Annotated in this window: 56 protein-coding genes (1 of these 56 only partly in view); 33 read left to right on the top strand and 23 right to left on the bottom strand. The window is 51.7% G+C overall.

Annotated features, from left to right (window positions below):
* The 5 genes from B3007_RS09525 to B3007_RS09505 all read right to left on the bottom strand — a co-directional run.
* Positions 1-2,211: the 5' portion of an efflux RND transporter permease subunit gene (locus B3007_RS09525; RefSeq protein ID WP_301377960.1), read on the bottom strand. It extends 1,053 nt beyond the left edge of the window; 2,211 of the gene's 3,264 nt are visible here — the first part of the coding sequence; the start codon lies at positions 2,209-2,211; its stop codon lies beyond the left edge, outside the window.
* Between the two features lie 18 nt (positions 2,212-2,229).
* Complete coding sequence (locus B3007_RS09520) at positions 2,230-3,369, bottom strand: efflux RND transporter periplasmic adaptor subunit (RefSeq protein ID WP_301377959.1); 1,140 nt, start codon at positions 3,367-3,369, stop codon at positions 2,230-2,232.
* A 67-nt stretch (positions 3,370-3,436) separates the two neighbouring features.
* Positions 3,437-4,537, bottom strand: coding sequence for a hypothetical protein (locus B3007_RS09515; RefSeq protein WP_301377958.1), 1,101 nt, complete (start codon positions 4,535-4,537; stop codon positions 3,437-3,439).
* Positions 4,534-6,198, bottom strand: a complete 1,665-nt coding sequence (locus tag B3007_RS09510; RefSeq protein WP_301377957.1) for a GH3 family domain-containing protein — start codon at positions 6,196-6,198, stop codon at positions 4,534-4,536. Before B3007_RS09510 ends, B3007_RS09515 begins: the two co-directional genes overlap by 4 nt.
* A gap of 282 nt (positions 6,199-6,480) precedes the next feature.
* On the bottom strand, positions 6,481-7,251 hold the full coding sequence (locus B3007_RS09505) for a hypothetical protein (protein WP_068436804.1): 771 nt from the start codon (positions 7,249-7,251) through the stop codon (positions 6,481-6,483).
* 455 nt (positions 7,252-7,706) lie between these two features.
* On the opposite strand from B3007_RS09505, the gene glmU reads away from it, so the two are divergent.
* On the top strand, positions 7,707-9,065 hold the full coding sequence (gene glmU, locus B3007_RS09500; RefSeq protein ID WP_301377956.1) for a bifunctional UDP-N-acetylglucosamine diphosphorylase/glucosamine-1-phosphate N-acetyltransferase GlmU: 1,359 nt from the start codon (positions 7,707-7,709) through the stop codon (positions 9,063-9,065).
* A 25-nt stretch (positions 9,066-9,090) separates the two neighbouring features.
* Here the strand turns inward: glmU and B3007_RS09495 are convergent, their stop codons facing one another.
* A complete protein-coding gene (locus B3007_RS09495) occupies positions 9,091-9,522 on the bottom strand; it encodes an HPP family protein (RefSeq protein ID WP_068436627.1) in 432 nt (143 codons plus the stop codon).
* A gap of 81 nt (positions 9,523-9,603) precedes the next feature.
* On the opposite strand from B3007_RS09495, the gene B3007_RS09490 reads away from it, so the two are divergent.
* The 7 genes from B3007_RS09490 (at position 9,604) to B3007_RS09460 (ending at position 15,770) form a co-directional block, all read left to right on the top strand.
* Complete coding sequence (locus B3007_RS09490) at positions 9,604-9,900, top strand: late competence development ComFB family protein (protein WP_273091740.1); 297 nt, start codon at positions 9,604-9,606, stop codon at positions 9,898-9,900.
* An 80-nt stretch (positions 9,901-9,980) separates the two neighbouring features.
* Positions 9,981-10,679 carry a response regulator transcription factor gene (locus B3007_RS09485; RefSeq protein WP_348655062.1) on the top strand — a complete coding sequence of 233 codons (699 nt, stop codon included), beginning with the start codon at positions 9,981-9,983 and terminating at the stop codon, positions 10,677-10,679.
* Positions 10,679-12,031: a sensor histidine kinase gene (locus tag B3007_RS09480; RefSeq protein ID WP_068436633.1), complete on the top strand. Its 1,353-nt coding sequence runs from the start codon at positions 10,679-10,681 to the stop codon at positions 12,029-12,031. Before B3007_RS09485 ends, B3007_RS09480 begins: the two co-directional genes overlap by 1 nt.
* A gap of 96 nt (positions 12,032-12,127) precedes the next feature.
* Positions 12,128-12,418 (top strand): hypothetical protein, encoded by a 291-nt coding sequence (locus B3007_RS09475; RefSeq protein ID WP_301377954.1) that lies wholly within the window; start codon positions 12,128-12,130, stop codon positions 12,416-12,418.
* 91 nt (positions 12,419-12,509) lie between these two features.
* Positions 12,510-13,544 carry an NAD(P)H-dependent flavin oxidoreductase gene (locus B3007_RS09470; RefSeq protein ID WP_301377953.1) on the top strand — a complete coding sequence of 345 codons (1,035 nt, stop codon included), beginning with the start codon at positions 12,510-12,512 and terminating at the stop codon, positions 13,542-13,544.
* Positions 13,545-13,825: 281 nt separating this feature from the next.
* Positions 13,826-14,761 carry an esterase/lipase family protein gene (locus B3007_RS09465; RefSeq protein WP_301377952.1) on the top strand — a complete coding sequence of 312 codons (936 nt, stop codon included), beginning with the start codon at positions 13,826-13,828 and terminating at the stop codon, positions 14,759-14,761.
* A gap of 1 nt (position 14,762) precedes the next feature.
* Positions 14,763-15,770 carry a lipase secretion chaperone gene (locus B3007_RS09460; protein WP_068443742.1) on the top strand — a complete coding sequence of 336 codons (1,008 nt, stop codon included), beginning with the start codon at positions 14,763-14,765 and terminating at the stop codon, positions 15,768-15,770.
* Here B3007_RS09460 and B3007_RS09455 read toward each other — a convergent pair.
* Positions 15,727-16,530: an inositol monophosphatase family protein gene (locus B3007_RS09455; protein WP_301377951.1), complete on the bottom strand. Its 804-nt coding sequence runs from the start codon at positions 16,528-16,530 to the stop codon at positions 15,727-15,729. The genes B3007_RS09460 and B3007_RS09455 overlap by 44 nt on opposite strands.
* Positions 16,531-16,660: 130 nt before the next feature.
* Between B3007_RS09455 and B3007_RS09450 the strand changes: the two genes are divergently transcribed.
* The 3 genes from B3007_RS09450 to B3007_RS09440 all read left to right on the top strand — a co-directional run bounded on the left by B3007_RS09450 (position 16,661) and on the right by B3007_RS09440 (position 21,077).
* On the top strand, positions 16,661-17,653 hold the full coding sequence (locus B3007_RS09450) for a CobW family GTP-binding protein (RefSeq protein ID WP_301377950.1): 993 nt from the start codon (positions 16,661-16,663) through the stop codon (positions 17,651-17,653).
* Entirely contained in the window at positions 17,650-18,150 is a 501-nt protein-coding gene (locus B3007_RS09445) for an NUDIX domain-containing protein (protein ID WP_301377949.1), read from the top strand. Before B3007_RS09450 ends, B3007_RS09445 begins: the two co-directional genes overlap by 4 nt.
* A 146-nt stretch (positions 18,151-18,296) precedes the next feature.
* Positions 18,297-21,077, top strand: a complete 2,781-nt coding sequence (locus tag B3007_RS09440) for an ExeM/NucH family extracellular endonuclease (protein ID WP_301377948.1) — start codon at positions 18,297-18,299, stop codon at positions 21,075-21,077.
* Between the two features lie 34 nt (positions 21,078-21,111).
* Here the strand turns inward: B3007_RS09440 and B3007_RS09435 are convergent, their stop codons facing one another.
* From B3007_RS09435 to B3007_RS09420, 4 genes are all read right to left on the bottom strand, one after another.
* Entirely contained in the window at positions 21,112-21,540 is a 429-nt protein-coding gene (locus B3007_RS09435) for a hypothetical protein (RefSeq protein ID WP_301377947.1), read from the bottom strand.
* Positions 21,541-21,545: 5 nt separating this feature from the next.
* A complete protein-coding gene (locus tag B3007_RS09430) occupies positions 21,546-21,944 on the bottom strand; it encodes a hypothetical protein (protein ID WP_301377946.1) in 399 nt (132 codons plus the stop codon).
* Positions 21,945-22,100: 156 nt separating this feature from the next.
* Positions 22,101-22,469 carry a hypothetical protein gene (locus B3007_RS09425; RefSeq protein ID WP_068438196.1) on the bottom strand — a complete coding sequence of 123 codons (369 nt, stop codon included), beginning with the start codon at positions 22,467-22,469 and terminating at the stop codon, positions 22,101-22,103.
* A complete protein-coding gene (locus B3007_RS09420; RefSeq protein WP_068435652.1) occupies positions 22,462-22,719 on the bottom strand; it encodes a hypothetical protein in 258 nt (85 codons plus the stop codon). Before B3007_RS09420 ends, B3007_RS09425 begins: the two co-directional genes overlap by 8 nt.
* 354 nt (positions 22,720-23,073) lie before the next feature.
* Here B3007_RS09420 and rpsF point away from each other — a divergent pair, with 354 nt between their 5' ends.
* The 6 genes from rpsF (at position 23,074) to B3007_RS09390 (ending at position 26,990) form a co-directional block, all read left to right on the top strand.
* Positions 23,074-23,505, top strand: a complete 432-nt coding sequence (gene rpsF, locus B3007_RS09415; protein ID WP_068435653.1) for a 30S ribosomal protein S6 — start codon at positions 23,074-23,076, stop codon at positions 23,503-23,505.
* 14 nt (positions 23,506-23,519) lie between these two features.
* The gene (gene rpsR, locus B3007_RS09410) at positions 23,520-23,750 is read left to right on the top strand and encodes a 30S ribosomal protein S18 (RefSeq protein WP_068438192.1); all 231 of its coding nucleotides are present in this window, start codon (positions 23,520-23,522) and stop codon (positions 23,748-23,750) included.
* Positions 23,751-23,877: 127 nt separating this feature from the next.
* On the top strand, positions 23,878-24,324 hold the full coding sequence (gene rplI / locus B3007_RS09405) for a 50S ribosomal protein L9 (protein ID WP_068436695.1): 447 nt from the start codon (positions 23,878-23,880) through the stop codon (positions 24,322-24,324).
* Positions 24,325-24,421: 97 nt separating this feature from the next.
* Positions 24,422-25,810 (top strand): replicative DNA helicase, encoded by a 1,389-nt coding sequence (dnaB, locus tag B3007_RS09400; protein WP_068438189.1) that lies wholly within the window; start codon positions 24,422-24,424, stop codon positions 25,808-25,810.
* A gap of 38 nt (positions 25,811-25,848) precedes the next feature.
* A complete protein-coding gene (locus tag B3007_RS09395) occupies positions 25,849-26,451 on the top strand; it encodes a hypothetical protein (protein WP_068438184.1) in 603 nt (200 codons plus the stop codon).
* Positions 26,451-26,990: a GNAT family N-acetyltransferase gene (locus B3007_RS09390; RefSeq protein WP_068434933.1), complete on the top strand. Its 540-nt coding sequence runs from the start codon at positions 26,451-26,453 to the stop codon at positions 26,988-26,990. The genes B3007_RS09395 and B3007_RS09390 overlap by 1 nt, the downstream gene beginning before the upstream one ends.
* Positions 26,991-27,064: 74 nt before the next feature.
* On the opposite strand, the gene B3007_RS09385 is transcribed toward B3007_RS09390, so the two are convergent.
* Genes B3007_RS09385 through B3007_RS09375 form a run of 3 tightly spaced genes read right to left on the bottom strand, consistent with a single transcriptional unit; the run spans position 27,065 to position 29,007 of the window.
* Positions 27,065-27,259 carry a CPXCG motif-containing cysteine-rich protein gene (locus B3007_RS09385; RefSeq protein ID WP_301377945.1) on the bottom strand — a complete coding sequence of 65 codons (195 nt, stop codon included), beginning with the start codon at positions 27,257-27,259 and terminating at the stop codon, positions 27,065-27,067.
* A 1-nt stretch (position 27,260) separates the two neighbouring features.
* Entirely contained in the window at positions 27,261-27,908 is a 648-nt protein-coding gene (locus B3007_RS09380; RefSeq protein ID WP_301377944.1) for a replication protein P, read from the bottom strand.
* Positions 27,823-29,007 carry a DnaT-like ssDNA-binding domain-containing protein gene (locus B3007_RS09375; protein WP_068438181.1) on the bottom strand — a complete coding sequence of 395 codons (1,185 nt, stop codon included), beginning with the start codon at positions 29,005-29,007 and terminating at the stop codon, positions 27,823-27,825. Before B3007_RS09375 ends, B3007_RS09380 begins: the two co-directional genes overlap by 86 nt.
* A 109-nt stretch (positions 29,008-29,116) precedes the next feature.
* Between B3007_RS09375 and alr the strand changes: the two genes are divergently transcribed.
* The 5 genes from alr to B3007_RS09350 all read left to right on the top strand — a co-directional run bounded on the left by alr (position 29,117) and on the right by B3007_RS09350 (position 33,064).
* Positions 29,117-30,187 carry an alanine racemase gene (alr, locus tag B3007_RS09370; protein WP_068438179.1) on the top strand — a complete coding sequence of 357 codons (1,071 nt, stop codon included), beginning with the start codon at positions 29,117-29,119 and terminating at the stop codon, positions 30,185-30,187.
* A gap of 177 nt (positions 30,188-30,364) precedes the next feature.
* Positions 30,365-30,880, top strand: a complete 516-nt coding sequence (locus B3007_RS09365) for a PaaI family thioesterase (protein WP_068438176.1) — start codon at positions 30,365-30,367, stop codon at positions 30,878-30,880.
* Entirely contained in the window at positions 30,873-31,742 is an 870-nt protein-coding gene (locus B3007_RS09360) for a patatin-like phospholipase family protein (protein ID WP_301377943.1), read from the top strand. The genes B3007_RS09365 and B3007_RS09360 overlap by 8 nt, the downstream gene beginning before the upstream one ends.
* Before the next feature lie 105 nt (positions 31,743-31,847).
* Entirely contained in the window at positions 31,848-32,387 is a 540-nt protein-coding gene (locus B3007_RS09355) for a hypothetical protein (RefSeq protein ID WP_301377942.1), read from the top strand.
* A gap of 83 nt (positions 32,388-32,470) precedes the next feature.
* Entirely contained in the window at positions 32,471-33,064 is a 594-nt protein-coding gene (locus tag B3007_RS09350) for a hypothetical protein (protein WP_301377941.1), read from the top strand.
* Between the two features lie 18 nt (positions 33,065-33,082).
* Here B3007_RS09350 and B3007_RS09345 read toward each other — a convergent pair whose 3' ends face one another.
* From B3007_RS09345 to B3007_RS09330, 4 genes are all read right to left on the bottom strand, one after another.
* Positions 33,083-33,802: a mobilization protein MobD gene (locus tag B3007_RS09345; RefSeq protein ID WP_068438163.1), complete on the bottom strand. Its 720-nt coding sequence runs from the start codon at positions 33,800-33,802 to the stop codon at positions 33,083-33,085.
* A 110-nt stretch (positions 33,803-33,912) separates the two neighbouring features.
* Complete coding sequence (locus B3007_RS09340; protein WP_068438159.1) at positions 33,913-34,905, bottom strand: glutathione S-transferase family protein; 993 nt, start codon at positions 34,903-34,905, stop codon at positions 33,913-33,915.
* A 121-nt stretch (positions 34,906-35,026) separates the two neighbouring features.
* Complete coding sequence (locus B3007_RS09335) at positions 35,027-36,553, bottom strand: protein adenylyltransferase SelO (protein WP_301377940.1); 1,527 nt, start codon at positions 36,551-36,553, stop codon at positions 35,027-35,029.
* A gap of 247 nt (positions 36,554-36,800) precedes the next feature.
* Entirely contained in the window at positions 36,801-38,321 is a 1,521-nt protein-coding gene (locus tag B3007_RS09330; RefSeq protein WP_301377939.1) for an aldehyde dehydrogenase family protein, read from the bottom strand.
* Positions 38,322-38,588: 267 nt separating this feature from the next.
* On the opposite strand from B3007_RS09330, the gene B3007_RS09325 reads away from it, so the two are divergent.
* A complete protein-coding gene (locus B3007_RS09325; protein ID WP_301179754.1) occupies positions 38,589-39,515 on the top strand; it encodes an AraC family transcriptional regulator in 927 nt (308 codons plus the stop codon).
* Between the two features lie 56 nt (positions 39,516-39,571).
* Here B3007_RS09325 and B3007_RS09320 read toward each other — a convergent pair whose 3' ends face one another.
* The gene (locus tag B3007_RS09320; RefSeq protein ID WP_301377938.1) at positions 39,572-40,228 is read right to left on the bottom strand and encodes a class I SAM-dependent methyltransferase; all 657 of its coding nucleotides are present in this window, start codon (positions 40,226-40,228) and stop codon (positions 39,572-39,574) included.
* A 120-nt stretch (positions 40,229-40,348) separates the two neighbouring features.
* Here B3007_RS09320 and B3007_RS09315 point away from each other — a divergent pair, with 120 nt between their 5' ends.
* On the top strand, positions 40,349-41,368 hold the full coding sequence (locus B3007_RS09315; RefSeq protein ID WP_301377937.1) for a type I glyceraldehyde-3-phosphate dehydrogenase: 1,020 nt from the start codon (positions 40,349-40,351) through the stop codon (positions 41,366-41,368).
* On the opposite strand, the gene B3007_RS09310 is transcribed toward B3007_RS09315, so the two are convergent.
* Positions 41,369-43,108 carry an ABC transporter transmembrane domain-containing protein gene (locus B3007_RS09310; protein WP_301377936.1) on the bottom strand — a complete coding sequence of 580 codons (1,740 nt, stop codon included), beginning with the start codon at positions 43,106-43,108 and terminating at the stop codon, positions 41,369-41,371.
* A gap of 348 nt (positions 43,109-43,456) precedes the next feature.
* On the opposite strand from B3007_RS09310, the gene B3007_RS09305 reads away from it, so the two are divergent.
* The 5 genes from B3007_RS09305 (at position 43,457) to B3007_RS09285 (ending at position 49,426) form a co-directional block, all read left to right on the top strand.
* On the top strand, positions 43,457-44,617 hold the full coding sequence (locus B3007_RS09305; protein WP_068438137.1) for a phosphoglycerate kinase: 1,161 nt from the start codon (positions 43,457-43,459) through the stop codon (positions 44,615-44,617).
* Positions 44,618-44,972: 355 nt separating this feature from the next.
* On the top strand, positions 44,973-46,037 hold the full coding sequence (fba, locus tag B3007_RS09300) for a class II fructose-bisphosphate aldolase (protein ID WP_068438134.1): 1,065 nt from the start codon (positions 44,973-44,975) through the stop codon (positions 46,035-46,037).
* 215 nt (positions 46,038-46,252) lie between these two features.
* The gene (locus B3007_RS09295; RefSeq protein WP_301377935.1) at positions 46,253-46,594 is read left to right on the top strand and encodes a methyltransferase family protein; all 342 of its coding nucleotides are present in this window, start codon (positions 46,253-46,255) and stop codon (positions 46,592-46,594) included.
* A 90-nt stretch (positions 46,595-46,684) separates the two neighbouring features.
* Positions 46,685-47,902, top strand: a complete 1,218-nt coding sequence (locus B3007_RS09290; protein ID WP_301377934.1) for an EAL domain-containing protein — start codon at positions 46,685-46,687, stop codon at positions 47,900-47,902.
* Positions 47,903-48,193: 291 nt separating this feature from the next.
* Positions 48,194-49,426: a sensor domain-containing phosphodiesterase gene (locus B3007_RS09285; protein WP_301377933.1), complete on the top strand. Its 1,233-nt coding sequence runs from the start codon at positions 48,194-48,196 to the stop codon at positions 49,424-49,426.
* Positions 49,427-49,439: 13 nt separating this feature from the next.
* Here B3007_RS09285 and B3007_RS09280 read toward each other — a convergent pair whose 3' ends face one another.
* The 3 genes from B3007_RS09280 to ilvC form a co-directional block, all read right to left on the bottom strand.
* Positions 49,440-49,868, bottom strand: coding sequence for a SufE family protein (locus B3007_RS09280; protein WP_301377932.1), 429 nt, complete (start codon positions 49,866-49,868; stop codon positions 49,440-49,442).
* A gap of 9 nt (positions 49,869-49,877) precedes the next feature.
* On the bottom strand, positions 49,878-51,071 hold the full coding sequence (dapC, locus tag B3007_RS09275) for a succinyldiaminopimelate transaminase (RefSeq protein WP_301377931.1): 1,194 nt from the start codon (positions 51,069-51,071) through the stop codon (positions 49,878-49,880).
* A gap of 135 nt (positions 51,072-51,206) precedes the next feature.
* Positions 51,207-52,697, bottom strand: a complete 1,491-nt coding sequence (gene ilvC / locus B3007_RS09270; RefSeq protein WP_301377930.1) for a ketol-acid reductoisomerase — start codon at positions 52,695-52,697, stop codon at positions 51,207-51,209.
* Positions 52,698-53,025: 328 nt separating this feature from the next.
* Between ilvC and ilvY the strand changes: the two genes are divergently transcribed.
* The 4 genes from ilvY (at position 53,026) to B3007_RS09250 (ending at position 56,439) form a co-directional block, all read left to right on the top strand.
* Positions 53,026-53,901, top strand: coding sequence for an HTH-type transcriptional activator IlvY (gene ilvY, locus B3007_RS09265; protein WP_301377929.1), 876 nt, complete (start codon positions 53,026-53,028; stop codon positions 53,899-53,901).
* Positions 53,902-53,960: 59 nt separating this feature from the next.
* Positions 53,961-54,734 (top strand): CDP-diacylglycerol--serine O-phosphatidyltransferase, encoded by a 774-nt coding sequence (pssA, locus tag B3007_RS09260; RefSeq protein ID WP_084189041.1) that lies wholly within the window; start codon positions 53,961-53,963, stop codon positions 54,732-54,734.
* 92 nt (positions 54,735-54,826) lie between these two features.
* Positions 54,827-55,831, top strand: coding sequence for a protein-methionine-sulfoxide reductase catalytic subunit MsrP (gene msrP / locus B3007_RS09255; RefSeq protein ID WP_301377928.1), 1,005 nt, complete (start codon positions 54,827-54,829; stop codon positions 55,829-55,831).
* Positions 55,822-56,439 carry a sulfite oxidase heme-binding subunit YedZ gene (locus B3007_RS09250; RefSeq protein WP_273092030.1) on the top strand — a complete coding sequence of 206 codons (618 nt, stop codon included), beginning with the start codon at positions 55,822-55,824 and terminating at the stop codon, positions 56,437-56,439. Before msrP ends, B3007_RS09250 begins: the two co-directional genes overlap by 10 nt.
* Positions 56,440-56,757 lie beyond the last annotated feature (318 nt).

The following is a 56,757-nucleotide window of genomic DNA, read 5'->3' as shown; positions in this document are numbered from 1 at the left end:
GGTTTGCTGCGTCAGGCCCAGCGAGCTGGCATTGTCGCGGAGAATAATATCGGCCTGCTGTTTGGTGTTCTCCTGCGTATGACGCACATCGTATGCACCCGCGAACCCTTTCAGATGAACCATTAACTGATCGGCTGCTTCTTTCAGATCTTCCTGGTCGTTGGCTGACAGCTCGATCTGAATATCGGGCCTGGCTGGGTTAAGACTGGCGCTGAAGCTCAGCTGGCTGACGCCGGGGATATCTCCAGCAATATTACGCCAGCTGGAAATAATCTCGCGGCCACTGATGCGGCTGGTTCTGTCAGAAACCAACTCCAGCGTAATATTGGCCAGGTGATCACGGTCCTGGCTGCTCTTCATATTACTCTTGGATTCGTTAGGCCCGATGACCGCATAGATATGGTCAATGGTTGCGACACCTTCCATTTCGTAGCGGTGTTTCAGAAGCTCTGCTGCATTGGTCAGGCGCTCAACAGCCATTTCGGTTTTTTCCCGCGGGGAGCCCTCTGGCAGAACCAGTCGTGCTACGACCGAATCAGCTTCGACCGGTGTAAACAGAGAAGACTTGATCCACCCGGTAAGCATCATGACCAGCATCAGGGTGAAGGTGATGGAGAATATCAGGATGATGATGCCTTTCGCCTGAAGTGCACCACGCAGTGACGGCAGATAAATCGTGCGCATAAAGCTCTGCAGGGCGCCATCAAACTTTGATTGAATCTTTTCGAGTGTTGACGGCTCTTTTTTAACGTTTACTTTCTGCGCATGAGACAAGTGAGCCGGCAGAATCAGGAAGGACTCAATCACCGAGAAAATAAGCGTGGCGATAACAACAATAGGAATCGCCTGCATCATTTTTCCTTCAGGGCCGGGCAGGCCGATCAAAGGAATAAACGCAATGGCCGTAGTAACTACCGCGAACAGAATCGGCTTATAAACCTCAAAAGCTCCCTGAAGTGCTGCCTCGGTACCATAAATGCCTTTTTCATTGCGGTTGTGGATCGCCTCTGCGACCACAACCGCATCATCGACCACGATCCCGAGTACGAGAATAAAACCAAACAATGACACCGCATTGATGGAGACGTCGTACATAGGCATCGCAAACAGAGCACCGAAGAAAGATACCGGAATACCCATACTCACCCAGAACGACAGACGGCCATTCAGGAAGAGAAGCAAGGTGATAAAGAGCAGCACGAGACCCGCAAGTGCGTTCTCCAGCAGCATGCTGATACGTTCGCGCAGGTGCTTTGATTCATCCTGCCAGACGTGTGTTTTGATGGTCTCAGGTAAGCGTAGGGCATCTACATAGGTGTGCAGGTCATCGGCGATGTCCATAATGCTCTGATCGCCAACCCGATAAATATCGATCGAGGCGGATGGCGTGCCATCAAAGCTGGCGTTCGTCTCGCTGACATAGCGGGTATCTGTGATGATCGCGAGATCGCGTAGCAGAATCTCTGCACCGGTTGAATCTGAGTAGATTACGATATTGCGATAGGCTTCAGCCGAGTCTTTGTACGCATCACTGGTAATCAGAATATCGCCGTCCTGAGTTTCCAGCACACCACCGGGTAGGAAGCCCGTCTGCTGACGGATCATTCCGGAAATATCGTCGAATGTTAGGTCATACTTTTCAAGGTTGTGAGCAGGTACTTCGATCCGGATTTCAGACTTCGACATATCCTGCAGCTCAATCACGCTGATGTCTGGCATGTCCATCAGGTCATTGCGTATTTCACGCGATGTTTCTGCGAGAGCGGCGTAACTGGTGTTGCCGTAAATAATTAATTTAGCAACGCGGTTTTTAACAGACAGCTCCTGTAACGTCGGTGTTTCGGCGTCGTCAGGGAGCAGGCCCTCTTCATTAATTCGACGGGATATTTCGTCAGAAATCTTATCAGTTTCGTAGCCGTCGGCGATGTCGACCGTCATGCTACATAAGCCATCATAGGCAAAGGAGGTCAGGTTCTGCGTACCCTGAATATCGTAAATGCGGTTCTCAATGGCCTTACAGACACTGTTTTCAATGGTTTCAACATTACCACCCGGCAGTTTAGTCTGAATGCTAAGGCGGTCGAGGGTGACATTGGGGATAAGTTCTTTGCGCGTTTCAGGTACTGCCATCAAGCCAAGGGCAATCAGGCAGAACATCAACAGATTGGCAGCAACGGTGTTCTCCGCAAACCAACGGATGATCTGTTTCATAAGTCAGCCTCCGGCAGGTTACTTCTTGCGAATCGGTTCGACGGTCATGCCTTCGACAAGACGGTTAAAGTTACCAGCGACTACCCGGGTGCCCGGTGGCAGCGCAGTATCAATATAGGCGAATTCCTTGCCGCGATAGCGGATGGTCACAGGCTGGCGCTGAATCGTATTGTCTGCGTTAATCATCCAGATGGCATCACCAGAGAGGATGACCTCTCGCGGTAGGATACGCATATTTTCAATTTCCTGGCCGCGGATTTCAGCTTCAAGGAAGGAGCCTGGTACGAGATAGCGACCGGTATTGCTGTACATTTCATCGCCGTTGACCTGAGCGATGATATAGAGGAGCTGGTTTGCACTGCGTTCACCGTCGGTGCGTACGATATAGCCGCTCCATTCATCGCCACTCTCATAGTCACGCAGAGTTACCTGCGGCATAAAGCTTGGCCCATTCTCAGTGCTGGTGTTTTCTTCGACACCGATGATCATGAGTTCGGCATCGTTTAATGGCAGACGAATTTCAGCCTGATCCATACCGTAAAGAACGGCAACCGGTGAGCCGGTCTGTACCAGGTCACCCTCGTTAATGAATACATCAACGACTTTGCCTTCGATCGGCGAGCTGATTTTAGTATTTTCTAACTGGTCATAGGCGTATTGCAGGGCGGCCTCTGCGGCTTCCACCTGTGAGTTTGCGTAGGCAAGCTGAGGTACGAAGCGCGCATAGTCTGATGCGTTACGTCCTGCCTGACGACGAGCTACGCGTGCATTTGCTTCGGTTTCTTCCAGCCGTAACTTTGTTTGGGTCAGTTGCGCTTTCTTCTGGGCTATATCAAGAATAAGAGGCTGTTCGTCGATCTGAACGAGCAACTGGTCAGCATTCACGATTTCGCCTTTTTTCAGCTCCGGAGCAATATCCGTCACCAGGCCAGATACCTGACTGGCTATCTTATGGACGCGTGAAGCCGAGACCCGTCCGCGGCTGAAAATAGGGATCGACTGCGTGGAGATACGCACCTCTTTGTACGGAACCTGAGGAATTGCGACCTTAACTTCCTGAGTCTGAGGTTTAGGCGCATTGATGTACATGGTGTATCCGGCGTATCCGGCAGCAGCGAGAATAACCAGGCCGATGATAAAAAATTTCAACTGTTTCATATTGCTCTCTGTTGCAAATAGCGAGCGCGCGGGCAGCCGGTGTTACTGAGGCAGATAATATTTTTTGCTACAGGCGCGCAGTTTCGAGATACATCAGCCCTTCAGGGTTCAGGTCGGGCGTTGGGTCGTCACCGTAGCCACATATAAAGTGAAGGCTGAATAATTCTTCTTTTTTGTATTTATCGGTTACCTTTTGCAAAGGGTCTTCCGTATCGAAGCCAACGACTAAGGCATCATACTCACTATCTTTCAGTTCCTTGCGTGCGTATGCGAGAAGATCTGCAAAGATATCACTGCGATTGTCTTTAAATACATTACAGTGCAGATAAATATAGCTGGTCAATGAGCCCGCAGGTGGGAGTGACAACCCTCCCGCGATCTTTGTGTATGCGTTGTAAAACGGACGTGCGTACTGAATCGCCTTAGAATATCCCGCGATTCGCGTCTGTTTAAAGGCCTTCTGATCCCAGAATCCGGTCATTCCCACCAATTCATCGCCTTCAAACGCCAGCAAGAAGTCGTTTAGTTTAATGTCGCGGTAGTAACTGTCTCCGGTTTCTACTCTGGAGAAGTCGTAGCATGGGTAGAACTGTTTTTTCGGGGCATTGGCATCAAAAAATGCCTGCATCGTTGGGATATCAGCGCTCGTTGCACGACGGATATTAAGATTGATGACATGTTTCTCGCGTCGATGCAGTTCGATCATATTGGTGCGATGACGACGAAACGCATTGTATGTTGGCTGTACCTTAATGCGGTTACCGCCAACGGTATCGAGAGATGCTTTGTTCTCTTCGAGAATGACGGTCTGGTAATTATCACTGCCAATAAGGCTTTTGACGGTTTTAAAAAAACGCAGCAGCGTGCGTCCACCCTGATAATCACGGTGGATACGCAGGTCACTGCCGTAGCGCATGGATTTACGCTGGCCATTTTCAAACACATCACGGAAGCCCATGCTGAAGGCTCCGGCAATGCGATGTTGTTCGGTGTCTTCCATGACCCACAGGTCGCGGGTCGTTGTGCCTACGTCAGTCGCATGGAAGTAGTTTGGCTCGCGTTCAAAGTTCAGCTGGATACTGCCTTCCTGTGGCGTATCAGACAGCAATTCACTCAGCCCCGGTGCATCCTCTTCGATGGTAGGGCGAATGATAAAGCGCTGACTCATGCATCGGCCTCCGCCGGTTTTGAGTTTCTCAGTATGTCGCTGACGGCGCCTGGCATCTGATCGTTCTGCCAGAGTGCGAGCGGTTCAATCTTAATGTTGCCTGCGACCATTCCACCGGCAATTTTGTGTTCGGTATACACTTCCATCGCGTCAGGCACGATCAGCATTTCTGCATGGCCCAGCTGCCCCAGCTCACGTGCAAGTTTGTAATGGAAGTGCTGGTTCAGTTGCTCTTCCAGTTGCGCGCCAAGAGGTTCCCTTACAGCGATAGCATCTGCACTGCCCGAACACAGCAGGCCATAGACGGGCTTAGCGCGCAGGTCTGACTGTGGAATAGCGATCAGGGTCACAGGGGACAGCCCCATGTTGCCACTGAAGTGATCGATCAGTTTAACCGCTGCATCTGGCGATAATTTTTCGCCGACCATATCAACACCGTCAATACGGCTGATAAAGCGCAGGCACGGACATTGATTAATAAAGTCAGTGACGAGCAGCATATCTTTGGTCTGATAACGTAGGAGGCCATTACCGGTCGTGATGATTGGCCGCACGCGCATGTCTTTCTTCAGTTCCCAGCTGCACAGAATCTCATTGGTATCGAGGTCTTCAAACTCATAGAAGTGGCTGGTGAACGCCAGTGGATACTCGTCACCCATTGGGAAGGTCACAACACCTTCGGTTGCGAACAGGCCTTTGCCCTGGAAGCCGCTGTGCGGGAATATCGCCTGCAGTTTCTCTGCCCAGCCTTTCGATGAAGAGGTGTCCCATGAGCTGATCAGTGCCAGGTTTGGCCAGATAGCTTTGGTGAAGGCCGGAGTGATTTCTCCGTCCCACTTTCGCATATAAGCGGCGGCAGCCTCATTCTTCGGAGGTTCGATATTTTTCAGGCTATCGAACGGAGCTACCCATCGGCCAGTTTCGAGCACTTCGGCGATTTTCTCGCGGTGTTCCTGCATAACCTGCAACAGGCTCATGGCGAAGGTTGGGCTCCAGACCGACATAAAGGAAAGATCAGTACAGGCAACCAGATAACAGGACGTCGCGAAGAATGACTCGTCTGAGCTTTCAGCCAGAGATACGCCTTCGGGTACCGCCATGGTGCCGGCCATAAACAGTCGCTTCCACCAAGGCAGCAGTTGCATGTCGTCGTTGATACTTTCACTGACCTGGTCGCGCAGGTCACTTGGCACCCAGGACAGAGACCAGTAGTGACGGCCTTTCTTTATCCCCGGGAAGTTGGCGTACAGGTCAGACATCCATGGGCTGATGGCTTCATCGGCCTGATCCAGAAATGGACGCGTGTATGGAATCCATTTGATTTTCGAGGTGGAGCCTGATGTTGGCTGGTAGCGATCACAGCTTGAGGTCGTCAGCATCGGCTTACCGCTCTTCTGCTGCTCGACAATCATGTCGTGCCAGTAGTTGTAGTCTGTGATGGGCACCTGCTGACGGAACTCCTCGACCGTCATATCCTTACGCAGGCTATGCTTAACGGCGGACTCCGCACCCACAACCATGTTCAGGGTGTCGCTAAGAATTGAACGCTGAACGCTCTCAACGTCATAACTGGCGTCAATGAATTTTCGTGCGCCCTTACGGGTCAGCGTGGATGATGCAAAATGAAGCAGCGACGTGGTCAGGTTCTTCAGAGCAGACATCTGACAGGCTCCTGTATCTTTCTTTGTGTGGTGAAGACTTTCATCGGTGTCAGGCTCTGAGCCCGGCAGCACTGGCCGGTATCAAAAAACCGGAATCTGACAATTAGATGAAAGGCACTATTGTTTATTATTATCCGTGCTTCCTTCGCCAGGTGCGGAGATCAGAACGGGCCTGCGATTTAACCATAAAGTCTTAGGCAACTGAATTGCCCCAGCTGGTCTGAGTGTGTCTTTGGCGCATATTACGTACTATGTCACACTTCAGGCCAGCTGCAGGCGGTGTTATGCCGCCTGACGAAGGTTCTTACGGGCTGGACGACGCCGCCCGAAGGTGCTGCGCATCAGTTTCTTGAAGAAAATCCCGATCGTCGAAAGGCCGATTTCACCAACGCAGGGCAGCTCAGTGCCACGACGCCATTCAGGATTGCGCTCCTCAAAGAAACGGATGGATGAGTTGCTGGCACGCATGCGAGGCGTGATGTCCGCGACATCTTCTTTCAGCGCATGGTAGCCCTCGCCGAAGTCGAGGATCTTCTCTTCTTCTTTATAGTAAGTCGGGTACAGCTTCTGGCAGTATTGCTGCATCAGACCTTCCATCTCATGGTCGTGGTGATCGTGGCGTGGATAGAAGCGTTGAAAGTTATTGGCCATCAGCAGATAGGTTTTGTAACCCTTCGAAATCAGTAACCAGAACATCGGCGTGGTAGGGCGTAACATCTTCGCTTTCAGCATTTTCATTGCGAACGCAGTATGCAATGTTTTGTTGCCCCAGAATTCAGGCTCAACAATAGTATCGCCAGTGAATACGCCAATGGCTTTCTTGCCCTGGTGCATCAATTCGACTTCATTGTAAGTACTGAATCCCACGATTTTCCCGGTGGTCTTGTTCTTCAGGATCATGACGCCTTTCTTTTCACTCATATCCTTAATAAAGGTTGTGAGATCGGCGTTCTCGTAGAAACGGGTGAAAATGCTGTGCATTTCGACAAGCTTAGCGATGTTTATTTCGTTGATAGGAAAGAAACGACAGGTGAGTTTCGCTTTTTTAGTCATTGTAGCCTCGATATTTTTTTATTGTTTTTATAACCGCCTCGCCAAACAGGATGGGCGGAATCTGCAATCCATTGTCTTAACCTGACCAGAACCAGGTGTCCTTCAAGCAGCTGCTCCGGGGCCAGCGGCCGGGAGAAACTGTTCGTATTTGTGATCTGTGAACTTATGTTAATTATATTTTCGGGCCAGTGACCAGCGTTTTGATAAAGGTATCAGAGCGGTATTCCTCCCTAATATGACACTGGTCATAATTGTGACATTGTAGGGTTTGAATAAGCCATACGGGCCCGATATGGCTTTGCATAACCCTTATTTTGCAGGAATTGACCTGTTTAGGGAAGTCTGAAGGGATTTTGATTTTAAGCAGTGCCATGACAGAAGTATGTTGCTTTGTTGCAACGCGATGGGGCCTCTCTACAATACGCGGCTGATTCTGAAACATGTGGGCAATCAATATGACATTGGCAGTTGTTACTCTGGCAGCGGGCAAAGGCTCGCGGATGAAGTCTGATCTCCCTAAGGTGCTGCATCGTCTGGCTGGGAAGCCACTGCTGGGTCACGTACTGGATGCTGCTGAGCAGCTCGATGGCGCCACCCAGCATGTTGTCATTGGTCACGGTGCTGAGTTAGTCCGTGAGATGTTCACTGACCGCCCATTGACCTGGGCGGTTCAGATGGAGCAGAAGGGCACAGGGCACGCTGTCGCGCAGGCTTTGCCAGATATTTCTGATGATGCGCTGGTTCTCGTATTGTACGGAGATGTTCCTCTCATCCGCACTGAAACCCTGGCAGGTATGGTTGCCGTTGCTGAGAATGCACTGGCTCTGTTGACCGTAACCCTTGACGACCCGACCGGCTACGGCCGTATCGTTCGCAACGATAAGAATGAAGTGCAGGCAATTGTTGAGCATAAAGATGCCAGCGATGAACAGCGACAGATCTGCGAGGTCAATACCGGCATCATGGCCATGCCTGCGCGTTATCTGAAACGCTGGCTACCAGCGTTGTCGGCGGATAATGCGCAGGGTGAATACTACCTGACGGACGTGATCGCTATGGCTGTTGCTGATGGTGTGGCCGTGAATGCATTACAGCCTTCGTCAGCAACAGAAGTTGAAGGCGTGAACGACCGTCGCCAACTTGCAGCTCTTGAGCGGGAGTTCCAGAGTCAGCAGGCTGACAGCCTGATGGTGCAGGGGGTGGCTCTGGCGGACCCTGCGCGAATCGATGTTCGCGGTACTCTGACGGTGGGGCGTAACGTGAGTATTGACGTTGGCTGCGTATTCGAGGGTGATGTCATCCTTGACGACGATGTTCAGATCGGTGCTTACAACGTGATCCGTAACAGTAAACTAGGCAAAGGGGTCCAGGTTGAAAGTTTTTGCCATATAGAGGAAGCCGTTGTGGCTCAGGCCTGCAATCTTGGCCCTTACGCCCGGCTGCGTCCTGGTGCTGAACTGGCGGACGGTGCTCGTGTGGGCAATTTCTGCGAAGTGAAAAAATCACGGATCGGTAAAGGCTCTAAAGTGAATCACCTTACCTACATAGGTGACGCGGTCATTGGTGAGGGAGCAAACATCGGTGCCGGTACCATCACCTGCAACTATGACGGTGTGAATAAATTCAGGACTGAGATCGGGAACGGTGCTTTTATCGGCTCCAACTCGTCACTGGTTGCGCCAGTGACGGTGGGCGACGGCGCGACAGTAGCGGCAGGCTCGACCATTACTAAGGATGTTGGTGCTGACGAGCTGGCGGTTGCCCGCGGTAAACAGCGCAATATCGCTGGCTGGAAGAAACCCAGCGATCAGTAAAATTACGGCTGTACTTCTGGGCTGGTCAGTCCAGAAGATCCAGCGCCAGTCTGACGAAATCCTGTGAGGTGACAATGCCGAGCAGGTTGCCTGCGTCATCTGCGATCAGCAGGCATCCTTCTTTTTCAGCCCTTAATCGTTCACCCGTGGTTTTCAGCGGCGTATCCGCTGGCAGGGTCTCGACTTCTCGGTCGAGACAGTCCAGAACAGGAGTTTTCGCAAGATAGTCCTGCAGATGGTGGGCACCGAACTTATCCGTAATCCGGAACGCTTCCCGCAGGAATTCTTTCTGACTCAGTACGCCCTTTATGGCGCCTGTATCACTGACGACCGGAATATGTCGTACATGGTGTTCACGCATCAACTCTTCGGCATCGCGCAGAGTTGATCCGGTGCCGAGTGTTTTGACGTCGCGGGTCATGATGTCGCTTACGATTCGCATATTTTCAGATCTCATTGATTACCTGACCTAAAGTAAAGCACTTAACCGTGGAGCTGCTATTCTGAAATCAGATAGTCACGCCGGACAGGAGGTTTCATGAGTTTTTCTGACAGTATCCGTAACTACTACGAGCAGATGGTGGCCGAAGAAATCGTCACTCAACTGCATGCCGCGGGGCGTGATGTGTCGACCGGCGTTATGGCTGATATTGCTTGCGTAGCTCTCAACAGGCTCCCACCTAAATACATCCGGTATGAGGTGGATATGGCGTTTTACATGTCTCCGGATGAGCTGATGATGACACGTCAACGGGTGCGGGACGGTGTCGCAGATGCGATACGGTTTGTCGACTCCCACCGGCGGGAAGACGACGCGGGCAATGACATCGGCTGACCAGCGTATTATTGTAACGGCAGGTTTGAATAATAAGACAGGATTGGCATGCCGGGTTCAGTGGCTGCCTGATGGAGTAATTGATGAATATCTTATTGGTGGATGACGATACTGAACTGACGGCACTGCTGACCCGTTACCTTGAGCGTGAACTGTTTAAAGTAACTGCCGTCCATACCGCAGAAGAAGGCCTGGCAGAGGCCCTGAGCGCGCGTTACCAGGCCGTTGTGCTGGATGTGATGCTCCCCGGCGGTAGCGGTATCGACATTCTTGGGCAAATCCGTACCCGCAGTGATGTTCCTGTTCTGATGCTGACCGCGAAAGGCGATGAAATGGATCGCATTCAAGGACTCGAGATAGGCGCAGATGACTATATTCCTAAGCCATGTAATCCGCGGGAGTTATCTGCCCGGCTGCGTTCCATTCTGCGTCGCGGGCGTTCCGCCGATGTGATCTCGGCAACACTCGAAGTGGAAGATCTGGTGATCGACTTCGATAAACATATCGTGCATCGCAATGGCGAGGAGCTTGATCTCACCGTGACCGAGTTCAACATACTGGGCGTACTGGTGCGTGAAGCCGGGAAAGTTGTCGACAAAAATCGTCTCGCTGAGCAGTCGATGCAACGGTCACTGACCTTGTTTGATCGCAGTCTCGACATGCACCTCAGTAATCTGCGCAAAAAACTCGGGCCTTCGCCGGGTGGAGAGCAACGTATCAAGACCGTTCGTGGTGTGGGTTACATGTACCAGATGGAGCAGGGATCAGCTGAAGCCTGATGCGCGGCGTATTTCTAAAAATCTACCTCGCCTTTATGGTGACTGCTCTGGTAACGACCGCAGTCACCATTACTCTGGCCGCATACTATCGTCAGTGGTCTAACGACTCAGTGAACCTGATCGCCCCGACCGGGGGTTATATTTCTGCCGCTGAATTGATTCTTCAGCAGGGCGGCGAGCCTTTGCTGCTCGAGTGGCTATTGAGGTTTGAAAGACACCCCAGCGTTAATGCCTATGTATTTGATGATCAGGGACTGAGTCTGCTCCCAGATCCGCCAGCGGCGGTTGTCAGCTATGCATTGTCGGCGGAGAGCTACGAGGCTCAGGTCAGCCCCCTCAGTCGTTCCGAAATATTGGTGAAAGCGCCGATTGAAAGTGTCGAGGGGCGGGTATACCTCCTCGTCGTAGAGTTTATGCATCCGCTGGTGGTGTTTAACCTCCCGGCCTATCTTGGCTGGGGGTTACTCGCATCGTTTCTGATTTTCGCAATCTGGAGTCTGTTACTTTCAGGTTATCTGACGCGCCCCGTGCGTTTTATGCAAAAAACTGTTCAGGCCTTTGCGAGCGGCGACTGGCGCGCCCGGATGGACCCTCGCTCATTAAGGCGACGCGATGAACTTGGTGAGCTGAGCCGCGAATTTAACCACATGGCTGGGTACATCGAACGCCTGATTCATGATCAGAAGCAGCTTGTCAGTGATGTGTCCCACGAGCTGCGTTCACCACTGGCACGCAGTACGGTCGCTCTGGAGCTTGCCCGCCTGGACGCTGTGCCAGATCAGGAAGAGCATCTGGATCGAATAGAACTCGAAACCAAGCGACTCAACGAGATGATCGAAGACCTGCTCAATATGGCAAAGCTGGATGCTCAGCAGGATCACAGTCACTGGTCGGATGTCCATTGTGATAACGTGCTACAACAGGTCGTCGATGATGCCCGGTTTGAACATCCTGACAGTAACGTGAACCTGACTCTCGCAGAAGGGCTACCCGTGATCTTTGGTGATCGAAAATTACTGAAGTCTGCCTTTGAAAATATTACCCGGAACGCCCTGTTGCACACTCAGGAAGGCACGAGTGTTGATCTCTCGGCGCGGATGAAAAACGGCCTGATCCGGGTAGTGATACGTGACCATGGACCGGGGGTACCTGAGGATAAGCTGAACGATCTGCTGCGCCCGTTTGTTCGTGCGGAATCTGCGCGCGAGCGCCTTGGGCAGGGGCATCGGGGTTTTGGTCTGGGCCTGGCGATCGCGCATCGTGTCGTGTCCCATCATAGAGGCCAGATTACGCTGCGTAATCATCGCGATGGTGGCCTGATGGTCACAATTGATCTACCCCCGGCGGGTTGAATTGGCCTCTTTACGTTGGGTTTACTTGTCTCTGCTGTAATAAATTGTTGGGCTGCCGTTACAATACAAGTCTAGAAAAATAAGCAGGTTGTCTTTGTGCGTTTAATTTCCACTCTTGTTTTGATGTGTCTTCCGGCGTTGGCTCTGGCCAATCCGCCGCAGTCAGGCGCGCGCCCGGATATGTCGGTTGAGTGGAGTAACAGCCAACCAGAACAACGTCAGGCACTGGATAACTTCTATCAGGCGCTGCAAGAAATGCCACCAGGTGCTGGTAGCTCTGATATCAATGAACGGCAACGTCACCTTGAGCAGTTGCGTGATATGTCGACGGAGCAGCGCCAGGAGATGTTCCGTAACTTCGTTCAGGACGCTGAGCGTCGCCGCTAAAAATCCCTCCCTTAAGAATTGCGTCATTTCGGCAATGGACAAATGCCATCCAGTCGATACAGTGTTGCCCGTCTAATCTCGGGAAACCAGCATGAAAACACGTATCACTGAACTCTTAGGTATCGAAGCTCCCCTGATCCTTCCGGGTATGAGCTGGATTTCTACCCCTCAGCTTGTCGCCGCAGTCTCGAATGCGGGCGGCTTAGGTATCCTTGCCAGCGGTCCACTGACTCCGGAAGAAACCCGAACTTCTATTCGAGAGATCCGTGAGCTGACGGACAAGCCTTTCGGCGTGGGTGTTACCCTGCTGATGCCTGGCGCCAAAGAAAACGCCATGATCGCTCTGGAAGAAAAGGTGCCAGTGATTAACTTTTCACTGGGTAAAGGTGACTGGTTGGTGAAAAAAGCCCACGAATACGGCGGCAAAGTCATCGCGACGGTTGTCTCCGAGAAACATGCACTGTCAGCCCAAAGCATCGGTGCGGATGCCTTATTGGTCACTGGCCATGAGGCGGCAGCCCATGGCGGTGATGTGACTTCTCTGGTTCTGGTGCCGTCGATTGCCAGTAAAGTCGATATTCCGGTCATTGCTACCGGGGGCTTTGCTGATGCACGTGGCCTGATGGCTGCGCTGTCTCTGGGGGCAGAGGCTGTGGCGATGGGCTCACGCTTTGCAACCAGCGCTGATAGCCCTCTGCATAATCACGTGAAAGAAACGGTGGTTAAAAAGTCGGAGCAGGAAACTATCTACTCAAAGAACTTTGATGGCCTCTGGGCTCGCGTAATGAAAACGCCACGCTCAATTAAAGAAACCAAACGCCCTATGAATCTCATCATGGCGGGCCTCGAAGCGACGAAAGCGGCAAAGATAGTAAAACAGCCGGTCTGGAAGATCATGCTGGGCATGTTAGTTATGCTAGATAAAATCAAACTGCTGGCGTACTTTGGTGCCAGCGTTCCTCGCTTACAGGCTGCGACCATTGATGGCGACCTTGATAAGGGTGTTCAGTTTATTGGTCAGACCCAGGGGTTGATTGAAGACATCCCAACGGTGCAGGAGCTGGTTGATCGTATCCTGGCGGACGCTAAAGCGATGCATGAAAGCAATAACCGCTTTTTTTCCTGATGACGCCATGCAGGCTATCTTCGGATAGTCTGCCTTTCTTTTTATACCCCTCTTTTCGGTTACACTTTTTTGAGGTGATCTTTCCGGTTTTTTCTGGCCAAATTCATTCTTAGGTATGAGGCTGTCCGGATAATGCACGGATTCCCGTAGTCCTTTTGTAACCCTGTCTTCATAAATCCTTTTATGTCCGAAAAAAGCATTTTTCGATAAAAAACCGCTCGTATACTCATTCCCGCTCTGGCCAAAGCACCAAAAAAAAATAATAGGGTGAGGAACAGGAAATGAAAAAATATCTGCTTACCGCGGTAGCAGCGGTTACTGTGTCTTCTCAGGCACTGGCGATGTCAGAAACCTTAGATACCGGTTATACCGAAACAAAATATCCTATCGTGCTTGTGCATGGCTTTCTCGGGTTTGAACAGCTGGTGGGAGTTGATTACTGGTACAAAATTCCAGAAACACTGCAGCAGGATGGTGCAGAAGTCTTTGTCGCAACCGTTTCAAATACGAACTACCCGGAAGTTCGTGGAGAGCAGTTAATTGATCAGGTTGAAGATATTCTGGCGATTACGGGCGCAGAAAAAGTAAATCTGATTGGTCATAGTCATGGTGGCCCTACGACGCGTTATGCCGGTTCAGTAAGACCTGACATTATTGCGTCTGTATCCTCTGTTTCTGGCGTTAACAAAGGCACTGTAGTGGCCGATACACTGATTGAATGGTCAGATAATTCTGAAGTGTTCGGTACTGCCTTCGATGTATTTATTTCTGGTATTTCTGAACTTATCTCTTTTGCTTCAGGCAGTGATCTGCCACTAGCGCCGGTGGAGTCTGTCCGCTCTATGACAACGGAGGCATCGGTTATCTTCAACGCGGCGCATCCGGGTGGGATTCCTGACAGCGAGTGCGGTGAAGGCGATTATGAGTATAACGGTGTGCGTTATTACTCCTGGGCAGGGGCGAAACCAGCAACCAACCTTCTGGATCCGCTGGAACCGATCACCATAGCATTTTCTCAGTTCTTCCCGGACGGGGTCGCTAACGATGGTTTCGTGGACCCGTGCACGAGCAACCTGGGTATGGTCATTCGCAATGACTTTGCGATGACTCATCTGGATGAAGTCAATCAGATGCTCGGCATTCATGACCTGAATGAAACTGACCCATTGACGGTATTCCGTACACACGCCAACCGTTTGAAGAACGACGGACTGTAATATGAAAACCAGCATAGTCGTTGTCGTTCTGCTGTTGTCAGCGACCGTCGCTGGATTTTATTGGCTGCCGCAAGGTGATCTTGTGATCAGCCAGTCAGATCCATTGTCCTCGCAGCCAGATGACTATCGGGAGCCCATAGCGGCCACCCCTATGCATGCTCGCATTAATCAATCCGCAACGTTCAGAGGGGCATCACCCGATGGGCGGTTGCAGGTATTGAATGGTGCCCTGATGGTCAATCGCGATCTGAAACGTTGGATGGATTTTTATCTCAGCTCTGTGGGTGAATTCAGTATCGAAGAAATCACTGAATTTATGGAAGCAGAGATGCGCACCTTGCCAGCGCCTGCAGATCAGCAGGCGCTGGATCTTTTGAATAAGTATCTTGCGTATCTCGATGATATTTCCCGGTACGATGAAGTTAGCGGAAGGAAAATAAATGGTGCCGATCTGGCCGGCCTTACAGCGCGTATGGAATGGCTGGAAGATCTGCGGCGGGTGTACTTCGCTGACGCTACTATTGCCGCTTTTTTTGGTGATGATGAGGCTTTGGATCGCTACTCTCTGGAGAGAATGCGCCTTGCACAGAGCGGCGATACAGAAGCTATGCAGCAGCTGGAAAAAGAACTTCCGCTTCACCTTCGTGTTGCACGAGAGAAAGCCCGAGCCATTGAAACGTCTCAGAGCCTGCGGGATTCTATCGATGACCCTGAGGCACTCTGGCAAGCGCGAAAAGAACAGTTTGGCGAGGCAGCCGCCGACCGATTGGCGATTCTGGATGCAGAGCGACAGCAGTGGCAGGCCAGACTTACAGACTACCATGACTTCCTTGAACGCAACTCCGCTAAGCAGAACTTTGATGAGTTGGCTGAAGCCTACCGCGCAGAAAATTTCTCAGTGGTGGAGCAGAAGCGGATCGATGCAGCCTTACAGGCTAGGTCTGCACAAATACCGGAAAGCAGCGCTATTTCTCCTCTGCCTCACGAAGAAGAGCTTGCAGCGGATTGAACAGCGGTGCTGCGGTAATAAGAATATTGTCGCCGCAAAGCTGAGGGTTTACCTCTACAGATAATGGCTGAATATGGCCGAACGAAGCCCCAGCCTCACGGGCAATCAGTTGTGCAGCGGCAAAGTCCCAGGGCTTTACTGATTCGTAGTAGCCATCCAGACGTCCGCAGGCTACCCAGCATATATCCAGTGCAGCAGCACCCAGGCGCCGGATATCAGCGCAATTCGCAAGAACCTGTTCGAGCCGTCGCATGAGCAAGGCTAAGTTATCAATCTCGTAGGGAAAACCGGTGGCGATTATTGCGCGGGAAAGGTCTGCTTTTTCGGTGCAATGAACCGGTACATCGTTGAGACGGGCTCCTTTCCCAGCCTGAGCATGAAAGGTCTCATTCGTAAACGGATTATGTACGACACCCACACGCGCTTTGCCATTGTGGTAGTAAGCAATTGAAACTGCGACCTGTGGATGACCATGAGCAAAGTTCACCGTGCCATCAATAGGATCGACGATCCAGAGGTGCTCATGCTGCCCGGCTTTGTTCAGTTCATCAGGATTTAATTCCTCGGACAGAATCTGATGATCAGGGTAGTTCCGCCGAATAGCCGCTGTAATCAGCTCGTCAGCCGCGACGTCGGCCTGAGTCACCAGTTCATTGCCATTTTTGTATGTCAGCGACAGCGACTTTCTTTGGCTCGCAATCAGGTCGCCGGCTTCTTTCGCCAAACGTAGCGCCAGAGTCAGAATGTTGGTCTCGTGCATGATTCATTCACCAGCAGAATTCATTGCCTGTGAGTATGCGCTCACAAAACCGGGCTGACCAGTGAGCTTATCGGGGGCGTGAGAGTGATTGAGTGTTACACTGTATCTTTTTAGGGTCAGAGCAACGGGTATGACACGAGTACATCTGATTACTGGTTTTTTGGGCGTAGGCAAAACGACTGCCATTCTGGACCTTTTGCAGCAATCACCCGACAACGAGAAGTGGGCGGTGTTAGTCAATGAGTTTGGAGAAGTCGGAGTCGATGGCGCCATCCTCGAAGCCAGCGGCGCAGTAGTACGTGAAGTCCCGGGTGGTTGTCTGTGTTGCGTGTCGGGGCTGCCGTTTCAGATGGGGCTGAATATGTTGCTGGCCAAAGAGAAGCCAGACGTCCTGTTGATTGAACCCACCGGTCTAGGTCATCCCCGTAAAGTGCTGACAACACTGCGCAGCGATGACTACCGCGAGCTACTGACGGCAGGTGCTAATCTTTGCTTAATAGACCCTCGCCACCTTAAAGACCCGCGTTACACCGACAACGATACGTTTAATGATCAGATCACATTGGCTGATGTCCTGGTTGCCAATAAAACCGACCTCTGCTCGCCTGATGATCTTGCCGCATTCGATGCACTGGTGGCGTCGGCTAAGCCTGCCAAAGCAGCGAGTGTGCGTACGGTACAGGGGCAGGTCGATGTAGGCTTACTGGCGTTGCCAACAAACCCTGACCGTCTGCAGCTGAAGGATCGTGGTCACCATCATCACCACAGCAAAGAGGCGAGTGCGCCGGTGGCGTTATCGCCGGGTGAAGAGCTGCGTCGCCTTGAGAGTCATGGCGAAGGGCATTTTTCCTGCGGTTGGTTGATCTCCGGTGAGTGGGTATTTTCTTTGGATGCTCTGCGCCACTGGTTTGATCAGTTGGAGTCGGGTGAGAACAAAGTGGTGCGCGCAAAAGCGTTAATCCGCACAGAGCAGGGGCATTATGTCCTCAACTGGCGGGATGGTGTACTGTCGGAGATGCCAACGCGCGCGCTGGAAGAAAGCCGGCTGGAAATTATTTCCGAGGCGACACCGGATACCGGCGCTCTGGAAGTCTCACTTAAAAAGTGTCGGAGGGAATCATGAAATATTGCCCGCAATGCAAAGCCGATATTAATGTTCAGGTCATTGATGGTGAAGAGCGGCGTGCCTGTTCGGTTCAGTGCGGCTTTGTTTTCTGGGATAACCCGACACCGGTCGTGGCGGTGGTCGTGGAAACACCAGGCGGTGTCGTATTAGCACACAACAAGCTCTGGCCTGCGGGTAAGTACAGCATTATCACTGGCTTTCTGGAGCGTGGCGAGACGCCGGAAATCTGTGCGCTACGGGAAACCGAAGAGGAGTTGGGCCTGCGTGGTGAACGAGCGGAGTTTATTGGTTTCGAATTGTTTGATGGCAAAGGCTTTAATGGCCATGAATACAATCAGATTATCATCGGCTTTTATGTCTATGCCGAAGGGGTCATTACCCTGGATGAAAACGAATTGGATGAATACAAAATTATTCCCGTTGAGAAACTGAAAGGTTGGGGCTCGGCTACGGGTAAAATTGTTCAGCGCTGGCTCGATCGGAAAAATTCCTAAGCTATTACTGATTGCCGGGAAACCTTATAAAAAATACGTTTAATAAACGGTAATAAATACGCCGCAAAACCGTAAAAAAAGTGACCCGGCACTGACATCTGTTTCTGACTGAATACCCGCTGGTTTTTCTACCGGACGGTGATGTAATGAAACATTCTCTTCTCTGGCTGGCGATGTTCTCTGCGAGCGCCGCTCATGCCGATATTCTTATTAATGAAACCGATGCTGATAACCCCAGCACAGATACGGCCGAATTTATTGAGCTGTATGATGGCGGCATCGGTGCTCAGTCACTCAATGGACTGTCACTGGTTCTGTTTAATGGCAGCGATGATGCCAGCTATGAATCTATTTCGCTGAATGGCTTTCAAACCAATGCAGACGGCTACTTTGTTGTTTGCGGTGACGACACTAACGTCAGTAACTGTGATTTGGATCTGTCACCAGACAGTAACCTGATTCAGAACGGCGCGGATGCGGTTGCGCTTTTTTCCCGCCCGGCTTCAGATTTTCCGAATGATACGCCGATTACGACTGACGGCCTGATCGACGCTGTCGTTTACGACACTAACGACAGTGATGACGACGCTCTGCTGGTATTACTGAATTCTGGTCAGCCTCAATTGAACGAGGCAATGAGCGGCAATAAAGATCAGCACTCACTGCAGCGTTGTTCTGGTGGTGCGCGGGAGACCGAAGGATTTGTCGCCGACCTGCCAACCCCGGGGGAGGCGAACAGCTGTGGCGGCAGCGAGCCTGAGCCAACGCTGGGTGCGTGCGGTGACGCCGCGACGCCGATCAGTGCGATACAGGGCCTGATTACAGATATCACCAATGATGCCAGCCCGCTAAATGGCCAGCAGGTGATTGTCGAAGCCATTGTTACAACAGACCTTCAGGGCGGCGCTCTGGCGAACGGCGATTATTCGTATCAGTACAGCGGCTTCTGGTTACAGCAGGCGGATAGCGAAGCTGACGCTGACCCGATGACATCCGAAGGTGTGTTCGTATACAACTACAGTGAAAACGTCTCTGTTGGTGATCGTGTACGTCTGCAGGCAACCGTCGGTGAGTACAATAATGTCACTCAGTTGAGCAATATCTCTGACATCGCAGTCTGCTCAAGTGGTAATGCGCTTCCAACTGCTGTTGAAGTGACTCTGCCGGTTGCTGATCTGGCAGAATTTGAGGCGGTCGAAGGTATGCTGGTTGAAAGCGACCAGTCGCTGTTGATCAGTGACCTGTTTGGTACCGGTTATGGCTTCGGAAATTACGGACAGTTTGCCGTGTCATCCCGCCTGCATTTTCAGGGCACTGAGATAGCGTTACCCGGCTCGCCAGAAGCGCTTGCCGCAGAGCCCAATCGTGTACTTGATACTCTGCTGGTTGATGACGGTGTGTCGGCGTCGTATCCGGAATATATTCCTTTCCCGGATGCCTCTGGTTTCTCTGCGGATAACCCGGTACGTATCGGTTATTCCGTCCCTGCATTCCAGGGTGTGATGAACGCGTTCCGCGATAATTACACGGTTATTCCTTCGGCCGTCACCATTGATCCGACACACCCACGCACACTGGCGCCGCAGGTGTCTGAGCAGGCGAATCTGGTTGTTGTCGGCATGAATGTGCTCAACTTCTTTAATGGTGATGGCATGGGTGGCGGCTTCCCGACCTCTCGTGGCGCACCGACTCAGGACGCACTCGATATGCAGACGGCAAAAATCGTTGCCGCTCTGGATGCCATGGATGCCGATGTTATTGGTCTGATGGAGCTGGAAAACGACGGCTGGGGTCCTGAAAGCGCCATCGTTGAACTCACAGAAGCATTGAACGCCGTTCAGGCGCCGGGCGATGAATATTCGGTTATTAATCCGGACGCTGCGGCTTCAGGGTTAGGTACAGATGCTATTGCCGTCGGTCTGATTTATCGCGCTGATCGCGTATCGCCTACCGGTGCGGCTCGTGTCCTTGATTCCAGCAATTCACCGCTGGATGAAAGTAACACTCCACTGTTTGACGACACCAAAAACCGTCCTGCGCTTATTCAGACCTTTAATGTTGATGGTCAGGAAATTACCTTTGCCGTTAACCACCTGAAGTCCAAGGGCTCAGCATGTAACGAGCCTAACGAAGGTGCCGATGGTCAGGGTAATTGCAACATCAACCGTACTCGTGCAGCTCAGGCGCTGGTCGAGTTTCTTGCTGACGATGAACAGGTCATGATTCTGGGTGATCTGAATGCCTACAGCCAGGAAGACCCGATGCAGGCTTTCTACAGTGCTGGTTTTACCAATCTTAAGTACACGGAAGCAGCCACCGAAGAACAGCCATACAGCTATACCTTTTCGGGCCTGTTAGGTTCTCTGGATCATGCACTGGCGACGAGCGATCTGCTGGCTCAGGTGGTGAGTGTCGATGCCTGGCACATCAATTCGGTGGAAGACTCGCTGGTGGATTATCTGACCGAAGCCAATGGTCAGCCGTATTCATCTGTTGATAACTACGCCGCGCCAGATGCTTACCGTTCATCTGATCATGATCCGATTGTCGTTGGTCTGATGATCGAAGCGCCCAATGTTGCACTAGAACAGATAGCCGATATTCCTGCGATTGAGATTACCCGTCGCAATGAAAACATCGAGTTGGACCTCAGTACTTATGTGAGCGATGCTGACGGTGACCTTCTGTCTTATGAGGCCTTAACGCTTCCAGAAGGCATGACACTGAGTGCGATGGGGGTTCTCTCTGGTGTGGCGGATCGTGATCTGCTGAATCAGCTACCTGCGACTGCAACTATTGAAGTCAGTGATGGGGCAGAGAGTGTTCAGCTGGTGGTCGACATCCGGGATGAGCGCCCGGCGACGAATTTTTTCAGCAGGATAATTGAGTTATTCCGCTCAATCTTTTCCTGGCTGTTTGGACGTTAACTTCTGAGCATGTCATGCGCCAGTCGTAGGCAGATCAGAAATTAACTTGTGCCTGTGCTGACTCCAGCAGCACAGGCAGAGCGCCCCGGCTGGCGAAGCTACTCAACAATGCTTCCCAGTCGGGACTTAATAATTCGTTACGATAACCCTGAATAAAGACATTTCGTTCTTTCAGACTGATGCCTTTGAACGCCGTTGTGGTATTCAGCCAGTCTTCCTCAATACCAATAATGTCTTCCGCCGAAATCAGCAGATAAATATCTTTGTATGGGCAGATATTCTGCGCGCTGGTGACTTCTGACGAATAACAGTCAAAGCAGACATCAGGCAGAGACTCTGCGAGTTTTTCGGTAATGTCTGCTGGGCAACCAGCGGTGCATATCAAAGCTGCGCAAGACATCGGAACGCTGGCCGTGGTTGCAGGGTTTTCGACGGTCGGACGTAAAGGAATTCGCTTGAGCATAGCAGCTACACCAGGTGGTGGCTGATGAACTGCATCTCGCGGACAAGATTGCGTAAACAGCGCTCACCACCTGGGCGAGCCTTGTACATATGGCGTAGGGCAAAGAACACCTGATACAGAGCATCGAAGCAGAGGGTGCGGGAGGCTTCCTCGCACTCTGGGTCGAGGCTGATTGAACGTAGGGTGGTGTAGATTCTGCGCAGCCAGCTTTCCTGCAAGCGTGTTAAGCCTGAGGTTCCAGCCTTGATGGCAAGGTCAAGGCCTGTGTCCAGATAATGATCCAACAATTCACTATTCAGCGAACGGTAATTGGTGATGCTCAGTTCAAGCACTGTAAATTGATCGTGCCGGGACAAACCAGGGGTAGTATCACAGGGCTTTGGGTCGTCTGGGACTGGTTGCATGGATCGCATTAGCTCTTCCTCCATCGGATAAGAATAAGTTAATGCGAATTATTATCAGTTGCAATATTTGGCTTATTGCAAATATCTATCAGAATTGGCTTTTAGATAGTGAAAGCTGCTTCGATAAAAAAGCCACATTCGATAGAAAAAGCAAAATTACCAGTTGAAAGGCTTCTCGCCCCGGGCGTTCAGTTTCACCCAGCCTTCTTTTCCGGAGTCGCTTTCTGATTCTTCCCAGCCACTGTCGCTACAGCGGACTTCGGTCTCTAAGGCTTGCCAGGCAGCTCGTGCTGCTTCCAGGTCGGTATTCCACGGCGTATCGTTCTGTTTGAACCAGAGGCTGGAGAAGTTCTTTTCAGCGTTGGCGTTCATATAGATGTCCATACCGCCTGAACGCCAGTGTTGATGAGCGCCGGTGTCCTTTATTGTGTTGATCTCTCCCAGCACGGAACGTAGCCACTCGGTAACTTTGGCTGGGTCGCCTTTCATCAGGTAAATCTCAAGGTCCGGGAAGCGTTCAGTCATTGCGGGTATCCGAAAACAGTCGAAGTAGGGTGAGCATTATATAGGCGCATAGAGAAATAAGGGCACCGCTTGCTGCGGTCGTCAGACCGATCAGCGTCACGACTTCCTGAGCCAGAGACGGCGATATTCGGTTATCGGCGAAAAGCATGGCGCCTGCGCCGGCAAAAAACAGTGTGGCGCCAATTGAGAAACGGGTCAGATATCGCCGCTCTTTACCCTGTTTTGCAATGATCCACTCTTTCAATGCCATGTTTGAGGCTGTCGGGCATGGGCCCGGTTCCGTTAATGATGTCAGGCTATCAGTGTAGGAGGGTTCCGGGGTTGAAGAAAGAGCTGGGGGATGACGTACGCAGCTACCGCCAACGGACAGACAGTTGCCCCAGTAGCTGCGTGGGTCAGGCTACCCTCATAGCCCTTATCTATAGTAGGGCCCGTAGTTAACGCTGGGGATGTGGCAGAGTGTCGCAGTCCGGGATTGAATCCACTGGCCTGATCACATATAATCGCCGCCCTTCGTTTTTCTGTGCCCTGTGATGGCACGGAAATCCGGACTCCTTGCCTTACCGGATGGGCCGGAAGGCTATAAACCCATAAGGAGCTGAAAATGCGTCATTATGAAATCGTTTTCCTGGTTCACCCGGACCAGAGCGAACAAGTACCTGCGATGGTTGAGCGTTACACCAACACCATCGAATCTACTGGCGGTAAGATCGACCGTTACGAAGACTGGGGCCGTCGTCACCTGGCATACCCAATCAACGATGTGCACAAAGCGCACTACATCCTGATGAACGTTGAATGTACTCAGGAAGCGCTGGATGAACTGACTACTAACTTCCGTTACAACGACGCTGTTCTGCGTAACATGGTTATCCGTCGTGACGAAGCTGTGACTGAAATGTCTCCAATCAAAGCGGCAGAAAGCCGTGAAGACCGTCGTCGCGCTGAGCGCAACGAAGCTTCTGAAGCGAAAACCGAACAGTCTGAAGAAAAGGCTGAACAAGAAGAATCTTCAGCTGAAGACAACGCTGAGTAATAGGAGATCAGATCATGGCTCGTTTTTTCCGTCGTCGTAAGTTCTGCCGTTTCACCGCTGAAGGTGTGACCGAGATTGATTACAAAGATCTGGACACTCTGAAAGGCTACGTTACTGAAACTGGCAAAATCGTACCAAGCCGTATCACCGGTACCCGTGCAAAGTATCAGCGTCAGCTTTCTACAGCAATCAAGCGTGCTCGCTACATTGCTCTGCTGCCATACACTGATCAGCACGACAAATAAGAGATACGGTTAACACTGTATCATTACTAATTTTCGTAGCCCGGCATCCGTGAATGAATGTCGGGAGACAAAAAGACACGGTGGCTTATTAATTCATAAGTAAGTCACCCTGTAATGAGGAATCATCATGCAAATCATTCTGCTGGAAAAAATCGCAAACCTGGGTTCACTGGGTGATCAGGTAACTGTTCGTCCGGGTTACGCTCGTAACTTCCTGTTCCCACAGGGCAAAGCGGTTCCTGCGACTAAAGCAAACGTTGAACAGTTCGAAGCACGTCGTGCAGAACTGGAAGCTCAGGCTGCTGATAAGCTGTCTGCCGCTCAGGCCCGCGCTGAGCAGATCAACGAAATTGAACTGTCTGCCGCAGTTAAAGCAGGCGACGAAGGCAAGCTCTTCGGCTCACTGGGTAACCGTGACGTCGCAGACCTGGCTTCTGCCGCTGGTGTTGAGCTGGCTAAATCTGAAGTACTGCTGCCAGAAGGCCCAGTGCGTCAGGTAGGTGAGTACGACATCACCATCCGTCTGCACCCAGAAGTTGAAGCAGTACTGAAACTGCACGTAGTTGCTGAATAAGTAATTACCGCGCGGTGGCCGCAATGATGGCTCATTGCGGCAGATTAAGGCACTATTGGTTCCCACTGATAGTGCCTTTATTTTTTGCATTGAAGATATGAACGAAGAATTCGGACAGGATACAGAAAGCGTCGGCAGTAGCCGTATGCCACCCCATTCAGTTGAAGCAGAGCAATCAGTGCTGGGCTCCCTGATGCTGGATGAGCGCGCCTGGGAGACTGTCTCAGAAACCCTGCTGGATACCGATTACTACCGTCACGATCACCGGATCATCTTCCGGGCTATTCAGCATCTCGTCGCTCAGGAACAGCCGATTGACGTTGTGACTGTCGCAGAAGAGCTTGAAGAGCGCGGACAGCTTGAGAAAGCAGGCGGGGCCTCTTATCTGAGTCGGCTCGTTGATATGACCCCTTCAATCGACAACTGTGCAGCCTATGCAACCATTGTCGCGGAACGCTCACAGCAGCGTAGCCTGATCGAAGCCGCTAGTGACATCATCGAGAAGGCCTATGAGCCAGGCGGCGCAGACGCTCTCACGCTGGTGTCTGATGCAGAAAAGTCCATCGCCCAGATTGCAGAAGGCAACCGCAAGGATGGTGGCCCTGAACTGGTCGCTCCTATCCTCAAAAATACGCTTGAGCAGCTTGATCAGATGTTCAATCAGCCTGAAGGGCTGACAGGTCTGACAACGGGTTTCACTGAGATTGATAACAGGACTTCGGGCTTCCAGAAAGCCGACCTGGTGATTGTGGCGGCACGTCCATCCATGGGTAAAACCACCTACGCCATGAATCTGGTCGAAAATGCGCTTCTGGCGACCAAGCGACCGTGTCTGGTGTTTAGTCTTGAGATGCCTTCAGAGTCTATCGTGATGCGTATGCTGTCTTCGATCGGGAAAATCGACCAGACCCGTATCCGCTCCGGTAAGTTAATTGATGAAGATTGGCCGAAGCTGTCAGCTGCGGTAAATATGCTGAAAGACCTGCCGTTGTACATTGATGACACCGCTGCCCTCACGCCACAGGAAATGCGTGCCCGTGCACGTAAAGTGTACCGCGAGAACAATAATGATCTGGCCATGATCATGGTCGACTACCTTCAGTTGATGCGGGTATCAGGCCCTTCTGAGGGGCGGACGCAGGAGATTTCTGAAATCTCGCGAACCCTTAAGATCATCGCCAAAGAATTTAACTGCCCAATGATTGCCCTGTCACAGCTTAACCGGTCACTGGAGCAGCGTCCGAATAAGCGGCCAGTGAACTCTGACTTGCGTGAATCCGGTGCGATCGAGCAGGATGCGGATATTATTCAGTTTATTTATCGTGATGAGGTCTATAACGAAGACTCTCCCGATAAAGGCATTGCCGAAATTATTACCGGTAAACACCGTAATGGTCCGATTGGTATCGACCGTCTGGCATTTATTGGTAAATACACCCGATTCGAAAACCTTGCTCATGGCTATGACGGTGATGACGAATATTGATTCGTCATCAGCCCGATTTTAATCAGTAGGTAGTTCCCATGAAATTTACTCCCGAGCTGGAGATCCCGGGCGGTTGCATCAAACCGCTGCAATACGACGATATCGACGGTTTATTCGAACTGTACAAACATCCTGAAATACCCGGCCAGCGCCCTCTTGAAGACAAAGAGCAGCTGAATCGTATGATTGATTACAGTGTTCAGATGGCTGCCACTCAGCGTGGGATGATGTGGGCTATCGAAACGGACGGGCAGATCAAAGGCATGGTCAGTGGATTTGACTGGCAGCCGTCAAATCTGCGAATTGTGATGCGCGTTGATGGCTTACCCGCTTTAACGGTAGAAGAGCGAGCGGGGGCATTGAAAGCAGCGATCGGATTCCTGAGCAAAAAATACCACGTCCGTAATTTTGCTTATCAGTGGATTGAAGGTCAGTCTGACGATATTAAAGTCGCGCTCTCAGAATGTGGTTTTACTTTGGCTGCGCGCTTGCGCGACGGCTGGCGCACTGGGAATACCGAGTTCTCAGATGTAGAGCAATATCATTGGGTGTCCAGTGACGATAAGCCCGTACCGAGAAAACTGGGTGACGATGACGAACTGGGCCAGAACCTCAATGCAAATAAAAGAGGGGAGTCCTGATGAGTTGGAACTTCGAAACAGAACACTTTTTTATTCGCCTGCCGGTTTCTGATGAGGACGGAGCAGCACTGTTTAAGCTGCTGAGTAAAAACTCGACAGTAGCTCATATTCCGCGTTTGCCTATGACTGTTGAAGCTCAGGCGCTGGATGAATTACGTAGAATCGCAATGCGATTCGAGACGCGTGAAGCGGCCTTCTGGTTGATCGAACGTAAGTCAGACGGAGACGTTATTGCACGTATCGGCATTCAGTACATCAACTGGATGATGCTGAACGCTCAGATGCAATGGGAGCTGTCGGACCGGTGTGGTCTTGAAGAATTGCAGGAAGTGCTTCCTGTTATTGTAAATTACCTATCACAGGACCTGCATTTACATCGCCTGGAAATGCGTTTGAGAGCGGGTAGTGACGGTCAGAGCAAGCTACTGACTGCGTTGGGCTTTTCATGCGAAGGCACGCTGCCTTCTCAGCAGGAGTTTGAAGGCGAAGATATTGATCTGGATGTTTACTCCTTACTTACAGGAGAGCTGAAGGCGTAATTTCACGCTCGCTGACAGAATAAAAAAGGCCGCAGATGCGGCCTTTTTTATGATGCAAGAGTAAAGCTCGGTCTTCAGGAGTCGTTCTCGTGAGAGATACTCAACGACACGCTGCCATCGAATTCCTCGGACAAGTGAAAATGGATAGGCCGGCAGCAGACCTGGCAATCCTGAATATAGTTTTCTTCTTCCACATCGCTCGGATCAATAAAGACGGTTTGATATTCGCCACAATACGGACAGTGAATACCTTGCTCTTCAAGAAACATGTCAGAGGTCTGCCATAAGGTTTTTCAAGCGGTCTTTTTGCTCATCACGGGAAAGCGGCGTTGTGGTTTCTTGTGGGAGAGCACGAGGAAGATCAATTTCCAGATCTTCGCCATTTTGTATGCGGTTTAATAAGAGGTCGTAATTTCTTTTAAAAACCGGGAAGACTTTTTCTTCGGGTTCGTTGGCAATAAAAAACCAGTCAGTTGCGCGCCCGGCGAAATAGACCGCGGGGTGGCTCCAGTTAAACTCTTTCTTCGGCGATGGTGCCCGGCAGGCTTCGACGTAAGCTGCGTGAGCGGCGGGAAGGCCCAGTACTTCAGCAACGTCACAGCGTGCCAGTACTTCGTGAACGTTAGGTAGCCAGCCATTTTCTTTTACCGCTTTTTCAGCGGCACGCATGATGACTTCACCACTGTAGTCCCCGAGCAGGCGCAACCACAGTCGTTTCGCCATATTCATGGTGTCGAGGTCGGGAAACGCCTTCAGAAACTGGTTGTGATAGTTAAATCTGAAGAGCTCAAAAATCTGGTTAATGGCAGACAGCTGGTCGTCGCTTGGCGCGCTATTTTGCCCAGCTGGTGTCACTGAGTCGGCTGACGCTTGCTTCAGCTGTTGAGTAACCCGGTTGAGTACCTGCTTGCTGTCCATTGTTGGCTCCTGTTGGATTGCCAGAGGATTGAGCGTGTCGTTTCGCCCATTGCTGCTTCACGTATTGTAAGAAGCGGCTATTCCAACTGTTGTGTACCTGATTCGAATCCCGCCAGTATAAAACAAACTCGGCGACCAGTGCGCTGGCGAATTCGCGTGGAATATGGCCCATGCCCAGAATGTCGTAACAGTCTTCGGCGGGCTGCCAGTTGCTCTCGATGCGGGTAGGCATAGGTGAGTGTTCAACGGCGGCGGTGTAACGCGCCCACTGTTGGCGGACATGCTGAATAAATTTGCTGTTCCAGGTTTTGAATACGTCGCCGCGCTCCTGCCAATAGAGAACAAATTCGGGCACTGCATCTTCAATAAACTGCGGATCGATACCCGCGCGCTGCAGGATCTGCAATGCATCGCTGCTGGGTTGCCAGTCTCCGGTAATGGGCTGGGCTTCTTCCTGAGTTGGCTGAAAGCCTGTCCGTTCCTGCTGTCGCCGGAAACGGCCAGCGTCGTTCTGCGCATAGACCCACTGATTTTTTATAAAACGGAAGAAGCGTGTGTTCCAGTCATTACGGTTTGAGCCCTGTTCCTGCCCCTGCAGTATGAAGGCATCAAGCTGTGAAAACGAAAACGCGCGAGGAATGCCATGTTGCTCAAGTCGCTGAACGGCTTCCTCAGAGGGTTGCCATTGCTCAGGCATAGGCGCAGGACGGGTCGGTTGTGGCTTACTCTGCGGCTGCGCAGCTACTCGTTGAACCGTCACTGACTGAGCAGGGGATGTATTGCGCTCGGGTGCGATCTGAGGCGTAGGGGCATTACCAAAGCTGAATACGATGCCCGCAGCCTGAGTAAAAGCCGGGCCGTGCAACTGCAACAATCCTTTGGCTGTCAGGGAATCCAGTACCCGCACTATGGTGCTGTCGTCCCAGAACGGCACCTGGCGCCGGAGAGTATCGCTGTTCAGACGTGCCTGAGGCTGGGTTTGCAGGCGTGCGGCGTCATTAAGAACCGACAGCAGTATTGCTTCTTCGAGCCCGATCGTTGCCGCGAGTGTCGCAGAGAGACTGATGGCATGATCGCTGATTAGCGGATGAACGGGCATGAACGACTTCCGGGGTGTAAGTAAGGCTGACATAATGACATAAGCGCTCCGGTGTTCGCACCGGCGCGAACCCAACATTGTACTGATTTTCAGGAATCTTCATACGCCTATGACCCGTCCGACACGTGCCCTGCTGAAATGGTCGAATCTGCGTCACAATTATCGAAAAGCACGCGAAGCTACCTCTCATGAGGCGTACGCCGTGATCAAGTCCGACGGCTATGGCCATGGCATGGTGGCCTGTGCCAATGCACTCAGTGGTGAAGCCGATGGGTTTGCCGTTGCCTGTGTTGATGAAGCGGTAAAACTGCGCAATGCAGGTATCCGTCAGCCTATTCTTGTCTTAGAAGGCGCCTACGATGCTGAGGAATGGGAGCAGGCATCAGAGCACCATATTCAGCTTGCGGTTCATCACCCTCAACAACTGAAAGATCGTGCAGAAGCTCAACTTTCTGATGATGTGGCGGTCTGGCTCAAGGTCAGTAGTGGGATGAACCGACTCGGCGTAAAGCTGGAAGATGCCCCTGAAATGATTGCTCGCATCCGCAATGATCGCGGTCTGATCCTCCGGCATGTCATGAGCCACTTTGCTACCTCGGATGAGGCGGATACCTCTTTCTACGAAGAGCAGAAGCAGCGGATGATCAGTCATGCCTGGCCGGTTCCTCTCAGTCTAAGTAACAGTGCCTCTGTCATCCGTGGTGGCGTTGCGGAAGAAAAGGTTATGCGTCCCGGTATCATGCTGTACGGAAGCTCCCCTTGCGAAGACATCAGTGCAGGCGAGGCAGGTCTGAAACCTGTAATGACGCTGCAGTCGGCTTTGATCAGTGTGCACACCGTAAAGGCGGGAGACACTGTTGGCTATGGCTGCACGTGGACGGCGCCTCGTGACAGCCGTATTGGTGTGGTCGCCATCGGCTACGGTGATGGCTACCCGCGTCATGCCCCCAGCGGAACGCCCGTTAATGTCGCTGGCCAGCGTTGCGAATTGGTTGGGCGAGTATCCATGGATATGCTGACCGTCGATATTACGGATGTTCCAGAAGCGACCATCGGTTCTCCAGTTGAGCTCTGGGGGGAGCTGGTGGATGTGGATGAGGTAGCAAGATTGGCAGGGACGATCAGCTACGAGCTTTATTGTCGACTGACGCAGAGAGTGCCTCGTATTAATTTGCAGTAACCATCTGGCAAAAGCCATCTTGCAGTAGCCATCCGGGATTCGTTTCTGCCGGTAATCAGATCTCTGGAACAGACTGGTGCGCGTCTCGGGCTGGCCAATTGCGGCCAGACGGGGACAAATCCTGCCCGACTTTGCATAATGCTGTCCTGATTATTTTTCCCGGTAAGAGAGCGCATCATGCCCTGGCAACCCATCAGCAAAGCTGACCACCGCTGTTTTGGCTGCGGTACAGAAAATCCACACGGCCTGAATATGAATTTCGAGACTGATGGCGAGAAGGTCAGAACGGTTGTGACGATTCCGGAGCACCTTCGTGGTTGGGCGAAGCTTGCCCATGGTGGAGTTACCTCAACCATTCTGGATGAGGTGATGGGTTGGGCCAGTATGTATTTCACTAATAAGTACCCACTGACCAGAGACCTGAACGTCACGTTCCAGAAGCCTGTTTACGTCGACCAGACGGTAACGGCAACGGGCTGGATCAAGGAGCAGAAAAATCGTCGGAAGTTTCTCCTCGTCGGCGAGCTGCATGACGAAAGCGGAGAGTTACTGGCTTCTTCATCGTCCGAATTCGCTATGTTCGATAAAGATCAGTTCCTTAAGTTAGGGCTGGTCGGCGAAGAGGATCTGGACGCAATGACCTGTACATTCTCCTCATCACACGATTACGGACACAGTTATTCAAATGACTGAGGCGGCGCAGATACCAGAGGTAAGCAAGGTGGAATCGGCCCTTATCGTGGAAGGGGGAGCCATGCGCGGGATATACAGCGCAGGTGTCCTCGATGAGTTTATCCGTGCAGATCATTATCCCTTTGATTGGTATTTCGGTGTATCGGCGGGCGCGTCGAATACAGCGGCCTATATCGGAAAAAAATATGGGCGCAATTATAAAGTCATCACCGACTACTGCCGGCGGCCCGAGTTTAAAAGCCTTCGGCGCTTTCTACGTGGCGGCCACCTGATCGATATTGAGTGGTTGTGGGATATTACCGAGCGCGAGCTTGATATTGGTCTCGACGAAATCGATAAGCACAAAGGCCGCTTTCTTGCCGTTGTTACTGATGCCGAAACAGGAGAGGCTGACTACATTGCTCCTGAGCGTCACGAACTGTTTCAGGCAATTAAGTGTTCTGCCGCTATGCCTCTGGCGTTCAGAGACTCCATCAGGTTTCGTGGACGTACCTGGTTGGATGGCGGTGTCGCCGACTCCCTCCCGGTAAAAGAAGCCTATCGTCGCGGTGCACGTAAAATTATGGTGATACGTTCTAATCCGGCTTCTTACCGTAAGCAGGCTTACCGTTTCCGGCACCTCTTTCCTTATATCTTACGGCAGTACCCGGCGGTAGCGCGTCGTTTGCAGCGGCGTCATATTGAATACAACGAAGCGCTCGACTTTATTCGCAACCCACCTGACGACTGCCAGGTCATCGAGTTGTGTCCACCAGAAGCGTTCTCCGCCGGACAATTTACTACAGATATGCAGATTCTGGACGAAGCCTATGCCATGGGCAAAGCCGACGGAGTTAACATTCTGAGTCAGAATCTGATCTGACTCAGGATAAAAGCGACTCTCTACTGACGCCCGAATTGTTCAACGGTATAGTCACTCTGAACACATCCTGGATGACTTTCCTCTTTTAAAAACAGGCTTAGAAATATGTCACGCAAAACGCTTATGACCATTCACCTTTATCTCGCTGCTTTCTTTGCACCGATCATGCTGTTATTTGCAGTCTCTGGTGGCCTTTACCTGACGGGCGTCAAGGGGAGTGTGGAAAAGGGTGAAAGCATATTTTTACCTTCTGTGGCCATTGATGCAGATGCGGAGAAAGAACCACAGGTCCAGAGTATTCTGGAACAGGCAGGGCTGGACCCTGATTTTGAATACGTTAAAGACCGTGGACGTCTGTTGCAGACACGGCCTACTAGTCGCGACTACTACGAGCTCGAACCGACGCCGCAGGGCATGAAGATCACGCCGGTATCGCCAGACCTTGTTGCTTCATTGATGGAACTACACAAAGGTCATGGACCGGGCCTGTTTCGTATTCTTGAGCAAGTGACCGCGCTTGGTCTGATCCTGATTCTGATTTCTGGCCTGATTATTGGTCTGAAGTCTCCTCTGTTGAAGAAACCAACCATCGGTCTGACGGCAGCAGGTATTCTGGTGTTTGTGGTTCTGGCAGCGGTTCTCTGAACTCGTGAAAAAGCGGTAAATGGTAGGCTGGCTATAAACGGGTATAGTCAGTCATACAAAGTATTCAGGAAGAGAGGCAGCATATGGATCGTGTTACAGGTGTGTATATTCTTACGAAGCGGCTGATCATTATGACAGCCGTTTCGATCTGCATTTTTACCGCGTTGTTCTCCGCAACCTTCTTACACGAAGGCCGCTTGATGGTCAGTTGGGCTGTGTTTGTTTGCGGTATTCTGGGTGGGTTTGTCAGTATTCAGCAGCGAGTAAAAACAGTCACGGATCAGGAGCTGCGGTTGCTTACCCGTTCCTGGTTCCAGATTCTGCTGATACCTATCTTTGGTGGCCTTTTTGCCCTCGTGCTCTATAGCCTCTTTCTTTCCGGGATTATTTCAGGACATATGTTCCCCTGGTTCTATATTCCTGAACCGCATGGGAATCCTGATAATGCCTATATTGTCTCTTTTCTGACCGAGACCTATCCAGCAACTGGTCAGGATATGGCCAAGCTTCTGTTCTGGTCGTTTGTTGCAGGATTCTCGGAGCGTTTCGTTCCTCAGATTATTAATCGTGTGGCGGATCAGGTTGAGGAAGACGAGCGCCAAAAGGACAAGCCTGGCTCGGGCAAGCGTGACGCTACAGCAGAAGGAAAGGAGGCAGCAGAAGATAAGACTAAATGATCTTCCGCTGCCTCAGAATCAGATGATTTGTGGGGCAAGACTCGATGTATGTGCCTGAAGTCCTTTCTCAATCTCAGCGTAAGACTTTTTACACCAGACGCGCGTCCGCTGACGTTCCATTAACGACAGCGTGCCCTCTGCGCGTTCGGTAAGATTCCCGGCAGCCCAGAAATTCAGCGACAGTTTGTCGATTTTACGCATGGTGCCGTCGTGTAGCTCATTGATGGCAATGGATGCTTTTGGGGTAATCCCTGCATCAGCGATTGTCTTCTCAAGGCTACTGAAATCGCCACCACGGCCATAGTTGTGAACCATGACACATGGGAGTTCATCCTGATAGCGATCGAGAAAAGCAGCAGCCAGTCGCGCTGAATCCATGCCATCGTCGACGACGTACCAGAAATAGCACTTCACGCCGGTTTCTTCACATAAGGCGCTGACGTCGTTGTCATCCATCCAGCGCTTAAGGAAACGTTCACTCTGAGCCGGTAGGTCTACAACAACGTTAACGTCGTTCTCCAGGGCGGTTTCAACAATACGGTCCGCGCTCTCGAACTTATCCAGATTTACTGGTTGGGTGAACTCAGGATAAAAGCGGGTCAGGGTGTCGTGGGACTGATCCGCGTCGAACCCTGCGTAGTGCATGTTGTTATCAAGAAAGTACTGCGACAGCAGGCGGGAGAATACGGATTTACCGACACCGCCTTTTTCGCCACCAATAAAGTGGATTGTGCTCATAGTGTGTCCCTGCGATGCCTGCATGGGCAGCAGGCAAAAATGTTTGAAGGTCGACTACGCTAGCACAATCCGGATGTCGGAATTATTTCAATTGTCGTCTTTGACGACGATCACTTGAGTGACTCTCGACCATGCGCCCGGTTAAAGTCGAGCGCAGGGCCGACGGGCACGATGCGCGTTGGGTTGATCATGTCATGGCTGTAATAGTAATGACGCTTGATGTGGGAGAAGTCGACCGTCTCCACAACGCCCGGATGCTGATACAGGTCGCGCACGTAGCCACTGATCGCCGGATAGTCTTCGATACGGCGCAGATTGCATTTGAAGTGACCGAAGTACACGGCATCGAAGCGGATCAGCGTTGTGAACAGGCGCCAGTCAGCCTCTGTCAGTACACTTTTGTCACCATCTCTGACCAGATAACGCTGCTGCGTCAGTCGTTCCTCTAGCCAGTCCAGTGAGTCAAATAATTCGCTGAAGGCAGCTTCATACTTCTCTGCTTTCGTAGCGAAGCCGGCTTTGTACACGCCATTATTGATCGTGTGGTAAACCCGCTCATTCACTTCATCGATCTGAGGTTTTAGATGCTCGGGGCAGAAATCCTGCTGATCGCCGGTAATATTGTTAAAGGCGCTGTTCAGCATACGGATGATCTCAGCAGATTCGTTGCTGACGATACATTCCTGCTGTTTATCCCAGAGCACAGGGACAGTTACCCGGCCCGTGTAATCCGATTTATTGCGGGTATAAATCTGATGCATAAAGTCGCTGTGATAAAGCGGATCGCCAGAGCTGCCTGCCTCGGTATCAAAGGTCCAGCCGTGGTCCAGCATATCGGGAGATACGACAGACACACCAATATGGCCAGCAAGTCCTTTCAGCTGACGAAATATAAGGGTGCGGTGTGCCCAGGGGCAGGCGAGAGAGACATAGAGGTGATAGCGGCCCGACTCGGCCTTGAAACCGGCATTCCCGGAAGGACCAGCACTGCCGTCTGCCGTTACCCAGCTTCGTAGTTGCGCGTCTTCGCGTTCGAACGCACCGTCTGATTTATCGGTGTCGTACCATTTGTCGTGCCACTCACCTTTTACCAGCAGTCCCATCGGAGCCTCTCTTGGTCATCATATTCTGTTCAGATTAGCAGCGGACAGCATGGGTAAAAAACCGCGATTCTGGAACAATGGGTTGCAAGCGGTCATGGAACCAAGCCATATGGCCTGTTGATCAGGTGCCGCAGAAGGTCCTGAACACCTGCTCTGCTGGCAGTGGAGGCGCTTCATACGCAGCGTATTCGGCATGTTGCTCGTAGGGTGACTTCAGCGCGCCGAGTAAAGCATCAAATGGAGCGTAGTCCCCTTCTTCCGCCGCCGAGATCACCGCCTGCACCTGATGGTTGCGTGGGATGATGGCAGGATTGTTCTGTTTCATCCGCTCTTCAACCACTTTCAGTTCTTCGCGTTCGCTCAGTCGTGCCTGCCATTTGCTGATCCAGTCTGAAAGGCGCTGCTTGATGTCATCCGTTGAACGGGCATCAGGTGAATCAAAGAGGGTAAACAGAGCGCTGGTATCATTATTCGGGTCTGTACAGTCACTCAGTCGGCGGAAAAACAACGTGAAGTCGAGACGGCTTTCATCAAGAAGATCGAGCAGAGACTCGAAGCACTCCCGGTCGCCAGTCTCGACTGAGCTGAAGCCAAGCTTCTTCGCTATGCCGGATTCCCAGGCATTCTGGTGCATCTGGACATAGTCATTGAGAATCTGAGTGGCGTCATCAATCGCCTGTTTCTCTGCCGCTTCGCTGGCTGTGTCATTCATAAACAAAGGCAGCATGGCTTCAGCCAGACGGGTCAGGTTCCACTGGCCAATCGCGGGTTGGTTGATGTAAGCGTATCGCCCTTGTTGATCAATCGAGCTGAAAACTTTTTTGCGATTAAACGCATCAATAAATGCGCAGGGGCCGTAATCAATTGTCTCGCCGCTGACGGTCATATTGTCGGTGTTCATCACGCCATGAATAAATCCAAGGTTCATCCATGATGCAATTAATTCTGCCTGTTTTTTAACGATATTTTTAAACAGTGATAAATAAATATTCTCGCTTTCAGGACTGCTTTTAAGCTCAGAGAAATGCCGGTCAATTACATGATCTGCCAGTGCTTTCAGGGCGACATGATCTCTGCGCATCGCAAAATACTGAAACGTCCCGACTCGGATATGACTGGAGGCCACACGGGTAAATACTGCACCGGGTTCGCGCTGCTGGCGAATCACATGTTCTCCTGAGCTGACCACCGCGAGTGCCCGAGTGGTCGCAATACCTAAGGCATGCATGGCCTCGCACAGAATGTACTCGCGCAGCGCGGGCCCGAGCGGGCTGCGACCGTCTCCACCGCGCGAAAAGGGAGTGCGCCCAGATCCTTTGAGTTGGATATCTTTCAGTTTCGCGTCGCTGTCGTAAAGGTCACCCAGCAGGATTGCGCGGCCATCCCCGAGTTGTGGATTCAGGTTGCCAAACTGATGCCCGGAATACGCCATCGCCAGTGGGTCGGCATTGTGTGGCACCAGATTGCCGGAAAATACCTGAGCGAGTTCTTCATCACCGGCATCGCTGAATTCGATATTTAATTCGGTCGCTAAGGGCGCATTGAAACGAATCAGCGTCGGAGTTTTCACCGGTGTGGGCATAACGCGTTCGAAACACTGCTCAGGGAGTTGCGCGTAGATGTTTTCGAACGGGAAGACGACAGGCATAGCGATGCAACCAATAATAACTGAGTATATTGATAGGGTATTATTGATTGTGGCGTATGTATACCAGAGCAGGCCCGAGATAAAAAAAGAGCACCCGCGAACGGGTGCTTAAAAAAAGGGCCTTAATGATGCCGGGTCTCCCAACAAACCGACATCAGCCCAGGAGGAGAAATGCAGCGCATTTCATACCAGAGGAGAGGTAAAGTTTTGTTCCTTAAAAGAAACCGACCTTAGAAGAAATCTGATTTCAGAAAAAGCCTAAGGGACTGGTGGCATAGCTGACCAGCAGGTTCTTGGTCTGCTGATAGTGCTCCAGTGCTACTTTGTGCGTCTCGCGACCGATACCGGATTTCTTATAACCACCGAAGGCAGCGTGTGCCGGATAAGCGTGGTAGCAGTTGGTCCATACCCGGCCAGCCTGAATGCCACGGCCCATGCGATAGGCGCGGTTCATGTCGCGGGTCCAGACGCCAGCACCGAGACCAAACTCAGTATCGTTGGCGATTTGCAGGGCTTCGGCCTCGTCTTTGAAGGTAGTCACACTGATGACTGGGCCAAAGATCTCTTCCTGGAACACGCGCATCTGGTTATTGCCTTTAAATACGGTTGGCTGGATGTAGTAACCGGTTTGCAGGTCGCCTTCGAGTTTCTCTGGCGCGCCACCGATCAGGACTTCAGCGCCTTCCTGTTTACCGATTTCAATGTACTTCATGATGCGCTCGTACTGTTCCTGCGAGGCCTGAGCACCGACCTGAACGTCAGTATCCAGTGGGTTGCCACGCTTGATGGTCTGAGCACGCTCAACGACCTTGGCGATAAATTCGTCGTAAATACTTTCCTGAATCAGAGCGCGGGATGGGCAGGTACAGACTTCGCCCTGGTTAAAGAAGGCGAGCACGGTGCCTTCGACGGCTTTGCTCAGGTAGTCGTCTTCCATCTGCATGACGTCTTCGAAATAGACGTTAGGTGATTTACCACCCAGTTCAACGGTGCTTGGAATCAGAGTTTCTGCTGCACAGCGCAGAATGTGCTGGCCTACTGGTGTTGAGCCAGTGAAAGCCAGCTTGGCGATACGCTTGCTGGTGGCCAGTGCCTGACCTGCTTCTTCACCCACGCCGTTAACGATGTTTACAACACCTGGTGGCAGCAGATCACCGATCAGCTCCATCAGTACCAGAATGGATGCAGGCGTCTGCTCGGCAGGCTTCATCACTACGCAGTTACCTGCCGCCAGTGCTGGGCCCAGTTTCCAGGCGGCCATCAGGATCGGGAAGTTCCATGGGATGATCTGGCCAACAACGCCCAGAGGTTCGTGAACGTGGTAAGACACAGTGGTCTCGTCCAGCTCAGCCATGCTGCCTTCCTGTGAGCGCAGGCAACCGGCGAAATAACGGAAGTGATCAATGGCCAGAGGAATATCCGCCGCCAGAGTTTCGCGCACGGCTTTACCGTTGTCCCAGGTCTCGGCAACGGCCAGCATTTCGAGGTTTGCTTCCATTCTGTCTGCAATTTTGAGAAGAATGTTTGAGCGCTCCTGCACTGAGGTTTTGCCCCATGCAGCCGCTGCAGCGTGTGCGGCATCGAGTGCTTTATTGATATCGTCGGCGTCAGAGCGGGCAACGCGGCAGAACACTTCGCCGTTTACCGGGCTGACATTGTCCATATAGTTGCCATTAACCGGAGCAACGAACTCACCGTTGATGTAGTTACCGTACTGTTCTTTATAGGATACGACAGCGCCCGGCTGTCCTGGGTTTGCATAGATCATGGTGTTATCTCCGTTGTTATTCTTACCGGTCCTTTCAGGTCTTCGACTAAAGTATTAGTCGGCCCGATCTGCCGGCGTTTTCTGTTGTGTGACTCCAGAGTATGTGGTCTATTGGGGTGATGACTTGCACGACAGTCCGCAAGAATGTTCTCTGAGTCCCGCTGGTGTCAGGATGTGTAACTGGCCCGCAATTACACACGAGAGCGGATTGGCAGACAGAGGCTTTTTCTTAGAACGACTCTATGTAACGACGACGGCGCATTTCTTATGACTACAGAACATCGACCGGGCAGTATGGCTGCACTCGCAGGTGCTCATCGCCAGAAAGTCGTCCCCAGCGAATTAATAGAAAACCGCACGGTATATGCCAGCCAGTTAGCCGAGTTATCTGTGTATGACACTTATGAACAGGCCGATCGTATCCGTCTGGATGCTGGTGAGTTGTTGTACTGCGGCATGATGACCGGCCGGAAAGTCATGCACGGTATGGATGGCTTTTCGACAGAATTTCTTCCTCATGAGTCCTTCGTTGTTGCGCCCGGCGAATACGTTGAAATCGATTTCCCCGAAGCCACGTTAGATACCCCCACCACCTGTATGACGCTGGAAATACCCCGTGAGACTCTGCTGAAAGTCTGCGATCAGCTGAATACTGTCAGCGAGCGACCGAAAGATCTGGGTGAGTGGGAAGTCGAGACACGTCAGTGGCATCTCGCTCACACCGATGCTACTCAGCAGCTACTAGAGCGTATCGTCGCCAGCCACGTACAGAAAGAAGACGATTGTGACCTGGTATTGAACTTCGGAGTAAATGAGCTGGTAGCGCGGATGCTACGTCAGCAGGGGCGGGATTTCTTACTGCGTTGTGTGCAACAGAACCCGACCCAGTCGGGCCTGACGAATGCCGTGGCTTATATTGAAGAGAATCTTGCACAGTCGGTGGATATTGATCAGCTTGCGCGTGTTGCCTGTATGTCGCGCACTAAGCTTTTTCAGCAGTTTAAAAATAGCCTTGGGTGCAGCCCAGCCCAATACCAGCAGCAGCGTCGCTTAGAACACGCCTGCAAACTTATCCGTAGCGGAAAAAGTATTACCAGTACCTGTTATGAACTCGGGTTTTCTAATCCAAGTCATTTTTCCCGTCGCTTCCATCAGCAGTACGGCATGACGCCGAGAGAATTTGCGTCGCGTTGATTTCTGTTTTTCAGGTTTTATTAATTTCCTTTTTTGTTTTTTCTATTTATTTCTTTTTATATTTGTTTCTTTTTTCTGAAAATAATGACGCGTTTTTTATCACGAAAAATACTGTCTAATCCGAAATTTTCTTCGATAAACAGAGTCGTTTTTTTATGCATGAAAATGACGTGGGTCGGATCACGGTTGTAATGCCAGTGCATGAATTTTTCGGCATTGCTCCAGCGACTTGTCATTAAAGCCAGAAGGCCTCCCGGCTTTAACATTGATACTAATTTTTTAAGCTCATTTTCCGGGTGGTGGAAGTGCTCAAAGCATTCAGTAGCCGTGATGACATCGTAGGGCGGAGATACGCCCTCCGGAAAGAAAAACGGGTCATAGTTATCACAGTGGATGCCGTTCTGCTCAAGCAACACAGAAAGGGTGGGGCCCGGACCACAACCATAGTCCAGCGCTATTGTCTTTTCTTTCTGCTCGATGAGATCTAATAACGGCGCCAGCAGAATATTCAGAAACCCGACATAGCCTTCGTCATCTATGCTGTTCTCGTGGGTTGCATAGTATGCTTTCTCTTCATCTGCACTCAGGTAGTCATTGGGATGCATATACGCCAGATAACACTGCCCGCAGGCGAGATAACGACGCGGCATGGCGCTGTCGAGAACCGAAATCTGCTCTGTTTCGTGGCACAAAGGGCAGGGGGGATAAGTCATGTCGGGTATTCCGGTGTGTGCATTTTGCCTACGGCGACCAATTCCGCGACAATAGAGTGCATAGTATCCAGCTTCTGAGAAGCCCGGCAATCATGAGACAGTAATGAGGCGCACAAACCCATGACAACCCGTATCGCCATCAACGGTTTTGGACGTATCGGCCGCTGTGTGCTGCGTGCGCTTTATGAAAACGGTTACCGGCAGGACATCGAAGTGGTCGCGATCAACGAGCTGGCAGACATTGAGTCGCTGAGCTACATGCTGCGTTACGACAGTACGCACGGTCGCTTCAATGGCACCGTCAGCATCGCTGATCAGCAGCACCTGATGGTCAACGGCGATCGTATCTGTGTTCGTCATATCAGTGATCCGGCAGAACTGGATTGGGCTGCGCTGGACGTGGACCTGGTGCTGGAATGCAGCGGCCAGATCCGCTCACGCGAAGATGCCGAGCTGCACCTCAGCCGCGGTGCGAAGAAAGTACTGATTTCGAACCCGGCAGACAGCGCAGTCGATAACACCATCATTTATGGTCACAACCATGACTCACTGGCGGCGGATCAGCGCATTGTTTCTAGCGGTTCCTGCTCGACCAATGCTCTGATTCCGGTACTGACATTGATCGATCAGGCCTATGGCATTGAAGCCGGGGTCACGACCACCATCCACTCCGCGATGAATGATCAGCCAGTGATTGATGCCTACCACTCAGACCTGCGTCGTACCCGATCATCTGTGCAGAGCATTATTCCTGTCGATACCGGGTTACCCGCGGGGATCGAGCGCCTGATGCCGCAACTGGCCGGCAAAATAGAGAGCCTGCACGTGCGTGTGCCTACCATCAATGTCTCGGCGTTGGATATCACGTTGCAACTCAACAAAGCGACAGATACCGAAGCGGTGAATCAGTTACTGGCGACAGCGGCTAATCAGAGGTTCGACGGTATTCTGGGGCTGACCCGTGAAGCCCACGCCTCTATCGATTTTAATCATGATCCGCGTTCGGCCATTGTGGATGCGACTCAGACCCGGGTCAGCGGCGGACGCTTGCTCAAACTGTTGGTCTGGTTTGATAACGAGTGGGGCTTTGCTAACCGTATGCTGGATACGGCCTGTGAGATGATTGTGATCAAGGCCTGATTAAGCGCTTTTCTCTTCCCCAAACTGCAACTCGGCCAGCCGCTTATACAAGGGCGAGCGTTCAAGTAGTTCATCGTGCGTGCCGACAGCTACTATACGCCCTTGATCCATCACAACGATGCGGTCGACGTGTTTAATGGTCGACAGACGATGCGCGATCACAAAGCTTGTTCGATTCTGCATCAGTTTATCTAACGCCTGTTGCACAAGGTATTCGCTCTGGGCGTCTAAGGCGCTGGTGGCTTCATCAAGCAGAAGGATTTTCGGATCGTGCAGAATCGCACGGGCGATGGCCAGACGTTGCTTCTGACCCCCTGACAGTTTCACGCCGCCTTCTCCCAGATACGACTCGTATTGTTCCGGCAGCTGCTGAATAAATTCATCGGCATGCGCCGCTTTGGCGGCAGCGAGAATATCCGCATCGGAGGCGTCAGGTCGGCCGTAGCGCAGGTTTTCCAGCACGTTTGTGCTGAACAGTACCGGCTGTTGAGGCACCAGAGCAAACTGACTGCGCAGGCTCTGTAACTGCCATTCAGGTAATGGTGTGCCCTCTACCAGAATTTGCCCTTGTTGCGGATCACGAAAGCGCAGCAGCATATCGAACAGGGTGGATTTGCCTGCCCCAGATGGCCCGACCAAGGCAATGCGCTCGCCAGCGCGTACCTCGAGATTGAGTTCTGTTAAGGCTGCTTTGTCCGGGCGGGAAGGATAGTGGTAACTGACCTCTTGAAACGCAATTTGAGTATCGCTGTGCGTTACCGGAGGCGTCATAGTGTCGGCGGGTGATCGTATATCAGACTCCGCCGCCATCAGTTCACGAATACGCTCTGCTGCGCCTGCCGCGCGTTGAACTTCTCCGTAGACTTCGGTCACCGCGGCCAGCGAGCCGCCGACCATGATGGCGTAAAACACAAAGGCGGCCAGATCGCCGCCACTCAGGCTGCCGGTAATCACATCGTGACCACCGACGTACAACATGCCTGCGACCGACCCCATCACCAGAATCATCACCAGCGCGATCATAAACGCGCGTTGGCGAATGCGCAGCAAGGCCACATCGAAGGCGGATTCCGCCGCGTCGCCAAACTGTTTATTCACGCTGTCTTCACGGGTAAAGGCCTGCACAACTTTGATGTGTTGCAGACTTTCACCCGCCCAGGCGCCGACGCTGGCAACTTTGTCCTGACTTTCGCGTGAGAGTTTTTTCACTTTGCGCCCGAAGAACACCATGGGAAATACCACCAGAGGCACCGCCACTAAAACGATCAGGCTGAGCTTGAGGTTGGTGATAAACATCAGGGTAATGCCGCCCACAAACGTGAGGGCATTGCGCAGAGCAAAGGAAAACGATGAACCAATCACGGTTTGCAGGAGCGCAGTATCGGTAGTGATCCTGCTCTGGATTTCGCCAGACAGGTTATCTTCAAAGAAGGAAGGCGGCAGAGTGACTAAGTGTCGGTAGAGGGTTTTACGGATGTCAGCGACCACCCGCTCGCCAAGCCAGGACACCATATAGAACCGGAAGTAAGCCCCGACTGACACTGCAACCACCAATACGGCGAAAAAGATCACCGCGTCTTTCAGGCCTTCGACTGAACTGGCCGCAAACCCCTGATCGATCATCAGGCGAACGCCCTGACCAAGGCTGAGCGTCAGGCCAGCCGTAGTCACCAGTGCGATCACTGCAATGGTTAAACGCAGTTTGTAAGGGCGGATAAATTGCCAGAGCCAGCGCAGCATCAGAAAGCCTTTGAACTGTAATTACACAAAAGGGTAAGCAGGCTATCGGCACTGACCGAGGTAAACAAGGTAAAGGTCAGTTCTGGGCGGTGATTGTCATGTGTGTGCCGATGAAACGCACTGTTCATGCTGGTATACTCCCGCGCGATTTCTAACCAACTTATTGGCATCGCTCCGCTTTGACCGCCGCGCGGTGTCCGTTTGAAGTGGGGTAGTGCGGAGTCAGGCTGAGCGTCTGTCGCATGGACGCGACAGCCGAGCGTACAGGGATGTATCCACCGCGTCTCAGCATGGCTATGCACTATCACGCTGAAGAATTTAAAAGACTCCATTATCTGGGACATGACTATGACTGTTTTGAAAATGACCGACCTGGACCTGAAAGGAAAACGGGTTCTGATCCGCGAAGACCTGAACGTGCCGGTAAAAGACGGCAAGGTGACTTCTGATGTGCGTATCCGTGCGTCACTGCCAACCATTCAGCACGCGCTTGAAGCCGGTGCCAAAGTCATTGTGATGTCTCACCTGGGTCGTCCGACCGAAGGCGAATACGCCGAAGAGTTCTCCATGCAGCCTGTGGCTGATCACCTCGCTGGCCTGCTGGGCCGCGACGTCAACGTTGTGAAAGACTTCCGCGCTGGCATCGAACTGGCCGATGGTGAGCTTGCACTGCTCGACAACGTGCGCTTTAACAAAGGCGAAAAGAAAGACGAAGACGAATTGGCCAAAGCCTACGCTGAACTGTGCGATATTTTCGTGATGGACGCCTTCGGTACCGCGCACCGCGCTCAGGCGTCTACCCACGGTGTCGCTAAGTTTGCACCCGTTGCTTGCGCAGGGCCTCTACTGGCCGCTGAACTCGACGCACTCGGTAAGGCTCTGGATAAGCCTGCTCGTCCGCTGGTCGCCATCGTTGGTGGCTCTAAAGTGTCCACCAAACTTGAAGTACTCGAAAGTCTGTCCGACATCTGTGACCAGATCATCGTAGGTGGCGGTATTGCTAATACCTTCCTGGCAGCAGCAGGCAAGCCAGTTGGTAAGTCACTGTACGAAGAAGACCTGATTCCAGCGGCGAAAAAGCTGATGGAAAAGGTTTCTATTCCAGTACCAACCGACGTTGTGTGTGGTAAAGAATTCTCTGAAACCGCAGCAGCGACTCTGAAGTCTGCTGACGACGTTGAAGCTGATGACATGATCTTCGACATCGGCCCAGACTCAGCCAAGGCACTGGCAGAACAGCTGAAAGAAGCGAAAACCATCATCTGGAACGGCCCAGTGGGTGTATTCGAATTTGATCAGTTCGGCGAAGGCACCAAAGCTCTGTCTCTGGCAATCGCTGCCTCTGACTCCTTCTCCATCGCGGGTGGCGGTGACACCCTGGCAGCCGTGGACAAGTACAACATTGCTGAGCAGGTGTCTTACATCTCGACTGGTGGTGGTGCATTCCTTGAATTCGTAGAAGGCAAAGTATTGCCAGCAGTAGCGATTCTGGAAGAGCGCGCGAAGTGAAAGCGTTACTGTTGATTGCTGTTTGCCTGCTCACGGCTTGCGCACAGCACACCATCGATGAGGACTCAGCCGTTCAGCAATCGGTGGATCAGCAGAACAGGCATTTTGAGACGATGGGCGTGCCGAGGAATCACCAGCCTCAACCGCAGGCGCCGTTTTATTAAGCGTTAGCCGAAAGAAAAGGTTTAGCTTAGAAATATCGTCTCTATTTAAACCCCAGCAATGCTGGGGTTTTTCGTATTGACCACCTTGCGAAGCGACATTCTTCCCTCGAGGTTTCTATCCCCTCCTTTAATCGCTAGAATACCCGGATATTTTTTAGTCCCCATTTTATAGACCCATTGAAGGTATTCTCATGGCATTGATCAGCATGCGTCAGATGCTGGACCACGCAGCCGAGTTCGGCTACGGCGTACCAGCGTTCAACGTAAACAACCTCGAACAGATGCGCGCCATCATGGAAGCGGCAGACAAAACGGATTCTCCTGTGATTGTGCAGGCCTCTGCAGGTGCCCGTAAGTACGCAGGTGCTCCGTTTCTGCGCCACCTGATTCTGGCTGCCATCGAAGAATTCCCGCACATCCCGGTATGTATGCACCAGGATCACGGTACCTCTCCGGCGGTATGTCAGCGTTCTATCCAGCTGGGCTTCAGCTCAGTGATGATGGATGGTTCTCTGGGTGAAGACGGCAAAACGCCGACCGATTACGAGTACAACGTTGATGTAACCCGTCGCACCGTTGAAATGGCGCACGCTTGCGGCGTTTCGGTAGAAGGCGAGCTGGGTTGTCTGGGGTCTCTGGAAACTGGTCAGGCCGGTGAAGAGGATGGTATTGGAGCAGAAGGCACTCTCTCTCACGATCAGATGCTGACTGACCCAGAAGAAGCCGCTGACTTCGTACGCAAGACTCAGGTAGATGCGCTGGCGATTGCCTGCGGCACCTCACACGGCGCCTACAAGTTTACTCGTCCGCCAACGGATGACATTCTGGCCATCGATCGTATCAAAGAGATCCACAAGCGTATCCCGGATACTCACCTGGTTATGCACGGTTCGTCTTCAGTACCTCAGGAGTGGCTGGCGGTGATCAACGAGTTCGGTGGTGAAATCCCGGAAACTTACGGTGTGCCAGTCGAGCAGATCGTTGAAGGTATCAAGTTCGGCGTTCGTAAAGTAAACATCGATACTGACCTGCGTCTGGCATCTACCGGTGCGATCCGTCGTTTCATGGCTCAGAACACTGCTGAATTCGACCCACGTAAGTACCTGAAAGAATCAGTGAAAGCGATGAGCGAAATCTGTATCGCCCGTTATGAAGCGTTCGGTACTGCAGGCAATGCGTCTAAGATCAAAGCGATCTCTCTTGACGATATGTTTGAGAAGTACCAGAGCGGTGCTCTTGATCCAAAAATCAGCTGATCTGTTGATCCAGTTGATAGTAAAAAGGCGCTTCGGCGCCTTTTTTATTGCCTGTATTTCCTGCACCATAAAAATATAACCAAAAAGGAATGAAGATGAACAGGCTAGAGCACAAAATACCCCCTCCCTTGGTTGGCCTTCTATGCGCACTACTGATGTGGGGGTTAAGCACACAGACGCCGGTAATACACTGGTGGGGAGTAACTGCACAAATAGTGACAGGTGTTTTAGTCGTCATCGGTCTGTTTTTGGATTCCGGTGGGCTTCTCTCGTTTATCCGCAGTAAAACCACAATCAACCCGATCAAAATTGAAAAGGCGTCAGCGCTGGTCACCGGTGGAGTGTATCGATTTACCCGCAATCCCATGTACCTGGGAATGGCCTTCCTGCTGAGTGCGCTGGGTGTGTGGCTTCAGAGCCCGGCGGCCTTCATTGGGCCTGCCATTTTTGTGGGGTACATCACCCGCTTCCAGATAATTCCGGAAGAGCGAATCCTGCTCATGCTCTTTGGTCAGGATTACTCAGATTATCAGGCCAGGGTCAGGCGATGGCTCTAGGGCATCCTGGTGTACGGCCTTAGTCACGGGTCGGAACACTTTTCGAAATTCCAGCATATACTCTAAGGGTTTTCCTTTTGGGCCTTTAGTATGTCTGACCTATCCGATGCTCTGGAGCAGCTTACCCACGCCTTTGACCCGGTTGCTGTGCTGAAGGGCAGTAAGCTGCTAGAGCAAAGTCTGTTGAGCTTACTCCGTACCGCACGAACAAAGCTGAGAATGGAAGTCGGCTTTATATCGCGCTTCGATGGGGATATGCGGACCTTCTATCTGGTAGATTCGGCTCCGGGTGTTGATATTGTCCGGTCTGGCGGATCGGATTACCGGGGTGAAAGCCTGTGTCAGAGGGTCGTGGATGGCCGCGCACCGCAACTGATAGGAGATGCACAACAGACCTCCGGGGCAAGTGACCTCACCGCTGTGAAACTGGTGCCGGTCGGGGCTCATATCAGTGTTCCTATCGTGTTCTCTGACGGCTCTGTGTTTGGCACCTTTTGTGTTTTCAGTCGTTATTCCATCCCTGAGCTTAACTATCGAAGCCTGGCGATGTGCCGGGTGTTTGCTGATGCGATCGCGACTATGATCGAAGAGGCAGAGGCTTTACCTCAGTATGAATCTGAGCATCGTATTCAATTGAAAAGCGAAGTTACCGAGCTGATCACCACACATAGACTGAAGTATGTTCGGGTTCCGCTGGTTAATCTTAATACTGGTAAGCAAGAGGGCACGGAGTTAATACCGAGCCTGGTGAGGGCAACAGATAACATAGCGAGCCCACTACTGCTTGTGCACCAGGCTGTTCGTTTAGGTCTCGCAAATCTGATAGGTGTAAATTTAATTGAGCAATTGCTGGCTGAGCTATCAGCATCACCCCATGAAAGACATGTAGTAGTTAACGTTACGCCAGAATTTCTCGCAGAGTTTAATTTTACAGCTTGGCTCAATGATGATCTTTGTGGCCGGATAGTTTTTGAGATATCTGAACACGACCGCGTCGCCAGTTATCATGAACTGAAGCGAATACTACAGCCGCTGCGTCAATCTGGTATCCGGTTGTCTATTGATAATGCGGGGGCCGGATTTGCATCGATGCAGCATATATTGCAGCTACAGCCTGAGTTCGTAAAACTGGATAGTGGCCTTACTTGTGGCATCGCCTCAGACACCGGCCAGCAGGCGATGCTGCAGGCTCTTTTGCTGTTCTCAAGGTCTCAGGGAAGCACCTTAGTTGCGGATGGAATATCGGATAAACAGGATGAGGACTACCTGCTCCACTCCGGGATATCACTTGGGCAATATTGCCAGTAGTTCTACATATCTTGAGCAGTAGATTCTTGCGTTTAAGTTTATTTGGGAAGCTGGCCATAGTTTGGCGTATTTTGTCTTCTATCGTCGGTTCAATCACCATAAACCGAGCTGAAAATACGATATTTGCCTGAATGACCGTTGAAGATTTATTCACGCTTTGCAGAAATAATCCGTACAAACGCTCCATATTTGACCTGACTGGAGAATGCTGGGAGGTGTCACCTTGTGGGGCATGTTTAATTCCGACAGAGTGCTATAGTTCCATGGTGAAGAGTCTGAAGGTATTACTTAATGGAAAAGCGCCCGGATGTCGCGAGACAGCTCGCAGAGGTGATCAATGAGCCTGCTCCTAAAAGCCCGGAAACACTGAAAACAGCGATCTCGAGTCTTATACGTTCTGTACGTGATCGGCTTGATATGGATGTGGGTTTTTTATCTGAGTTCAGCCAGGATCAGCGGGTATTCCGTTTCGTCGATTGCGCCAGTGATGCCAATCTGGTGTCTGAAGACAGCTGTGGCCCATTAAAAGATAGTTTCTGTGAGATGATCGCCGATGGCCGCCTTAAGCAGCTGGTACCGGATACTGAAGTAAGTGGCGAAACAGACCTGGTTCCCGAATTTACGACGATTCCCGTTAAATCCCACGTCAGTGTTCCTGTTGTTTTGTCTGATGGCCATACCTTCGGTACGTTCTGTATTTTCAGTCGTGAGGTTAAGCCAAAACTTAATAATCGTAGCCTGATGCTCGTACGGGTTTTCGCTGATGTTATTGCGGCTTTGATTGAAGATGCTCGTAAAGGCAGCGAAGAAAATCGCCAGCGTCAGGAAGTCATTCTCGATATTCTCGAGCGTGATGAGTTACTTCTGCACGCCCAGCCAATCTGTGCTCTGACAGACCGTTCCGTTAAGGGGTTTGAATTACTGGCGCGTTTATCGACAGACCTTGATCTGTCACCGGCTCAACTCTTTATTGATGCGGATCGCCTTGGCCTGTCGTCGGCGATTGGCCTCAGAGTAGTAGAGAAGTCTAAAGAGGCTCTGGCGGTGCTACCTGCTAACGCATATGTCTCTATCAACGTAACGCCGGCCTTCCTTCTCCAATGTGATATTTCAGGAATTTACACCCCTGAAGAAGCAAAGCGTATTGTTCTCGAGCTGACAGAGCATGAAGAAATCGCGGACTATGACCTCTTAAACGCCCGCCTGAAACCGCTTCGGGATTCGGGGATGCGTCTGGCCATTGATGATGCGGGTGCAGGCTATGCGAGCATGCGTCACATTCTTTTACTCAGCCCGGATATGTTGAAACTGGACATGAGTTTGATCCGTGACATCGATCAGGACAGAGATAAGCAGTCTCTGGTTGCTGCGCTGAGGGGCTTTGCCGAAGTTCAGGGATATAAAGTTGTCGCCGAGGGGATAGAAACCGAAAGCGAACTCGCTGAGTTAGAGACGCTGTTTATAGGCTACGGGCAGGGCTATCTTTTATCTCGCCCGCAGCCATTAGCAACGTTTACTGAATGACGTAGTGCGGCTGTCAAGCAGCCGCTGCAGTATCTTTAATTTTCTGTACCATGGCCCGCAAACCATTTCCTCGTGTCGGGCTAAGGTGCTTCACTAAGTCGACCTGCTTAAAGTACTCATCACTGTCGAAAGTAAGAATCTCTGCTGGCGTTTTAAAGTTGTATGCAGCCAGCACCATGCCCAGCAGCCCCCGAACAATATGGGCATCGGAGTCAGCCTCAAAGACAAGCTTTCCATCTTCCGTGCTGTGATCGATCCATACCTGGCTCTGGCAGCCACGAAGAAGAAATTCATCGGTTTTCTTGTCGTCGCTCATTCCGGGAAGTTCTTTCCCCAGGTCAATAATGTACTTATAGCGCTCTTCCCAGTCATCGAAGAAGCTCAGAGTATCGACGATGTCTTCGCTGGTAATACTGTTTCCAAAAGGACTTTCGATAGACATATGCGCTCCTTATAGAGATTCAATGAATGTGCGAATACGCTGAGCCGCTTCAATGCACTCCGATGTTTCAGCAACCAGCGCCATGCGAATACGGTGCTCACCAGGGTTAATACCTTCGACTGTACGCGAAAGGTATGAGCCCGGCAGTACAGTCACGTTCTGTTGAGCAAACAGCTGCTGAGCAAATGTTTCTTCGTTAATCGGCGTTTTGGGCCATAAATAGAAGCTCGCTTCCGTCTGTTTAACGTCCAGTACCGGGCTGAGAATCTCAAGAACTGAGCGGAACTTCTGAGTGTACTCGCTGCGATTCTGCTGTACGTGGCTTTCATCGTTCCAGGCTGCGATGCTCGCTAGTTGAGTGTGAACCGGCATCGCGCAACCATGGTAAGTACGGTAGAGCAAAAACGGCTTCAGCAGATCGGCGTCGCCGGCAATAAAGCCAGAGCGCAGGCCCGGCAGATTTGAGCGTTTAGACAGCGAGTGGAATACCACGCAGCGTTTGAAGTCTTTGCGGCCGAGTTGCTCACAGGCTTCCAGCAGGCCCATCGGTGCATCGGCACCATCCACATAAATTTCTGAATAGCACTCGTCGCTGGCGAGTACAAAATCGTATTTATCGGCCAGTTCAATCAGTTTTCTGAAGTCGTCCAGCTTCAGGGTTGAGCCGGTCGGGTTGCCAGGAGTGCAGACAAACAAAAGCTGGCAGCGGTGCCACACATCCTCAGGCACAGCATCGTAATCCGGGTTGAAGCCGTTTTCCTCAAGGCATGGTAAGAAGTGTGGTTCCGCACCTGACAGATACGCCGCGCCTTCATAGATCTGGTAGAAGGGGTTAGGAGAAACAACCAGAGGACGATACTGGCTACGATTAACGACTGCCTGAGTAAAAGCAAAGATGGCTTCACGGGTACCGTTGACCGGAATGACCTGAGATACCGGATCGACGTTCTCCAGCGAAAAACGGCGTTCCAGCCAGCTGGCAATGGCCGAGTTCAACTCTGGCAGGCCCTTCGTTGTCGGGTAGTTCTCAACGCGCTGTAGTTCTGTTCGTAGGGTATCGAGTACAAACTCCGGCGCTGGGTGCTTGGGTTCGCCAATCGACAGGGCGATGTGCTCCAGATCTGCAGGAGGCGTGACTTCGCCCTTCAGTTTGGCCAGTTTTTCAAATGGATAAGGCTGGAGTTTGCTCAGATCTGGGTTCATGCCGCTTCCGGTCTTGTTGTTCAGAAAGCGCGCATTATAGCCCTTTTACAGCGCAATTCCGATTGTGTGAAGTAAACAAAAAAGCCCCGCCAGTCTGCACTGGCGGGGCTTTTTATTTGCTAGTTAAAGCAGGTCTTATTTAGACGCTTCAACGATACGCTTCATGTCAGTCATGTAGCCACGCAGCTCAGCACCAACCCACTCAACTGGGTGGTTACGGATAGCTTCGTTAACTTCGATCAGACGAGCGTTGTCTACGGAGTTAGACTTCAGGTTCAGGCCTTTACCGATCACGTCAGTGCTGATGTGTGGCATGAACTTCTCGCGCAGCAGAGGTACGGCAGCGTGAGAGAACAGGTAGTTACCGTATTCAGCCGTGTCAGAGATAACAACGTTCATCTCGTACAGCTTACGACGTGCAATAGTGTTCGCGATCAGTGGCGTTTCGTGCAGAGACTCGTAGTAAGCAGACTCTTCAACGATGCCGCTTTCAACCATAGATTCGAACGCCAGCTCAACACCGGCTTTGATCATAGCAACCAGCATGATGCCGTGGTCGAAGTATTCCTGTTCGTCGATCTGAACGTCAGACGCTGGTGCTTTTTCGAAGCCAGTTTCTGCCGTCTCTTCACGCCATTTCAGCAGGTTAGCATCGTCGTTCGCCCAGTCTTCCATCATGGTACGGGAGAATTCGCCTTCCATGATGTCGGCCTGGTGCTTGCGGAACAGAGGGCGCATCAGTTCTTTCAGTTCTTCAGCCATGTCGAACGCAACGATTTTCGCTGGGTTAGACAGACGATCCATCATGTTAGTGATGCCGCCGTACTTCAGAGCTTCAGTCACAGTTTCCCAACCGTACTGAATCAGCTTAGCTGCGTAGCCTTCGTCGATACCGTCTTCAACCATTTTCTCGAAGCCCAGGATCGCGCCAGTCTGCAGCATACCGCACAGAATGGTCTGCTCGCCCATCAGGTCAGACTTAACTTCAGCAACGAAAGAAGATTCCAGACAGCCAGCGCGGTGACCGCCAGTCGCTGCAGCCCATGCTTTAGCGATGTCCCAGCCTTCGCCCTTAGGGTCGTTTTCCGGGTGTACAGCGATCAGAGTCGGAACACCGAAACCACGCTTGTATTCTTCACGTACTTCAGAACCAGGGCACTTAGGTGCAACCATAACAACAGTCAGGTCTTCACGGATCTGCATGCCTTCTTCAACGATGTTGAAACCGTGGGAGTAACCCAGGCAAGCGCCTTCTTTCATCAGAGGCATAACAGCAGTAACTACTGCAGTGTGCTGCTTGTCTGGAGTCAGGTTCATCACCAGGTCAGCAGTCGGGATCAGCTCTTCGTAAGTACCAACGTTGAAGCCGTTTTCGGTAGCGTTTTTCCATGACTGACGCTTCTCAGCGATTGCAGCTTCACGCAGAGCGTACGATACGTCCAGACCAGAGTCGCGCATGTTCATGCCCTGGTTCAGGCCCTGAGCACCACAACCAACGATGACAACTTTCTTACCTTTCAGGAATTCAGCTTCAGAAGCGAATTCAGAACGGTCCATGAAACGGCAGCGGCCGAGTTGATCCAGCTTTTGCTGGAGGTTCAGAGTATTAAAGTAGTTCTGACCCATCACAATTCTCCTGTAATGAAAGCTGGCTGCATCGCCCTGACTGTGTTGCCGGTTCACTGTGAGTGCTCACTTATTACAATAAGCTCCGCGCTCCCACTGAACCGCCGCCTTGCCAGGCCATCTTCGCCGACGCTTTCGCAGTTAAGTTAAACCACTCGCCTTGCTCTGACTGCCTCGGTTACGCTTCCGAGACGGTGCGATGTGTAGCTAGTGGTTGATATAAAAATTCGAGACGAATGATAGGTGATGAGCGTCGTTGCGTAAAATGCTATTATTGCTAGCAGTTGTTGCAAATACTGCAATGTCGAGTCAGGTACCTATTTAGCCTATGGAATACAAAGACTTACGGGTTTTCCTTACCGTCGTTGAAGCTCAGCATCTCGGACGGGCGGGGCAGCAATTACATATGAGCCCTTCAACACTCAGCCGTCGTATCAGTCGTATGGAACAGGATGCGGGTGCTCAGTTACTGGTACGTGACAGCGGGCCGTTAACCTTAACGCCAGCCGGCGAGCTGTTTCGCCAGCATGCGGAGCAGACACTGGATGCCTGGCAATCGCTGCGCTCCGCGGTAAATGCGGAGGTAAGTGACCTGGAGGGGTCGCTGACGCTTTTTTGTTCTGTCACCGCCAGTTATTCTTTTCTGGCTGACCTTTTGGCCCGGTTCCGGGAACAATATCCTAAAGTTGATCTGCGGATTCATACGGGGGATGCCGCCGAGTCTATTCCCAGAGTCGCCACCGGGGATGCGGATGTCGTGATCGCTGCACGGCCCGAACAATTGTCGCCTGACCTGACGTTCAGGGGGATTTCTGAGTCGCCGTTGCTGTTTATCGCACCAAGAACGGTGGGAACTGTTCCTCAGCTCTCACAATCAGACATATCGTGGGCCGAGGTGCCTATGGTGCTCTCAGAGACTGGTCTGGCACGTACACGCGTAAACCAATGGTTTGCTTCACGTAGTCTGACGCCCAACATCTACGCACAGGTAACGGGGCACGAAGCCATCGTCAGTATGGTGGCTCTGGGTGTGGGTGTGGGGGTTGTCCCTCAGGTTGTTTTACAGAACAGCCCACTTCTTAATCGTGTGCGGGTGTTGTCGGTAGCGCCTGAACTGGAGCCCTTTCATATTGGACTCTGCTCGCGGACGGAACGACTCAATGAGCCAGTCTTACAGGCGCTTTGGCAAACCGCGGGGCGATGACATGGCCAGATGGACTGGTTTCGCCCATAATAGCCGCAGAACTTTAAAACCCGCAGCTCATGCGGGCCGAACACATTAAGGATCATAGTGTGAGTGATAACGAAGACGCTCAGGTACCGGTAGCAACCAAAAGGGACAGGAAGGGGATTTACCTCTTGCCTAACCTGTTTACGACGGGTGCATTGTTTTCAGGATTTTACGCCGTCGTTGCCGGCATGAACGGCGATTTTGAGAATGCAGCCATCGCAATTTTTGTCGCCATGGTGCTGGATGGACTTGATGGTCGCGTTGCGCGTATGACGAATACCCAGAGTGATTTCGGCGCAGAGTATGACAGCCTCGCCGACATGGTCTCTTTTGGTGTGGCGCCTGCGCTGGTCGCGTTCAGCTGGGCGTTGCAGGATCTGGGTAAAGTCGGCTGGGTCGCAGCTTTCGTCTACTGTGCGGGGGCAGCTCTACGTCTCGCGCGCTTTAATACTCAGCTGGCGGTGGCTGATAAAAACTACTTCACCGGGCTGGCCAGCCCGTCTGCAGCGGCAATTGTTGCTGGGAATATCTGGGTCTTCACAGAGTCGGGCACGCAGGGAGCTGATGCTGCCTGGTGGATGGCTATTATCGTGACCGCAGCGGGCCTGTTAATGGTCAGCAACTTCAAGTACCACAGTTTCAAAGGTCTGGATCTGCGCGGCAAGATTCCTTTTGTCGCCTTGCTGGCCATTGTTATGGGCTTTGCGATTGTATCGATTGATCCCGCAACGGTCCTGCTGGCTGTCTTTATGTTGTATGCATTATCTGGCCCGGCATGGGCGGTGAAAGAAAAGTTGTTTGATTAACGACTATACGAATGTAGACATAAATATGGAAAGAAGCCCGGCACAACAACCGGGCTTTTTTGTCAGAGTAATTCAGCCATTAAGAGGTGCATATGCTGATTCCAAAGCGTCGCTACCCCAAAATCGATCCTTCAGAGATCACGCCAGAAGAGTTGTACGTAAACAGGCGGCTCTTTATGAAGGGCAGCCTCACTGCGGCAGCGGCGCTCAGTACAATACAGGCACAGGCGCTTGTGTCACCTGAGGGAGGTAGTCGTATACCTGAAGGCCCTGAGTGGCTGGAGAAGGCTGTCGTTAATGCGTCTGAAACGTCCTTTGGTACTGGTGAAAAGCCAGCGCCTTACAGCTCTGCTACGCAGTACAACAACTTCTATGAGTTCGGGATGAGTAAGTCGGACCCATTCGAAAACTCAGGTAAGTTCACGACAGACCCATGGAACATGACTGTTGAAGGTGAGTGCGAGGTGAAAGGCTCCTTCGCGCTCGAAGATCTTCTAAAGGGAATCGACCTGGAAGAGCGGATTTATCGACTGCGTTGTGTAGAGGCGTGGTCAATGGTGATCCCTTGGGTAGGTTTCCCACTGGCTGAGCTGATTAAACGCTTCAAGCCCTTATCTTCAGCCAAGTACGTCGAGTTCGTGACTGTTGAGCGACCAAAAGAAATGCCGGGGCAGCGCTCGGTATTCTCTACTATCGATTGGCCTTACCGAGAGGGGCTCAGAATGGATGAGGCCATGAATCCACTGACGCTCATGGCAGTAGGGATGTACGGCAATGTCCTGCCAAATCAGAACGGAGCGCCGATGCGCCTTGTTGTTCCGTGGAAATACGGCTTCAAGAGCATTAAGTCGATCGTGAAAATCCGTTTCCGCGAAACCATGCCACCGACGACATGGAACGATCTTGCGCCACAGGAATATGGCTTCTATGCCAACGTAAATCCGGAAGTCGATCATCCGCGATGGAGTCAGGCCTCTGAGAGGCGCCTGCCTAACAGTATCTTCAGCCCTAATCGGATACCGACTGAAATGTTTAACGGGTACGGCGAACAGGTTGCTCACCTGTATAAAGGTATGGATCTGCGTAAATGGTACTAACGCTGACTGGGCGTAGGTGGCTTATCGGTATCGCCTGCGCACTACCACTCATATACATAGTGCAGGCAATAGTCCGGGTGCAGACAGGCGAATGGAACCTGTTAGGGCCGGAACCTGGCAAGGCAATTACCCACTTTACAGGCACATGGGGCTTCAACTTCTTGCTGCTGACTCTCGCAGTGACACCGATAGTAAGGCTTACGAAACAGAAGTGGCTGATGCCACACCGGAGGATGTTGGGCCTCTACGCGGCCTTCTATGTATCTTTGCACGCATTAGCGTACCTGGCTTTCCTTCTGGGGTGGCAGTGGGGTGAGTTAGGTCGTGAGGTCGTGGAGCGTCCATACCTCTTGGTTGGGGCTTTATCATGGTTGCTCTTGTTGCCGCTGGTGATCACCTCGACGAAAACGTGGCAGCGAAGGCTGAAGAGGCGTTGGAAGCAACTACACCAACTCATCTATGTAATCGTAGCCCTCGCAGCCGTTCACTATTTATTACAAATCAGGGCTAGCTGGTTTGAGCCTGTTGCCTACACTCTTATAGCTGCATTCCTACTGGCGTTAAGACTATGGTTTTTTGCTAAGAAGAAACGCGCCAGAACTTCCTGAAAATTATTACAGAAAGTAGTTGACCCAAATCGCCGCATCTCTATAATGCGCCGCTCTTGATCGTTACCCAGCACAGCGCTGAAACGAACAGGAAAACGGGTCGAAAAAAGGTGTTGACCAAGTCTGAAAAGACTGTAGAATGCGCCGCCTGATCCGACAGAGAGGCTCCTTGGAGTTGTCTGGAAAAGGTTTGCAACTTGTTGATTTTAAAAGATTTTTTGAAAATTAACGGTTGACAGCGAAGGGTTCTCTGGTAGAATGCTTCGCACTGATCGGGACGCTGAGTTGTCCGGATCGGATGTCAAAAATTAAGAGGTT

The organism is Thalassolituus sp. UBA675 (assembly GCF_002297765.1).
Classification (GTDB): domain Bacteria; phylum Pseudomonadota; class Gammaproteobacteria; order Pseudomonadales; family Oceanobacteraceae; genus Thalassolituus.
The sequence above is the reverse complement of the archived record's forward strand: the minus strand, read 5'-3'. Positions and strand labels throughout refer to the sequence as shown.

Bases quoted from the DNA above. Each gene is read 5' to 3' on its own strand.
- B3007_RS09280 (WP_301377932.1), bottom strand. From the start codon at position 49,868: ATGTCTATCGAAAGTCCTTTTGGAAACAGTATTACCAGCGAAGACATC.
- B3007_RS09385 (WP_301377945.1), bottom strand. From the start codon at position 27,259: ATGTTTCTTGAAGAGCAAGGTATTCACTGTCCGTATTGTGGCGAATAT.
- B3007_RS09325 (WP_301179754.1), top strand. From the start codon at position 38,589: ATGACTACAGAACATCGACCGGGCAGTATGGCTGCACTCGCAGGTGCT.
- B3007_RS09345 (WP_068438163.1), bottom strand. From the start codon at position 33,802: ATGAGCACAATCCACTTTATTGGTGGCGAAAAAGGCGGTGTCGGTAAA.
- B3007_RS09375 (WP_068438181.1), bottom strand. From the start codon at position 29,007: ATGCCCGTTCATCCGCTAATCAGCGATCATGCCATCAGTCTCTCTGCG.
- fba (WP_068438134.1), top strand. From the start codon at position 44,973: ATGGCATTGATCAGCATGCGTCAGATGCTGGACCACGCAGCCGAGTTC.
- B3007_RS09360 (WP_301377943.1), top strand. From the start codon at position 30,873: ATGACTGAGGCGGCGCAGATACCAGAGGTAAGCAAGGTGGAATCGGCC.
- B3007_RS09460 (WP_068443742.1), top strand. From the start codon at position 14,763: ATGAAAACCAGCATAGTCGTTGTCGTTCTGCTGTTGTCAGCGACCGTC.
- rpsR (WP_068438192.1), top strand. From the start codon at position 23,520: ATGGCTCGTTTTTTCCGTCGTCGTAAGTTCTGCCGTTTCACCGCTGAA.
- msrP (WP_301377928.1), top strand. From the start codon at position 54,827: ATGCTGATTCCAAAGCGTCGCTACCCCAAAATCGATCCTTCAGAGATC.
- B3007_RS09320 (WP_301377938.1), bottom strand. From the start codon at position 40,228: ATGACTTATCCCCCCTGCCCTTTGTGCCACGAAACAGAGCAGATTTCG.
- B3007_RS09380 (WP_301377944.1), bottom strand. From the start codon at position 27,908: ATGGACAGCAAGCAGGTACTCAACCGGGTTACTCAACAGCTGAAGCAA.
- B3007_RS09350 (WP_301377941.1), top strand. From the start codon at position 32,471: ATGGATCGTGTTACAGGTGTGTATATTCTTACGAAGCGGCTGATCATT.
- ilvY (WP_301377929.1), top strand. From the start codon at position 53,026: ATGGAATACAAAGACTTACGGGTTTTCCTTACCGTCGTTGAAGCTCAG.
- B3007_RS09285 (WP_301377933.1), top strand. From the start codon at position 48,194: ATGGAAAAGCGCCCGGATGTCGCGAGACAGCTCGCAGAGGTGATCAAT.
- B3007_RS09440 (WP_301377948.1), top strand. From the start codon at position 18,297: ATGAAACATTCTCTTCTCTGGCTGGCGATGTTCTCTGCGAGCGCCGCT.
- B3007_RS09470 (WP_301377953.1), top strand. From the start codon at position 12,510: ATGAAAACACGTATCACTGAACTCTTAGGTATCGAAGCTCCCCTGATC.
- B3007_RS09505 (WP_068436804.1), bottom strand. From the start codon at position 7,251: ATGACTAAAAAAGCGAAACTCACCTGTCGTTTCTTTCCTATCAACGAA.
- B3007_RS09455 (WP_301377951.1), bottom strand. From the start codon at position 16,530: ATGCACGAGACCAACATTCTGACTCTGGCGCTACGTTTGGCGAAAGAA.
- alr (WP_068438179.1), top strand. From the start codon at position 29,117: ATGACCCGTCCGACACGTGCCCTGCTGAAATGGTCGAATCTGCGTCAC.
- pssA (WP_084189041.1), top strand. From the start codon at position 53,961: ATGCGGGCCGAACACATTAAGGATCATAGTGTGAGTGATAACGAAGAC.
- B3007_RS09510 (WP_301377957.1), bottom strand. From the start codon at position 6,198: ATGTCTGCTCTGAAGAACCTGACCACGTCGCTGCTTCATTTTGCATCA.
- ilvC (WP_301377930.1), bottom strand. From the start codon at position 52,697: ATGGGTCAGAACTACTTTAATACTCTGAACCTCCAGCAAAAGCTGGAT.
- B3007_RS09450 (WP_301377950.1), top strand. From the start codon at position 16,661: ATGACACGAGTACATCTGATTACTGGTTTTTTGGGCGTAGGCAAAACG.
- B3007_RS09330 (WP_301377939.1), bottom strand. From the start codon at position 38,321: ATGATCTATGCAAACCCAGGACAGCCGGGCGCTGTCGTATCCTATAAA.
- B3007_RS09290 (WP_301377934.1), top strand. From the start codon at position 46,685: ATGTCTGACCTATCCGATGCTCTGGAGCAGCTTACCCACGCCTTTGAC.
- B3007_RS09395 (WP_068438184.1), top strand. From the start codon at position 25,849: ATGAAATTTACTCCCGAGCTGGAGATCCCGGGCGGTTGCATCAAACCG.
- B3007_RS09310 (WP_301377936.1), bottom strand. From the start codon at position 43,108: ATGCTGCGCTGGCTCTGGCAATTTATCCGCCCTTACAAACTGCGTTTA.
- B3007_RS09445 (WP_301377949.1), top strand. From the start codon at position 17,650: ATGAAATATTGCCCGCAATGCAAAGCCGATATTAATGTTCAGGTCATT.
- B3007_RS09315 (WP_301377937.1), top strand. From the start codon at position 40,349: ATGACAACCCGTATCGCCATCAACGGTTTTGGACGTATCGGCCGCTGT.
- B3007_RS09390 (WP_068434933.1), top strand. From the start codon at position 26,451: ATGAGTTGGAACTTCGAAACAGAACACTTTTTTATTCGCCTGCCGGTT.
- dnaB (WP_068438189.1), top strand. From the start codon at position 24,422: ATGAACGAAGAATTCGGACAGGATACAGAAAGCGTCGGCAGTAGCCGT.
- B3007_RS09435 (WP_301377947.1), bottom strand. From the start codon at position 21,540: ATGCTCAAGCGAATTCCTTTACGTCCGACCGTCGAAAACCCTGCAACC.
- B3007_RS09520 (WP_301377959.1), bottom strand. From the start codon at position 3,369: ATGAAACAGTTGAAATTTTTTATCATCGGCCTGGTTATTCTCGCTGCT.
- rpsF (WP_068435653.1), top strand. From the start codon at position 23,074: ATGCGTCATTATGAAATCGTTTTCCTGGTTCACCCGGACCAGAGCGAA.
- B3007_RS09340 (WP_068438159.1), bottom strand. From the start codon at position 34,905: ATGGGACTGCTGGTAAAAGGTGAGTGGCACGACAAATGGTACGACACC.
- B3007_RS09515 (WP_301377958.1), bottom strand. From the start codon at position 4,537: ATGAGTCAGCGCTTTATCATTCGCCCTACCATCGAAGAGGATGCACCG.
- B3007_RS09430 (WP_301377946.1), bottom strand. From the start codon at position 21,944: ATGCAACCAGTCCCAGACGACCCAAAGCCCTGTGATACTACCCCTGGT.
- B3007_RS09480 (WP_068436633.1), top strand. From the start codon at position 10,679: ATGCGCGGCGTATTTCTAAAAATCTACCTCGCCTTTATGGTGACTGCT.
- B3007_RS09355 (WP_301377942.1), top strand. From the start codon at position 31,848: ATGTCACGCAAAACGCTTATGACCATTCACCTTTATCTCGCTGCTTTC.
- B3007_RS09490 (WP_273091740.1), top strand. From the start codon at position 9,604: ATGAGTTTTTCTGACAGTATCCGTAACTACTACGAGCAGATGGTGGCC.
- dapC (WP_301377931.1), bottom strand. From the start codon at position 51,071: ATGAACCCAGATCTGAGCAAACTCCAGCCTTATCCATTTGAAAAACTG.
- B3007_RS09305 (WP_068438137.1), top strand. From the start codon at position 43,457: ATGACTGTTTTGAAAATGACCGACCTGGACCTGAAAGGAAAACGGGTT.
- rplI (WP_068436695.1), top strand. From the start codon at position 23,878: ATGCAAATCATTCTGCTGGAAAAAATCGCAAACCTGGGTTCACTGGGT.
- B3007_RS09465 (WP_301377952.1), top strand. From the start codon at position 13,826: ATGAAAAAATATCTGCTTACCGCGGTAGCAGCGGTTACTGTGTCTTCT.
- B3007_RS09425 (WP_068438196.1), bottom strand. From the start codon at position 22,469: ATGACTGAACGCTTCCCGGACCTTGAGATTTACCTGATGAAAGGCGAC.
- B3007_RS09365 (WP_068438176.1), top strand. From the start codon at position 30,365: ATGCCCTGGCAACCCATCAGCAAAGCTGACCACCGCTGTTTTGGCTGC.
- B3007_RS09420 (WP_068435652.1), bottom strand. From the start codon at position 22,719: ATGGCATTGAAAGAGTGGATCATTGCAAAACAGGGTAAAGAGCGGCGA.
- glmU (WP_301377956.1), top strand. From the start codon at position 7,707: ATGACATTGGCAGTTGTTACTCTGGCAGCGGGCAAAGGCTCGCGGATG.
- B3007_RS09250 (WP_273092030.1), top strand. From the start codon at position 55,822: ATGGTACTAACGCTGACTGGGCGTAGGTGGCTTATCGGTATCGCCTGC.
- B3007_RS09495 (WP_068436627.1), bottom strand. From the start codon at position 9,522: ATGAGATCTGAAAATATGCGAATCGTAAGCGACATCATGACCCGCGAC.
- B3007_RS09335 (WP_301377940.1), bottom strand. From the start codon at position 36,553: ATGCCTGTCGTCTTCCCGTTCGAAAACATCTACGCGCAACTCCCTGAG.